This window comes from uncultured Parasphingopyxis sp. (assembly GCF_937129435.1).
GTDB lineage: Bacteria > Pseudomonadota > Alphaproteobacteria > Sphingomonadales > Sphingomonadaceae > Parasphingopyxis.
In genome coordinates this window covers 1-55,083 of record NZ_CAKZNF010000003.1, presented here as the reverse complement: position 1 = coordinate 55,083, position 55,083 = coordinate 1, and the positions used below count along the sequence as shown (strand labels likewise).

56 protein-coding genes, 1 tRNA gene and 1 pseudogene (1 of these 58 only partly in view) are annotated in these 55,083 nt (G+C 64.5%); 21 read left to right on the top strand and 37 right to left on the bottom strand.

Going from position 1 to position 55,083, the window contains the following annotated elements; all coding sequences use genetic code 11:
* On the bottom strand, positions 1–862 hold the beginning of the coding sequence (locus Q0139_RS00540) for a cyclic nucleotide-binding and patatin-like phospholipase domain-containing protein (RefSeq protein WP_298015910.1). Its footprint begins 920 nt before the window's first position; 862 of the gene's 1,782 nt are visible here — the first part of the coding sequence; its start codon is at positions 860–862; the stop codon falls past the left edge of the window.
* Positions 863–1,101: 239 nt separating this feature from the next.
* A complete protein-coding gene (locus Q0139_RS00535) occupies positions 1,102–2,370 on the bottom strand; it encodes a PepSY domain-containing protein (protein WP_298015908.1) in 1,269 nt (422 codons plus the stop codon).
* A gap of 149 nt (positions 2,371–2,519) precedes the next feature.
* Between Q0139_RS00535 and Q0139_RS00530 the strand changes: the two genes are divergently transcribed.
* Genes Q0139_RS00530 through Q0139_RS00515 form a run of 4 tightly spaced genes read left to right on the top strand, consistent with a single transcriptional unit; the run spans position 2,520 to position 4,879 of the window.
* Positions 2,520–4,094, top strand: a complete 1,575-nt coding sequence (locus Q0139_RS00530) for a sodium:alanine symporter family protein (protein ID WP_298015906.1) — start codon at positions 2,520–2,522, stop codon at positions 4,092–4,094.
* Positions 4,091–4,225 (top strand): hypothetical protein, encoded by a 135-nt coding sequence (locus Q0139_RS00525; protein ID WP_298015904.1) that lies wholly within the window; start codon positions 4,091–4,093, stop codon positions 4,223–4,225. The genes Q0139_RS00530 and Q0139_RS00525 overlap by 4 nt, the downstream gene beginning before the upstream one ends.
* Before the next feature lie 57 nt (positions 4,226–4,282).
* Positions 4,283–4,558, top strand: a complete 276-nt coding sequence (locus Q0139_RS00520; protein WP_298015902.1) for a type II toxin-antitoxin system RelE/ParE family toxin — start codon at positions 4,283–4,285, stop codon at positions 4,556–4,558.
* Positions 4,559–4,573: 15 nt separating this feature from the next.
* Positions 4,574–4,879 carry a HigA family addiction module antitoxin gene (locus Q0139_RS00515; RefSeq protein ID WP_298015900.1) on the top strand — a complete coding sequence of 102 codons (306 nt, stop codon included), beginning with the start codon at positions 4,574–4,576 and terminating at the stop codon, positions 4,877–4,879.
* 178 nt (positions 4,880–5,057) lie between these two features.
* Here the strand turns inward: Q0139_RS00515 and Q0139_RS00510 are convergent, their stop codons facing one another.
* Positions 5,058–6,104, bottom strand: coding sequence for a phytase (locus Q0139_RS00510; RefSeq protein ID WP_298015898.1), 1,047 nt, complete (start codon positions 6,102–6,104; stop codon positions 5,058–5,060).
* A gap of 155 nt (positions 6,105–6,259) precedes the next feature.
* Positions 6,260–9,100 carry a TonB-dependent receptor gene (locus Q0139_RS00505; RefSeq protein WP_298015896.1) on the bottom strand — a complete coding sequence of 947 codons (2,841 nt, stop codon included), beginning with the start codon at positions 9,098–9,100 and terminating at the stop codon, positions 6,260–6,262.
* Positions 9,101–9,428: 328 nt separating this feature from the next.
* Between Q0139_RS00505 and Q0139_RS00500 the strand changes: the two genes are divergently transcribed.
* The 3 genes from Q0139_RS00500 (at position 9,429) to Q0139_RS00490 (ending at position 11,180) form a co-directional block, all read left to right on the top strand.
* Entirely contained in the window at positions 9,429–10,010 is a 582-nt protein-coding gene (locus Q0139_RS00500; RefSeq protein ID WP_298015893.1) for a YqaA family protein, read from the top strand.
* A gap of 142 nt (positions 10,011–10,152) precedes the next feature.
* Entirely contained in the window at positions 10,153–10,542 is a 390-nt protein-coding gene (locus tag Q0139_RS00495; protein ID WP_298015891.1) for a DUF4878 domain-containing protein, read from the top strand.
* Positions 10,542–11,180, top strand: a complete 639-nt coding sequence (locus Q0139_RS00490; RefSeq protein WP_298015889.1) for a YiiX/YebB-like N1pC/P60 family cysteine hydrolase — start codon at positions 10,542–10,544, stop codon at positions 11,178–11,180. Before Q0139_RS00495 ends, Q0139_RS00490 begins: the two co-directional genes overlap by 1 nt.
* Positions 11,181–11,322: 142 nt before the next feature.
* Here the strand turns inward: Q0139_RS00490 and Q0139_RS00485 are convergent, their stop codons facing one another.
* The 7 genes from Q0139_RS00485 to Q0139_RS00455 form a co-directional block, all read right to left on the bottom strand.
* Positions 11,323–12,492: a DUF3089 domain-containing protein gene (locus tag Q0139_RS00485; RefSeq protein ID WP_298015887.1), complete on the bottom strand. Its 1,170-nt coding sequence runs from the start codon at positions 12,490–12,492 to the stop codon at positions 11,323–11,325.
* Positions 12,493–12,584: 92 nt separating this feature from the next.
* Complete coding sequence (locus Q0139_RS00480) at positions 12,585–13,217, bottom strand: glutathione S-transferase family protein (RefSeq protein WP_298015885.1); 633 nt, start codon at positions 13,215–13,217, stop codon at positions 12,585–12,587.
* A 120-nt stretch (positions 13,218–13,337) separates the two neighbouring features.
* Entirely contained in the window at positions 13,338–14,141 is an 804-nt protein-coding gene (locus Q0139_RS00475; protein ID WP_298015883.1) for an endonuclease, read from the bottom strand.
* A complete protein-coding gene (locus Q0139_RS00470; protein ID WP_298015881.1) occupies positions 14,134–15,501 on the bottom strand; it encodes a DNA cytosine methyltransferase in 1,368 nt (455 codons plus the stop codon). The genes Q0139_RS00475 and Q0139_RS00470 overlap by 8 nt, the downstream gene beginning before the upstream one ends.
* 39 nt (positions 15,502–15,540) lie before the next feature.
* Positions 15,541–15,945, bottom strand: a complete 405-nt coding sequence (locus tag Q0139_RS00465; RefSeq protein ID WP_298015879.1) for a very short patch repair endonuclease — start codon at positions 15,943–15,945, stop codon at positions 15,541–15,543.
* A 3-nt stretch (positions 15,946–15,948) separates the two neighbouring features.
* On the bottom strand, positions 15,949–16,125 hold the full coding sequence (locus Q0139_RS00460; protein ID WP_298015877.1) for a hypothetical protein: 177 nt from the start codon (positions 16,123–16,125) through the stop codon (positions 15,949–15,951).
* Positions 16,126–16,157: 32 nt separating this feature from the next.
* Entirely contained in the window at positions 16,158–16,577 is a 420-nt protein-coding gene (locus Q0139_RS00455) for a DUF6456 domain-containing protein (RefSeq protein WP_298015934.1), read from the bottom strand.
* 407 nt (positions 16,578–16,984) lie between these two features.
* Here Q0139_RS00455 and Q0139_RS00450 point away from each other — a divergent pair, with 407 nt between their 5' ends.
* Positions 16,985–17,548 carry a helix-turn-helix transcriptional regulator gene (locus Q0139_RS00450; RefSeq protein WP_298015875.1) on the top strand — a complete coding sequence of 188 codons (564 nt, stop codon included), beginning with the start codon at positions 16,985–16,987 and terminating at the stop codon, positions 17,546–17,548.
* A gap of 12 nt (positions 17,549–17,560) precedes the next feature.
* Here Q0139_RS00450 and Q0139_RS00445 read toward each other — a convergent pair whose 3' ends face one another.
* Entirely contained in the window at positions 17,561–19,147 is a 1,587-nt protein-coding gene (locus tag Q0139_RS00445; protein WP_298015873.1) for a GSCFA domain-containing protein, read from the bottom strand.
* A gap of 246 nt (positions 19,148–19,393) precedes the next feature.
* On the opposite strand from Q0139_RS00445, the gene Q0139_RS00440 reads away from it, so the two are divergent.
* Positions 19,394–19,990, top strand: coding sequence for a hypothetical protein (locus Q0139_RS00440; protein ID WP_298015871.1), 597 nt, complete (start codon positions 19,394–19,396; stop codon positions 19,988–19,990).
* Positions 19,991–20,141: 151 nt separating this feature from the next.
* On the opposite strand, the gene Q0139_RS00435 is transcribed toward Q0139_RS00440, so the two are convergent.
* From Q0139_RS00435 to Q0139_RS00400, 8 genes are all read right to left on the bottom strand, one after another.
* Positions 20,142–20,217, bottom strand: a tRNA-Val gene (locus Q0139_RS00435).
* A 61-nt stretch (positions 20,218–20,278) separates the two neighbouring features.
* Positions 20,279–21,196, bottom strand: a complete 918-nt coding sequence (locus Q0139_RS00430) for a winged helix DNA-binding protein (protein WP_298015869.1) — start codon at positions 21,194–21,196, stop codon at positions 20,279–20,281.
* Between the two features lie 124 nt (positions 21,197–21,320).
* A complete protein-coding gene (locus Q0139_RS00425; protein ID WP_298015867.1) occupies positions 21,321–22,025 on the bottom strand; it encodes an amino acid racemase in 705 nt (234 codons plus the stop codon).
* Positions 22,026–22,238: 213 nt separating this feature from the next.
* A complete protein-coding gene (locus Q0139_RS00420) occupies positions 22,239–23,693 on the bottom strand; it encodes an NAD(P)(+) transhydrogenase (Re/Si-specific) subunit beta (RefSeq protein ID WP_298015932.1) in 1,455 nt (484 codons plus the stop codon).
* Positions 23,694–23,800: 107 nt separating this feature from the next.
* On the bottom strand, positions 23,801–24,115 hold the full coding sequence (locus Q0139_RS00415; RefSeq protein ID WP_298015865.1) for an NAD(P) transhydrogenase subunit alpha: 315 nt from the start codon (positions 24,113–24,115) through the stop codon (positions 23,801–23,803).
* Between the two features lie 4 nt (positions 24,116–24,119).
* Positions 24,120–24,470, bottom strand: coding sequence for an endonuclease domain-containing protein (locus Q0139_RS00410; protein ID WP_298015863.1), 351 nt, complete (start codon positions 24,468–24,470; stop codon positions 24,120–24,122).
* Between the two features lie 119 nt (positions 24,471–24,589).
* Positions 24,590–25,717: a Re/Si-specific NAD(P)(+) transhydrogenase subunit alpha gene (locus tag Q0139_RS00405; RefSeq protein ID WP_298015861.1), complete on the bottom strand. Its 1,128-nt coding sequence runs from the start codon at positions 25,715–25,717 to the stop codon at positions 24,590–24,592.
* A gap of 11 nt (positions 25,718–25,728) precedes the next feature.
* Entirely contained in the window at positions 25,729–25,878 is a 150-nt protein-coding gene (locus Q0139_RS00400) for an aa3-type cytochrome c oxidase subunit IV (RefSeq protein WP_298015859.1), read from the bottom strand.
* A 158-nt stretch (positions 25,879–26,036) separates the two neighbouring features.
* Between Q0139_RS00400 and Q0139_RS00395 the strand changes: the two genes are divergently transcribed.
* Together Q0139_RS00395 and Q0139_RS00390 are read left to right on the top strand one after the other, a co-directional pair.
* The gene (locus tag Q0139_RS00395) at positions 26,037–27,479 is read left to right on the top strand and encodes a sigma-54 dependent transcriptional regulator (protein ID WP_298015857.1); all 1,443 of its coding nucleotides are present in this window, start codon (positions 26,037–26,039) and stop codon (positions 27,477–27,479) included.
* A gap of 154 nt (positions 27,480–27,633) precedes the next feature.
* Entirely contained in the window at positions 27,634–28,380 is a 747-nt protein-coding gene (locus tag Q0139_RS00390; RefSeq protein ID WP_298015855.1) for an SDR family NAD(P)-dependent oxidoreductase, read from the top strand.
* Between the two features lie 134 nt (positions 28,381–28,514).
* Here the strand turns inward: Q0139_RS00390 and folP are convergent, their stop codons facing one another.
* On the bottom strand, positions 28,515–29,630 hold the full coding sequence (folP, locus tag Q0139_RS00385; protein ID WP_298015853.1) for a dihydropteroate synthase: 1,116 nt from the start codon (positions 29,628–29,630) through the stop codon (positions 28,515–28,517).
* A gap of 158 nt (positions 29,631–29,788) precedes the next feature.
* Between folP and Q0139_RS00380 the strand changes: the two genes are divergently transcribed.
* Positions 29,789–30,922: a zinc-binding dehydrogenase gene (locus Q0139_RS00380; RefSeq protein WP_298015852.1), complete on the top strand. Its 1,134-nt coding sequence runs from the start codon at positions 29,789–29,791 to the stop codon at positions 30,920–30,922.
* Between the two features lie 150 nt (positions 30,923–31,072).
* Here Q0139_RS00380 and Q0139_RS00375 read toward each other — a convergent pair whose 3' ends face one another.
* The 7 genes from Q0139_RS00375 to glmM all read right to left on the bottom strand — a co-directional run bounded on the left by Q0139_RS00375 (position 31,073) and on the right by glmM (position 38,088).
* Entirely contained in the window at positions 31,073–32,356 is a 1,284-nt protein-coding gene (locus Q0139_RS00375; protein ID WP_298015850.1) for an MFS transporter, read from the bottom strand.
* A 71-nt stretch (positions 32,357–32,427) separates the two neighbouring features.
* A complete protein-coding gene (locus Q0139_RS00370; protein ID WP_298015848.1) occupies positions 32,428–33,240 on the bottom strand; it encodes a hypothetical protein in 813 nt (270 codons plus the stop codon).
* Positions 33,241–33,364: 124 nt separating this feature from the next.
* A complete protein-coding gene (locus tag Q0139_RS00365; protein WP_298015846.1) occupies positions 33,365–34,519 on the bottom strand; it encodes a site-specific DNA-methyltransferase in 1,155 nt (384 codons plus the stop codon).
* Between the two features lie 335 nt (positions 34,520–34,854).
* Positions 34,855–35,421 carry a ribonuclease HII gene (locus tag Q0139_RS00360; protein WP_298015844.1) on the bottom strand — a complete coding sequence of 189 codons (567 nt, stop codon included), beginning with the start codon at positions 35,419–35,421 and terminating at the stop codon, positions 34,855–34,857.
* Between the two features lie 139 nt (positions 35,422–35,560).
* Positions 35,561–36,367 (bottom strand): bifunctional hydroxymethylpyrimidine kinase/phosphomethylpyrimidine kinase, encoded by an 807-nt coding sequence (gene thiD, locus Q0139_RS00355; RefSeq protein ID WP_298015842.1) that lies wholly within the window; start codon positions 36,365–36,367, stop codon positions 35,561–35,563.
* Between the two features lie 150 nt (positions 36,368–36,517).
* Complete coding sequence (locus tag Q0139_RS00350) at positions 36,518–36,751, bottom strand: DUF1272 domain-containing protein (protein ID WP_298015840.1); 234 nt, start codon at positions 36,749–36,751, stop codon at positions 36,518–36,520.
* On the bottom strand, positions 36,751–38,088 hold the full coding sequence (gene glmM / locus Q0139_RS00345) for a phosphoglucosamine mutase (RefSeq protein WP_298015839.1): 1,338 nt from the start codon (positions 38,086–38,088) through the stop codon (positions 36,751–36,753). The genes Q0139_RS00350 and glmM overlap by 1 nt, the downstream gene beginning before the upstream one ends.
* Before the next feature lie 101 nt (positions 38,089–38,189).
* Here glmM and Q0139_RS00340 point away from each other — a divergent pair, with 101 nt between their 5' ends.
* Positions 38,190–39,596 (top strand): sodium:alanine symporter family protein, encoded by a 1,407-nt coding sequence (locus tag Q0139_RS00340; RefSeq protein ID WP_298015837.1) that lies wholly within the window; start codon positions 38,190–38,192, stop codon positions 39,594–39,596.
* A complete protein-coding gene (locus Q0139_RS00335) occupies positions 39,593–40,585 on the top strand; it encodes an aldo/keto reductase (RefSeq protein ID WP_298015835.1) in 993 nt (330 codons plus the stop codon). Before Q0139_RS00340 ends, Q0139_RS00335 begins: the two co-directional genes overlap by 4 nt.
* Here Q0139_RS00335 and Q0139_RS00330 read toward each other — a convergent pair.
* The 4 genes from Q0139_RS00330 to Q0139_RS00315 form a co-directional block, all read right to left on the bottom strand.
* Positions 40,582–41,274 (bottom strand): NnrU family protein, encoded by a 693-nt coding sequence (locus Q0139_RS00330; RefSeq protein ID WP_298015833.1) that lies wholly within the window; start codon positions 41,272–41,274, stop codon positions 40,582–40,584. The genes Q0139_RS00335 and Q0139_RS00330 overlap by 4 nt on opposite strands.
* 7 nt (positions 41,275–41,281) lie before the next feature.
* The gene (locus Q0139_RS00325; RefSeq protein ID WP_298015831.1) at positions 41,282–42,562 is read right to left on the bottom strand and encodes an amidohydrolase family protein; all 1,281 of its coding nucleotides are present in this window, start codon (positions 42,560–42,562) and stop codon (positions 41,282–41,284) included.
* Between the two features lie 128 nt (positions 42,563–42,690).
* Positions 42,691–44,109 (bottom strand): amidohydrolase, encoded by a 1,419-nt coding sequence (locus Q0139_RS00320; RefSeq protein WP_298015828.1) that lies wholly within the window; start codon positions 44,107–44,109, stop codon positions 42,691–42,693.
* A 14-nt stretch (positions 44,110–44,123) separates the two neighbouring features.
* Positions 44,124–45,749 carry a peptide MFS transporter gene (locus Q0139_RS00315; RefSeq protein ID WP_298015930.1) on the bottom strand — a complete coding sequence of 542 codons (1,626 nt, stop codon included), beginning with the start codon at positions 45,747–45,749 and terminating at the stop codon, positions 44,124–44,126.
* A 142-nt stretch (positions 45,750–45,891) separates the two neighbouring features.
* On the opposite strand from Q0139_RS00315, the gene Q0139_RS00310 reads away from it, so the two are divergent.
* From Q0139_RS00310 to Q0139_RS00295, 4 genes are all read left to right on the top strand, one after another.
* Positions 45,892–46,473: a nitroreductase gene (locus Q0139_RS00310; protein ID WP_298015826.1), complete on the top strand. Its 582-nt coding sequence runs from the start codon at positions 45,892–45,894 to the stop codon at positions 46,471–46,473.
* A gap of 167 nt (positions 46,474–46,640) precedes the next feature.
* Positions 46,641–46,988: a GntR family transcriptional regulator gene (locus Q0139_RS00305; protein WP_298015928.1), complete on the top strand. Its 348-nt coding sequence runs from the start codon at positions 46,641–46,643 to the stop codon at positions 46,986–46,988.
* A 162-nt stretch (positions 46,989–47,150) separates the two neighbouring features.
* Positions 47,151–48,899, top strand: coding sequence for an acyl-CoA dehydrogenase family protein (locus Q0139_RS00300; protein WP_298015824.1), 1,749 nt, complete (start codon positions 47,151–47,153; stop codon positions 48,897–48,899).
* A 32-nt stretch (positions 48,900–48,931) separates the two neighbouring features.
* Positions 48,932–49,603: an HAD-IA family hydrolase gene (locus Q0139_RS00295; RefSeq protein ID WP_298015822.1), complete on the top strand. Its 672-nt coding sequence runs from the start codon at positions 48,932–48,934 to the stop codon at positions 49,601–49,603.
* 121 nt (positions 49,604–49,724) lie between these two features.
* On the opposite strand, the gene Q0139_RS00290 is transcribed toward Q0139_RS00295, so the two are convergent.
* The 4 genes from Q0139_RS00290 to Q0139_RS00275 all read right to left on the bottom strand — a co-directional run bounded on the left by Q0139_RS00290 (position 49,725) and on the right by Q0139_RS00275 (position 52,601).
* Complete coding sequence (locus Q0139_RS00290) at positions 49,725–50,741, bottom strand: nucleotidyltransferase family protein (protein WP_298015820.1); 1,017 nt, start codon at positions 50,739–50,741, stop codon at positions 49,725–49,727.
* A gap of 142 nt (positions 50,742–50,883) precedes the next feature.
* The gene (locus tag Q0139_RS00285; protein WP_298015926.1) at positions 50,884–51,741 is read right to left on the bottom strand and encodes an HprK-related kinase A; all 858 of its coding nucleotides are present in this window, start codon (positions 51,739–51,741) and stop codon (positions 50,884–50,886) included.
* 10 nt (positions 51,742–51,751) lie between these two features.
* Complete coding sequence (locus Q0139_RS00280; RefSeq protein WP_298015818.1) at positions 51,752–52,039, bottom strand: HPr-rel-A system PqqD family peptide chaperone; 288 nt, start codon at positions 52,037–52,039, stop codon at positions 51,752–51,754.
* Between the two features lie 136 nt (positions 52,040–52,175).
* Complete coding sequence (locus tag Q0139_RS00275) at positions 52,176–52,601, bottom strand: hypothetical protein (protein WP_298015816.1); 426 nt, start codon at positions 52,599–52,601, stop codon at positions 52,176–52,178.
* 190 nt (positions 52,602–52,791) lie between these two features.
* Between Q0139_RS00275 and Q0139_RS00270 the strand changes: the two genes are divergently transcribed.
* The 3 genes from Q0139_RS00270 to Q0139_RS00260 are packed head-to-tail and all read left to right on the top strand — an operon-like array spanning position 52,792 to position 54,848.
* Positions 52,792–53,925, top strand: a complete 1,134-nt coding sequence (locus Q0139_RS00270; RefSeq protein ID WP_298015814.1) for an ATP-binding protein — start codon at positions 52,792–52,794, stop codon at positions 53,923–53,925.
* Positions 53,912–54,154 (top strand): TonB-dependent receptor, encoded by a 243-nt coding sequence (locus Q0139_RS00265; protein WP_298015812.1) that lies wholly within the window; start codon positions 53,912–53,914, stop codon positions 54,152–54,154. Before Q0139_RS00270 ends, Q0139_RS00265 begins: the two co-directional genes overlap by 14 nt.
* Before the next feature lie 25 nt (positions 54,155–54,179).
* Positions 54,180–54,848, top strand: coding sequence for a hypothetical protein (locus tag Q0139_RS00260; RefSeq protein ID WP_298015810.1), 669 nt, complete (start codon positions 54,180–54,182; stop codon positions 54,846–54,848).
* An 8-nt stretch (positions 54,849–54,856) separates the two neighbouring features.
* Here the strand turns inward: Q0139_RS00260 and Q0139_RS00255 are convergent.
* A pseudogene (locus tag Q0139_RS00255) lies at positions 54,857–55,083 on the bottom strand (FCD domain-containing protein); the annotation flags it as partial.

The window sequence follows — 55,083 nt, the reverse complement described above, 5'->3', positions numbered from 1 at the left end:
GGACATGATGATGCAACTTGACGTTGCGGCTTTCGAGCCAGCGCAGCGAGCCGTTGATCGGCTGCTCGCGCCGTTCGCGCCACAGGACGAGCGTCCGGTTGGCACGCAGGAACAGCGGGATGGCATAGTCTTCCAGCTCGCTGCGCCCGCATTCCTCGCCATAAAGCGGCGCGACGATGACGAGATCGTCGCCATTGCGCGCGATCTGCTTGTTCCACCGTTCGTCGGGCCCGGCGACGAGCAGCAGCCGCTGCCCGCTCCGCTCCATCTCGCCGAGCCAGCGGCCGAAGGATTCGCCGTCCGCCGGAAGGCCCTCGGGCCGATCGTCCACGGTCAGCATCCGCGTGTCGCAATCCTTGGCAATCTCGCGCCGGATCCGCTCGACGAAATCGCGCGGGAATTCGGTGCCCGCCGCCGGGATCATCGTGATGACGGTTGCGGGTTTCGCGTCCATCGCACGCGAAAAGGCGGTGGCGCGAGCGAGGCGCCCCGACACCGCGGCGAGGATGCCGTCGGCGATCTTGGGATGCTGGGCGACGATCCGGTCGTAATCCTCGCGCGTCAGCGCCAGAACGCTGCTGTCGCGGCTGGCGCGGACATCGGCGGTGCGGGTGCCGCCGGAGAAGAAGGCGAGCTCGCCCACCGGTTCGCCCGCGCCGATTTCGGCGACGACGAGGCCATTGGGGAGCTGCACGTAGAAACGCCCGGTCGAGACGAGATAGAGCGCATCGGCCTCCTCGCCATAGCGGACGAGATAGTCGCCGCCGCGCACGACCTTGATCTCCGCCGCGCCTTCCAGCGCCGCCAGACCCGCTTCGTCGAGTTCGGCAAACGCCTCGACCTTCGATAATTCAGACGCCATTGCGGCCCCCTGCTCCCTGAAATTTCCGGCGCGACCCCGTGTTTATGGTCTTGCGTCTAGCGGAAAAATTCATGCGGTGGAACAGATGTAAATCCTCCCCGGAAAGGGGAGGGGAACCGCGCCCGCAGGGCGGGGTGGAGGGGCACCCGCCACTTCAGAGGATTCGCTATTGGACAAGGTGCCTCTCCACCATGCTTCGCATGGTCCCCCTCCCCGTTCCGGGGAGGATCCGCGCCGTCCTAGCTCAAAAACGCCACTTCGTTCGGCAGGTTGAAGCCGATGAGGACGAGCGCCACCGCCAGCAGCATGACGCCGCCGGCGATGCCGCGCCGTGCGCCGCGCCCGGCCCAGCGGATCGGGGAGTCGTCCCCGCCACCCGGCCTGCCAAATGCCGCGCGTTTCGCGGCGACGACCCCGCCCGACAGCGCCAGTCCCGTCAGCATCGCGCCGAACAGGAACCAGGCGGTGCGCGAGGGATAGCCGCCCCAATGGCCCATATGGATGGGATCGGCGGCCTCGGCGATCCGCCGGTGCAGTCCGGCCTTGCTGCCCGAATGGCGGAAGACGATCTCGCCGCTGGCGATATCGACGCCCATGCCGTTCGACTGCGGCCGGACGAGCAGCGTGCCGTCCTGCCCGTAAAAGACGAAACCGGCGCCGGACCGGCCCGGCCAGTCGATCCGCCGGATCGACAGATCGGGATATTCGGCGCGCACCGTCGCCAGCGCGCGCGGGAAGGCCGCCGCCGCCTCGTCATTCTCCGCCTTGCCGGGAAAGCCCATCTCTTCGAACTCAGGAGCTTCGCCGATCGTCACTTCGGACAGGTAGATCAGGCCCGTCCCGGCCATGACGATCCCGAAGGCGAGGCTCCAAGCGCCGAGCATTCGGTGGCAGTCGCCCCAGAAGACGCGCGCGCCCTTGCGTCGGCGGGGGATCGCGACGAAACCGCGCCACCATTTGCGGTGGAACAGCATTGCGGTGATCAGGCTGACGAGGAGCAGGATCGACACGGCCGAAACCAGCAGCACGCCATTATTGCCGGGCATGGCGAGACGCGAATGGACGGCGCGCAGGATCGACTTGACGCCGACCATCCCGCCGCGCCCCTGAAATTCACCCGTGCGGGGATCGAAATAATAGGTCGCGAGGCCACCATCGGCGCGGCGGACATAGGCAGTCGGCGCGAAGATCGCCGACGGTCCGGTCTCTATCGTCTCGATCGCCCCGCCCGGATCCTCGCGATCGGCAGCGGCGGCCGCTGCCGCGACGACGCGAGTCCAGTCGGTATCGTCGCGCGGCGTCGCGATCTCGGCGCGCATCTCGGGCTTCGCCAGCCAGTCGATCTCCCATGCGAACACCGCCAGCGTTCCCGTCGCGCAGAGAAAGGCGAGCACGAAGGCGAGGTTCGCGCCGATGGCACTGTGCAACCGGAACCAGAAGACCCTGCCGGCGGTTTTCCCGATATGCGCGCGCCGATCCGATTCGGCGACAGTGTCGACCCGATACATCCATCCGCCCTAGCATTTTGCAATTGCAAGTCAATCGCAATAATCGGCCCTCACGCATGGCGGAGGCGGGCTGTGCAGCGCTTGCGTTTACATCGCCCGCCGTTCCTTTAAACCGGCGCGCCGAGGGTTTCAGTACGGGGAGCATTGCCATGGCGACAGACGCGCCACCATCGACCGGCTTCACTGCCATCGTCGACAGTATCGAGAATGTCAGCGATCTGGTCTGGGCCGGAACGTGGAACGACGTTTCCATCATGCCCTTTCCGCCAATGGTGATCATTCTTCTCGGTGCGGGCCTGTATCTGATGATCGGCCTGCGCGGATATCCGCTCCGTAAGCTGTTCCCTGCCTTTGCAGGACTGTTCAAGAAGTCGGAGAAGGGCAAGGGCGAAATTTCCTCCTTTGCCGCGCTTTCAACGGCACTTTCGGGCCAAGTCGGAACGGGCAATCTCGCCGGCGTCGCAACGGCAATCGCGTTGGGCGGGCCGGGCGCCATCTTCTGGATGTGGGTTACGGCGATCATTGGCATGGCACTGGCCTTTGCCGAAGGTTCCCTCGCCATCCGCTTTCGCGAGACGACGGAGGACGGCCACTATCGCGGTGGCCCGATGAGCTACATAATGATCGGGTTGGGGCCGAAATGGAAATGGCTGGCGATCTTCTTCTGTCTCGCCGCGCTGTTCTCCGCGCTCGTCACCGGGAATGGCATCCAGGCCAACTCGGTTGCCGATTCGATAACCGAACTGACCGGGCTGCAGGAATGGATCGGCGGTCTGATCGTTGCCGTGGCAGTATTCATCGTCATTATCGGCGGAATCAAGTCGATTGGCTCGATCGCAGAGAAGGTCGTTCCCTTCATGGCTATTCTCTATATCGTGATGGCGCTGATCGCGATCATCCTGAACATCAATTACATCCCCGAAACCTTCCGCGAGATCTTCGCCGGCGCGTTCAGCACGACGGCGGCAGGCGGCGGCTTTATTGGTGCGGCGATGATCGTGGCGGTGCGAGCAGGCGTCGAGCGCGGCTTGTTCTCGAACGAGGCCGGTCAGGGTTCGACCCCGATCGCCCATGCCGTGGCGCAGACCAACGATCCGGCGACCCAAGGCCGCTTCGCGATGCTCGGCACGTTCATCGACACGGTCGTGATCTGCACGATGACGGCTCTCGTCATTCTCACGGTACAAGGGAACTTCCCATTCACCGGCAACGAGACCGAAGTGATGATGCAGCAGGTCTGGCAGTCCGACCTCGGCTTGGAAGAAAACGCCGGCTTCGCGACGACCTCCGCCGCATTCGCCACCGTCTTTCCCTATGCGGTGGGCGGAATCCCAATCGGCACGCTGATCGCTTCGCTGGCGCTGATTCTGTTCGTGTTCACAACGCTGCTTACTTGGAGCTATTATGGCGAGCGCGCGATCACCTTCCTTTACGATCAGTCGTCCAGTTCCTCCCTGCGCGGCGAGAAAGTGCTGCACATGATCTGGCGGCTGGTCTGGTGCGTCGTCATCTTCATCGGCGCCTTCCTTCCGCTCGACACGATCTGGCGTCTCGGCGGTATCGCTAACGCCGCGATGGCGGTGCCCAACATCATCGCCCTGCTCGCCCTGTCAGGCGTCGTGTTCGCGCTAGCCCGCGGCAACCGCACAGCAGGCAAGGACCATGGCCGCGAAACGCCGTCAGAACTGAGCGAGGAAATCAGCGGCGCACCCGGCGGACATTGAGGGGCGGTAGGCTCTCCGGCGTCGTCTTCGCCATCGCCAGGGGCAACCGCGCCGCCGGCAAGGACCATGGCCGCGAAACGCCGAACGAGTTCGTGACGGAGGCGACGATCGAACCGGGCGACGGGCGGTAGGCCGCCGACTGTCAACCAGAGGTTGACAACTACACCCTGTCACGTTATGCGTGACAAATGATCCGAAGCATTCGGCACAAGGGGCTGAAACGGTTTGCCGCGACCGGAGATCCGCGCAAGCTTTCAGTGCAGAATCCGGCACGGATCAGACAAATCTTGATGGCGCTCGACGTGGCAACAGCGCCGGACGACATTAACCTTCCCGGGCTCCGCTTTCACGCGCTCAAGGGAAAGCCGAAGCGCTATGCCGTGGATGCGAGCGGGAACTGGCGCATTACGTTCGGATGGGACGGGGAACATGTCGTCGATGTCGACTTGGTCGATTATCACTGAATGGAGAAGGCAATCATGTCCAATTCGATACTCGCAGGATTGCAGCCCATGCATCCCGGGGAATTTCTGCGCGAGACCGTGCTACCCGGCCTCGATGAGAGTATGACGGGCATCGCCTCGGCACTTGGCCTGTCGCGACAGTCGCTCTACCAGATCGTCAACGAGAAGCGGCCCGTTACTCCGCGTGTGGCCCTTCGCCTGGCCAAAGCATTTGGCAACAGCGCGGAATTCTGGCTGGACATGCAGGCGCGGTACGATCTGGCGATCGAGCGCGAAGAAGACGCCGAGGGATTGGCGCGGGTGCGTGCGCTCGCTGCCTGAATTCTGGCCGCGCTGAATTCGACACCGATCTATGGCGTGATGACATGTGCTTGTTTGAGTTCGTCATTGCGAGCGCAGCGAAGCAATCCAGAGCTACTGAGCGCATCGCCTGCGACTCTGGATTGCCGCGTCGCCTTCGGCTCCTCGCAATGACGATTCAGAGTGAAGTCATCGTACTCTAAAGCCCCAGCCCCTCCACGATCCGCCGCCAGTCGATCATCTTGAAGTTCTGCGTGCCGGCCGGGGTGGCGCCGTCCTGCACGACCATGATTCCGTTGGGCCAGGCCGGGCCAAGGCTCGCGGTCGTCACCTCGATCCCATCGGTTTCGGTCGTGCCGTCGATCGCGCTGCCATCGGCGGCGGTGCCGTCGGCGAGGTAGAAGCGGCCGGCATAGCCCAGATCGGCGAGCCGGTAGAGCGCATAGGCGCTGTCGCCCTGGCTCGAGACGACGAGATAGTCGGTGTCGCCCTCGGCCCCGCGCGCGATGGCGAGACCCTCTACATCGGGGACGAGGTTGCTGCCGTCTGCCGCGACAACGAGTTCGCCTGCACCGCTGTCGAGATCGAAGCGCCACACGCCCGCCGCTTCCTCGCCGACGTAAAGGACATTCTCGCGCGTATCGACGACACAGCCTTCGGGCTGGCTCGGCACGGTCATCGTCCGGAAGACGCTTCCGGATAGCTCGCCTTCCAGGGTCACGAGCACATCGTAGATGCTGCCCTCAGTCGTGTTGACGAAGGCGTGGAGCTGTCCGTTGGCCAGCCGCGCCATGCAGAAGCCATAGCCCTCGCCCGGCCCCGCCGGGATGCGGCCGATCGGCTCGAGCGCGATGGGATCGGTGTTTAGCCGGTACAGTGCGATATGCGCGGTTGCCATGTCGTTGCGGTCGCTGGCGCCGACGATGACCGCCTCCTCGCCGCCGAACGATATGCCCGTGGCAAGATCGACATTGTTGACGCGCCCGGCCTCGGCAAATGCCCGGACCGCGCCGTCGAGGCCGTAGACATAGAGCCCGGCCTGCTTGTCGGTGCCGATGATCAGGCTCGCCGCCGGATCGGCCGGATTGACCCAGATCGCCGGGTCGTCGGCTGCATCGTCGACGCTGCGGACATTGGCCGTCTGCGCCGAGGCGACAAGCGGCACGCCGCGCGCCGGATCGGGCGGCGGTGTCGTGGCGCAGGCACTGGCCAGCAGGGCCATGGCGGTTGGAATGATCAGTCGCACGCTTGCCTCCCTTGGGTCAGGCATAGAGCCAAAATTGGACGTCATTGCGAGCGAAGCGAAGCGATCCAGAGCTACTGAGGACAACGTTTGTGGCTCTGGATGGCCGCGTCGCCTTCGGCTCCTCGCAATGACGGCTTTGGCAACCCTGTTTACGATCAAAAATTCACCCGCGCCCCGAACTTCATCGTCCAGTCATACTCCTCATATTGCAGGAGCCGCCGCTGGCCGCCGAAATTCTGATAGGCGAAATAGGGCGCGTCGGTGATATTCACCCATTCCCAGAAGAGCTGGATATTCTCGGTCGCCTGGAAACGGACCGAGGCGTCGAGCTGGAAATGATCGTCGACATAGCGGTCGCTTTCGGCATCGCCGCCCAGCTCGTCGAGATAGATGTCGCGATATGTGCCGGCGAGGCGAAGGCTGATCGGGCCCTTTTCATATCCGAGCACGACGTTGAACGTGTTCTGCGAAGAGGCCGGGAGCGGGATGTTGCGGAGGTTCCCGTCCTCGTCGAACACCGTGCCGTTGGCGTCGGTATAGGTGTAGTTCGCCTGGAACAGCAGCCCGTCGAGCGGGCTCGGCAGGAAGGTGAAGGCCTGGCTGTAGCTGAGCTCGATGCCGAAGATATCGGCGCTCTCGCCGTTGATCGGAATCACCGCTTCGTCATAGGCGATGCCGTTATAGGTGCCGCCGTCATCGTCGAAGAAATCGACGATGAAATTGTTGATATCCTTGTAGAAGAGGTTCGCCGATATCGCGCCGTTCGAGGCGAAATAATATTCGACGCCGGCATCGAAATTCCACGCCTCGTAGGGCAGCAGGTCGGGATTGCCGAACTCGCCCTCGCGCTCGTCATCGTCATTCTGCTCGACCGCGAAACGCGGCGCGAGATCGCCGAGATTGGGGCGCACCAGGCTGCGATAGCCCGCGGCGCGGAAGACGAGATTGTCGATCGGCTCGAACCGGACGTTAAGGCTCGGCAGCCAGTCGGTATAGTCGCGCTCGAAATTGTTCGGCGTGACCACCACGATATCGTCATCGAGAACCATGCCGTTGAACGTCGCGCCTTCCTCGATCAGCTCGACGCGATTGGCGCTGATCTCGTTCTCGGTCCGCTCGACCCGGACGCCGCCGATGACGCGCAGCGTGTCGCTGTCCCACCGGCCGAGCAGATAGCCGGCATAGATATCCTCGTTGTTGCGATAGTCGCCGACGGCGGAATCGAACTGGCTGTCGATCGGCTGCAACTCGAACTGACCGAAATTGCCGGTGAAATAGTCGCGTGCGCCGCCATAGCTGGGCACAGGATCGATCGCGGCGAGACGGTAGGTCGACATGCCGAGCACATCGGCGAGCGTGAAGGTGCCGGTCGCGTCCTCGTAAAATTCGACATTGCCGTCGAACCGCTTTTCGCGCCAGCGCGCCTGGGCGCCGGCCTGGATCGTGAAGTCGCCGCTGCCCGCCGGGATCCGGTAGGCGACATTGCCGCGCAGCATGAACTCCTCGTCGCGCGCATCGGACAGCGCCGTCAGCTCGATCTCGTCGAGCTCGAACTCGGTGGGATCGTTGAACAGCGCGCCGCCGGAGATCACCGAATAGGCGGGGATTTGCGGGTCGCTATAATCGAAGCCGACGACGAAACCGTCGCCGTCGAAATCGCGCGCGAAGGTCGCCGGGTCGATCGAACCGTTCTCGAACTCCGACGAGCGCGACCAGCTGCCGGCCCAGTCGAAGGTCCAGGGGCCGGTCTCGGTCTCGCCGCCGATCGTCAGCGAATAGACGCGCTGCCGCTCGAACCGGTCCTTGATGTCGCGCTCGACGGCGATTTCCTCGTCGGCATCGGAGAATTGCACCTGGTTGCCCGCAACCGCCGAAACGGCGTCGAAATCGCCGAGATCGAAGATCAGCCGACGGCGATATTCCTGGTCGTCGAACTGGCTGAAGACGCCGCGAATATAGACGGTCGTGGTGTCGGAGGGGCGCATATCGGCGCTGAGCGAGGCGCTGATCCGCTCGCGCTCGACATCATAGTCGCGATATTCGAGATCCTGGGCATAGTCGTTGCCATTGTCGCCCGTGGTCCAGCTGTCGGCCTCGACATTGTCGGTCTCGAAGAAGCGCTCATAGTATGAGAACCCGCCCGAAATACCGAACTCGTCCGAAATCCGCGTCGAGAAATCGAAGCTGCCCTTGGGCGACAGATCGTCGCTGAGGCGGTTGTAGCTGCCCTCGATCCGCGCGGTGAGCAGGTCTTCCTGCCGGTCGAAGGCGCTGACCGTGTTGATCTCGATCGACGCGCCGATCGTGTCGGCGTCCATGTCCGGCGTCAGCGTCTTCCGGACCTCGATCGATTCGATGAGGTCGGAGGAAATGACGTCGAGCGCGACCGCGCGGATGTCGCTTTCGGGCGCCGGAATGCGCGTGCCGTTGATCGAGCTGCTGTTGAGGTTCGGGTCGAGACCGCGAACCGAGACGAAGCGCCCCTCGCCCTGGTCGTTCAGCACGTTGATGCCGGGCAGGCGGCGCAGCGATTCGGCGACATTCTGGTCGGGGAACTGGCCGACGGCGTCACGGGTCAGGACGCTGGTCGTGCCGTCCGCCTCGCGCTGGCGGGAGAGCGAACTCGACAGGTTGGCGCGCTGGCCGATGACGATGATCCCCGCATCGCTGGTGCCGAGCGCGATATCCGCAACGACAGTGCCTTCATCCGGGACGACGACTTCCTGCCGCACCGTCGCGGCACCGATATAGCGCGCCTCGATGGTATAGGTGCCGGCGGGCACGTCGGCGAAGCGATAGCTGCCGTCGCGATCCGATTCGGCGACGCGGTCGAGCTCGGCGATGCGCAGCTGCGCCGCCTGGAGCGAGCGCGTATCGGTTGCGTCGGTCACGGTACCGGTCACGGTTCCGGCAATGGCCGGCGCGGCAAGCGAAGAGGTGAGAAGCAATGCGGCAGCGAAACGCGCGCCGGTGCGGCGCGAGGCAGAAACGGTCATCGAAGCGATCCCCCATGTTGGATTTGCAGGATCGGTTAGGCGGGAAGCGTGACTCTTCGATGTGGCTATGATGAAAGGTTGGCGACACGGATGTGACGATTTTGCTGCGTTGCACAATGAGCACAAACCTCGCGGTGTGAGTTACAAGGTTCACGAGACTCTCGTCGTCATTGCGAGGAGCCGAAGGCGACGCGGCAATCCAGAGCCGCAAGCGATGCCCTTTTTAGCTCTGGATTGCTTCGCTTCGCTCGCAATGACGAGGCTTTCGATCACGCCCTCGCGACATTTCCTTGCTGACGCCCGCCATCATCCGCCCTAAGGCCCTTCCATGCTGAAACGCCTCTATGAATGGACGCTCGACAAGGCGGCGCATCCCCATGCTGAACGATGGCTGGCGGGGATATCCTTCGCCGAATCGAGCTTCTTCCCGATCCCGCCGGACGCGATGCTGCTGCCGATGTGCCTGTCGCGGCCCGAGCGGGCCTTTCGCTACGCCTTCATCTGCACCGTCGCCTCTGTGCTCGGCGCGCTGCTCGGCTATGCGATCGGCTATTTCCTGTTCGAGACGATCGGCCAGCCGATCCTGAATTTCTACGGGCTGGGCGAGGATTTCGCGGGCTTCAGCGAACAGTTCAACGATCAGGGCTGGATCATCGTCCTGCTGGCAGGCTTCACCCCGCTGCCGTTCAAGGTCATCACCATCGCGGCGGGCGCGACGATGATGCCGCTCTACATCCTGATCGGCGCGGCGATCATTTCCCGCGCCGCGCGCTTTTTCCTCGTCGCCGCGCTGCTCTGGAAGTTCGGCGAGCCGGTCAAGCGTTTGATCGACAAGCATTTCGCGCTGGTAACGACCGTGGTCGGCATTCTCGCCGTCGGCGGCTTCCTCGCGATTCGCTATCTCTTCTGACCGCGTTTCGGCGCGTCTGGACGAAAGAACGTAAAGCGAATCCCGGGGAATTCCGCCGGATGTTGGCGATAGACACGTCTTCGGGACCGGGCTAGGTTGAGTCCTCCTGCGCCAATCGGGCGCCTGTTTATAGGGGGGTTCAATGAAAAACCTTTTCAAATTTTTCGCGCCTGTTCTCTTTGCCGTTGCAGCAGCCTGTTCGGGCGGCGGTGGCGGTGGTCCCGGCGATGTCGTCGAAGACTTCAACATGGCGCTCGCCGAAGGCGACGTCGATGCCGCGATCGAGCATATCCAGCCGTCGCAGCGTGACGCCGTCCGTCCGAAGCTCGAAATGGTCGCGCCGATGGCGGCGAGCCAGCTCGAAGCCCAGGGCGGCATCGACAGCATCGAAGTGACCAATGAGGAAATCAGCGAAGACGGCAACACCGCCACCGTTTCCTACACCGTGACCTTCGGCAATGGCGAAACCAGCGAAGACCAGGACACGCTGACCATGGTCGACGGCACCTGGTATGTCGGCATGGAGGGCTAGTGAGCCCATCGCGTATTGCGGGATTCTGGGCACCGGCGGCGGCGGCATTCGCCGCCATGCTGTCGGTGCCCGGCAGTTCCGCCTTTTCCGGCCCCCGGGTCGAAACTTCTGACATCGATATAACGGCGCTGAGATCGGGCGATCTCGTCTTTCGCGCCGGGCGCGGCTGGGAAGCCGACGCCGTCCGCCTCGCCTCTTTCGGCACCTTCTCGCATGTCGGCATGGTCGATATCGCCGCGGACGGCACCGTCTACATCGTGCACGCCGCGCCGCCCGAACATGGCGGCCATGGCCGCGTCGAACGCGTGCCGCTCGAAACCTTCAACGACGCCCGCTATGCCAGCGACATCGTCTTCTACCGCCGCGCGGACCTGCCCGAAGCGACGGCTCTCGAAGCCGCCGCCCGCGCCCGGATCGAAGCCGATCGCGGCACGCCCTTCGACGACCAGTTCGACGCCGGCGACCAGAGCAAGCTCTATTGCACCGAACTGATCATGCTGGCCTTCGCCGATAGCGGCGCCGCCCTGCCCTTCGCCTTCGCGCCGCGCATCGACGGATCGATCCTCGGCAATATCGTCTACCCGGCGGACTTCATCCGTTCGGGCGAATTCGTCCGCGTCGACGCGCGGCGGTCCTGACCTTGCCGTTCCTCCCCCACAGGGGGAGGGGAACCATGCGCAGCATGGTGGAGGGGCACCATCCAATAGCGTTGCGCTCAAGGGGCATGTGCCCCTCCACCAGCCTGCGGCTGGTCCCCCTCCCCGCTCCGGAGAGGATTACCTACTCCTCCCCCTGCGTCGCCATCCAGGCCGCCGCCTGGCGTTCGGCGAGGCGGACCATCGCGCCCATCTCCAGATTCATGTCGATCAGGTGCAGCCCCCAATCGTCGAGCCGCATCCCGCCCGCCATCACATCGCCGGTGATCGTGTCGGTGCGCGGATCGGCGGGGTCGCCATGCGTCGTGACGGCGAGATAGGTGAAGTCGCCGCTGTCGACGCATTCGGCCGAGACCAGCCCCGGCACGCGCACGAACGGCGTTTCGATCGCCGGATCGGCCTCGGTCCATGGCGCAGGCGGATTGCTCGACGAGAGCGCCATCGGCACCAACCACGCATCGAGCGTATCCTCGCCGAGCAGCGTCGAGGGTGCGACGCAGGCGGCGCGCTGCCCCGCCTCCTCGACCTTGCCGAAGCGCGATGCGGCGGGCGGCGGTACATCTTCGCGGAAGCTGACGAAGCTGACGACGCAGCCGGTCTGGTCGGCGGAGGTGCAGAGCGGCACATTCTGGAACGCCCCGCCCACATCCGCACCTTCGGCGACGCCGACATTGGTGCCGATCAGATAGGCGGCGATCATCCGCTCGGCGACAGGCTGGCCGTCGATATCCTCGGCGATCAGCCGGGTCAGCACGCCCGATCCCTGGCTGTGCCCGATCAGCAGCACGCCCCGCCCCTCATTGTGATGGTCGAGATAATGGTTCCACGCCGCGCGCACGTCGTTGATCGTCATGTCGCGGTCCATCCCCGCAAAGCCGCCACCGGCCATCGCCCGGCGCAGCGCCGTCAGCGTCACCTGCCGGTAGAGCGGTGCGTACATCCGGCACGCCTGCTGGAACGGCGCCGCCTGCACGGCGACGACGCGGCGTTCCTCCTCATTGTCGACCATGTCGCTGTTGCCGCCCTCATCGAGCGAAACCGTCGGATAGACGTAGAAGCAATCGAAGGCCGGGTTTTCGGCGATCGCATTCTGCTCCACCGTCAGCGTGCCATCGGGATCGATCCGCGTCGTCGCCAGCGACACCTCGCAGGCATCGCGCTGGCCCGGCAGGCACAGCCAGTTCTGGCCGAGCGCATAGTCGGGCGTATCGGCCGCAGCGTCATGGTTATCGGCCTGGGCGGGCGCGACAATGCCGATCGCGGCCGCGGCTGCGAGCAAATAGGTGTTTTTCATGATGTCCCTCTTCCCAATCGAAGCGGCGCGTTTCGCGCTTCTGCTTTTCGCGGGGAGGAAACTAGCCCTGCTCCGCGCCGGGGTCCAGAGGATCAGCCGCCCATGAACGCGCGATCGGCGGCGAGCAATGCGGCGAAGCTCTCGCGCCCGAGAATCCGGTCCTTATACGCCTTCAGCTTCGGATAGGCCGCCCAGTCGATCTTCGCCTTTGCGTAGTCGAGGTTGGGCAGCGGGCTGACCACGGCGAGATCGGCCAGCGTCAGCCTGTCGCCGATCAGATAGTCGCCATCAAGCTGCTCCTCGATATAGGCGAGCACGGGCGGCAGCGTCTCCGCCTCGGCCCGGTCGGCCGCCGCGAGATCGGGCTCGGCGCCGAGCAGCTTCGCCGCCACCCGGTTGAAGAAGATCGCGCCGGCCGCGCCTACCAGGATCGTGTCGCCGAACTCGTCGTACCAGACCGCGCGCCCCCGCGCCTCGGCATCGGCCGGCAGCAGCGGATTCTCGGGATATTTCGCCTCGAGATAATGGATGATCGCGGACGAGTCCGAGAGCCTGTAATCCCCATCCGCAAACCCCGGCACCTTGCCGAAGGGCGATGCCGCCCGGAATTCGGCATGATCGGCACCCGGCGGCACCTGCCGATGCTCGAAGTCCAGCCCGCGCTCATTGGCATAGGCCGCGACCTTGCGGACGAAGGGCGAAAGCGAAGCACCGTAGATGATCATCGAACGACTCCTGCTGGATAGGGACTACCCCATGGGCGTAGCAGGTCGGTTGCATTTTGCAACGTGAATTGTGGGTTGGGAGCGGAGCGCATTGAGCACCGTTCAGGCAATTGTTTTATCCTACTGACGATAGTTTACGATCGCATCCGAATCCAGTTTCTTGGCGGGAACCAATCGATAGTGTCGCTCTTCGACGACGACGACCATATTCTCTTCCACGGCCAGTTCGAACATCGCAACTTTGTCCCTACCAATGAACTGGGCCGAAATGGCCCTTGCTCTGGTTCCGGAAAACCGCTCCTCGCACCAATCTAAATCCTGTTTTGTCTGTACTACAGAAATGCGGTCGCTCCCCCCTTTTGCCTGCACCGGAACAACGTAATGGCAGCCGAGCTTATCGATTCCAAAATAAAGTTCGTCGATTTCGATCTGACCGACGCCTGCTACTGTCGTACGCAAATGATTCTGAAGACTATAAGTCGTAATACCAAGAAATATGTCTATGAGTCTATTATAGCGCACGATTGCTAGCAAGGCCTGCTCATCGCCAAGCGCATAGGCGCGAATAATTTCAGGCGTACTGTCCGGAATCCTAATTGTTTGTAAATCTTCACGAGGCAATACATGATTTAGGGTCACGAGAGAAAATCTATATTTTGCCCTGCCCCTACCTTCGATAACCCATTCCATTTTTTCCGGTTGAGTGGCGATTATCTTTGGCGGCATTTTTATACGGTATCTCAGCGCGTAGACCACATCACCCAGATTTTTTGGAATTTTTACGCCCAACGATTTTGCTACACGCGGTATGTCTTCCCGTTCAAAATCGATATTCGAAATACCTTCGCGATATTTCTCGAAAAATATTGTCTCGGCGATATCCTGGTAGGAGTTCGCCCTGTCAGAAGACCCGGAGTCAGACATTCTCGTACGCTCTCTCCAATATTCGCTGACGTTCGATCTCTTCCTGCTTTCGCTTGGTAGCACCACTTTTCTTGTCGCGCCTTGTACCAGGTGCTTCAACACCGAAATAGTTTGCTGCCTGCGATACTGTCATCCGCAAAAGCCGGTCGTCACCAAGTGTCACCGTCTCGAAAGACTCTTCGGGGCACCACCCCAGCGCATGGATTACGCTTTCAGCTACCGCCCGTGCCATCGGCGGTGGCACAGAGTTTCCAATTTGTCGCGCACCATGCCATTTGGTTTCGTGAAACCGGAACCAGTCCGGGAAACCGTGCAGGCGCGCCATTTCGCGAACGGTCACGCAACGATTGTAAGCATAGTGGATAGGCCGGGGACTGGTAAATGCTCCACGTGCGCCATCGGTGCCGGCTCTCAAAGTATTGCTCAGGCCGTCCGGCGCCAGTTTGTAGAAACGCGATATAGGCTCGACCGTACCCGGCAGGGTCTCCGCGAAACGGCGCCGAGAAATAGCGGTATGTTCGGTCCGGGCGCTTGAGGTAAGCAAGTTCGGCGTCCATTCACGCGCGGGGCCAAAATGCCACGAGCGATTGGAAAGGCAGCGCATCTCGGCTGCGTAACTCCCCGGCTGATTCCACGAGCGCGTCTCAACCTCGTCGGTTGACTTCAAAGCCTCGAACGATTCGGCGTTCGGCAAATCGTCCAGCGCATCGAACGCGGTCGGGCCGATAGGCAAACTTGGATCGAGGTCAGATGGACGATCAGCAGGTTGTGTCGAAGCGCGCGGGTAGCCAGGCAACGACCTACCTGACTTAGAACCGAACAATATGAGCCGTTCGCGATTCTGCGGTACTCCGAAATCAGCGGCGTTCAAGACTTTCCACGGCAAACGGACCTGATAACCGAGAAGTTCAGCTTCCTCGATAAACTCTTCAAGGAACTGACGGTGCTTACCTACCGTGAGACCCTTTACATTTTCGAACACGAAATGGCGCGCATCGAGTTCGGAAACAATACGCAAAAAATCCTTTACTAAAGCGTTCCGGGGGTCGTCCAAAACCCTTTGCCCGATTAACGAAAATCCCTGACAGGGCGCGCCTCCGAACACGACATCCACCCCCCGTGAACCGATTTTTGCTTGTTCCCTGATTTCTTCTCCAGTCGTATCGACAACGGATTTCGGAAGAATAGCACAGTGCGGGAAATTATATTTGTGAACGGCACAGTGAACGGGATCGATTTCGACAGCGGCGACTACATCGAACCCTGCCTGCTCAAAACCTAGACTCATCCCACCGGCGCCGGCGAAAAGATCGATACCTATCGGTCGCATTGGGTCCTCCTCGGCGCTGTCGATTCGCATGACCCTATCAGAACAAAACAGGAATGTCGATCGAAAAATTCAATCGAGAAAATCTTGCAGGATATCCTGCAGTGTTCGCATATTTCTGGTCTCGCATTGCCAGACTTCCAGCACTGTCCACCCCATATTTTCCAAGGCCTCTCGCTTTTCTCCATCCCTCTGCCGGTTCCGTTCAATCTTCGGTTGCCAATAGTCGAGTCGGGACTTGGGCAGTTTCCCGATTTTGCAGCCGTGACCGTGCCAATAGCAACCATGCACGAAGATCGCTTTCTTACGTCCGGCAAAAACGATGTCGGGCTTGCCGGGCAAACCCTTGTGATGCAGCCTGTAACGATAGCCGAGCCTGTAGAGCAACTTCCGAACGATGAGTTCTGGCGCAGTATCGCGCGAGCCGATACGCGACATTAGTCGGCTCCGGCTCTCTTTCGATCTGTTGTCTACCATAAGCTACTGCGTTAGCTTCGCAAAAACGCATTCGATCATCGTGATCCGCCGGTCTAACCCGAAGATGCGGAAGAACTCGTTGTAGAAAGTCTGCGTTTCGCCCTTTTCATAGTGCGCGTCTTTCCATTCGGCGGAGAAGTCGCGCGCTCTTTGCCTGATTTCCTGCCAGCCCAGCCGCATGCCCCCCTCAATGGCCGAGCGGTCGCGCCGCATCAATCCCCCGGCAGGCGGTAGTGGTCGGCCAGCCGGTCGAGGGCCAGCGAGAGGACGAGTTTGCCCGCGCGTGCCGGCCAGCCGAGCGCGCCTTCCGCCGCCTTCAGCCCCTCGCCCGCGCACAGCACGCGCCAGGCGATATCGGCGAGGCCCGGGCCGAGGGCGTCGATCGCACCGTCGAACCGCGCCTTCGCCGCGATCTGGCCGCCATGCGGATCGGCGATACGGGGCGCGCCGCGCGGCACCTTGCCCTGTGGCGGCGCGTCCCATTGCATCGTCACGCGCGGGCCGAGCTGCGACAGCTCGTAATCGCGCCGCAGCGCCTCGCCCGCATCGAACTGCCGCGCGCTCACCATGCCGCGCGCATGCAGCCAGGCCAGCGGCGATTCGGCGAGGTTTACGGTCACCGAGCGCGCCAGCCGCCCGCGCCGCTTCGGTTCGCCGGGCCGGACCGCCTCGACGCGCGGCGTGCCGTCCTGCGGCAGCGGCCGTTCGGCAAGGCGGCGGGGGCCGTCGGTGCGGATCGCAGGAGTTGATCGGGTTTTGCGGCGTTTCGGCAAGGCGGTTCTCCTCGTGAACAGGGAAAAGCGGCCTTGCCATTGCGGCGCATATGTAGGACAGGGAAAAACCATATTGGTAAAAATCTTCTCCCGGCGGGAGAAGGATACGGAAACTTGGCGAGGAACGAGCCTAGTTGGAGTTGGATGAGGGGCAGCGCGCTATCGGCAGGTGCGATCCCCTCACCCAGCTCGCTCTAAATTCGCTTCGCTCATCAAGAGCTCACATCCCTCTCCCGATGGGAGAGGGTTTGGTAGGGAGGCCCCGAATGATCACCGCGATCCGTGAAATCCGCAAGGCGAAGAAGCTGACGCTGGCCGAGGTCGCCGAGCGCTGCGACCCGCCGACCACGGCGCAGACGATCGGGCGGCTGGAGACGGGGATGCGGACCGTGTCGGTCGGCTGGCTCAACCGGATCGCCGATGCGCTGGGCGTCGATGCGGGCGATCTCGTCAAGCTGCCCGAGCGCGCCGACCTGCCCGTGGCGGCGATCCTCGACGCCGATGGCTGCGACGCGCCGCGGCACGAGATCGCGCTCCCCCTGCCCCGCCCGGAGCCGGGCATGGTCGCCGTCCAGGTGCGAACCGGCGTCGGCGATTATCGCGCCGGCGACGAGATCTGGTGCGCGCGGCTCGAGCCGGAGCAATTCGCCACCGCGCTCAACCGCGACGTCCTCGTCCCCCGTCCCGCCGGCCGCTTCCTGTTCGGCCGGCTGATCGGGCGCGAGGGAGACCGGCTGCAACTCCTCCCGCTGGGCGCGGGCGGGCGGCAGCAGGTGATCAGCGATCCGGCATGGATCGGCATGGCGGTGAAGATGGTGCGGGCGCTGTAGCGGCCCTGCCGGTCAGCCGGGCAGTTCGATCGCCGAGCGTACCTTTTCGAGCCGCCGCTCCATGCTCGGCGTCACGCCCTTGACGTTCTCCGTCAAAGCCTTGGCCTTCACGACTTCGCCCAGGGCGAGCAGGACTTCGGCATATTCGATCGTGATGCGGGGCAGGTTTTCGGCGATATCATAGGCGCGGGCATACCATTTCCGGCCCGCTTCCAGATCGACTTTCGCCGTATACTCGCCCATCATGCGATAGGGTTCGTGCGATTTCGGCGACCGCTTGGTCCAGGCGTGCAGCGCCTTTTCCGCTTCGGCGAACTTCCCCAGCTGCAAATTGGCGCCCATCGTGACGCCGTAATATTGCCCGGTCAGCCGATTGTCGCCGGGCGGCTCGTTGAGCGACGCCAACGCCTTGTGCGGATCGCCGTTGAGCAGGGCAATATGGGCCGTAAACAGCCCGCTCGGATCGTCAGCCTTGTGAAGCCATTTCGCGGCCTCGTCGACATTGTTCGTCCTGATCGCGGCATTCACATAGGCCGCCGCGACATCGCCATGGTCGAAATATTCGGGATATTTCGCGAGCAGCTTGAATAGCTTCTGCGGACGTTCGGACTGGATCAGGTCGCGTATCGTATCGAGGGAAAGCTCTTTGCGGCTGCTATAGGCTTCGACCATGCGATCGATGTTCACGGCAACGACATCCGGCGTCACATGGACTTCGTCTTCCTGCCAGGCGACGCTGCGTTCCGACAGGGTGACGCTTTCGAAACTCGGATAATAGTCGACGAAATCGAACTCGCTGCGAATATGTTCGGCGACCACACGCAACACCGCCTTCGAATAGCAATTGGCTTCCATCACATCGATCGGGCGATAGGTGGCAGTGAGCGGGACGGGAGAAACCGTCAGCACGACGCGGACATCTTCGCGGCCGTGCCGCCGGATCAATTCCATCGCCTTGCGCAAATATCCCGCGGCTTCCTCGAAAGACAGGATCTGCAGGCGAAAGCGGTCGGGGGCCTCGCGCAACATGCCCCGTCGCGGCGGGGTGTTGAGATAAATGCCGGTTTCCGTGTCCAGCCAGACCTCCGCCAGGCCGAGCGTGATGACTACCACCCTGCATTCCGGTATCTGCCGATAGGCTTCGACGATCGCGGCGCGCCGGGCCCGCACGACCTCGATCGGCTTGGGACGGAGATGAGTGTGCAAATGCATGTCGACCCATTTGCCGGCGAGGGGGAAAAAGGTTTCCCGCTCCTCATAATCCTGTTCGAGCGCCCAGTGGATTTCATTGTAGATCGACGGCGTGCCGTAATTGTTGAGCACGCCCGAACCGACGGCGGCGAAGTCTTCATCGGCCGCAATGGCATCGAGCGCGGGTAGCACGAACCCTTGGGCGGCAAGCTCCCTCTCGACATTGCGCGCGAAGCAGGAACCGATGGTGAAGATCTTCTCCCCCGGCTCAAGCACGAAATTTGGGTTGAGACGCGGCCGGGCGATCGGGCTCAATCGATTGGGCTCGCCGCGCCGCGGCCACATGGCGGCGGCATTGCCCTTAAGGGAGGCCAATGCGGTTTCTGAATCGACGTCAATCAGTGGCATGCCGGTCAAATAAGGCACTCAGAAAAAAATAACAGCGCCAATTACAATTATTTAGTGGTTTCGAACCGGACTGGAGTTGCCGCCGCTCGATTTGCGGCCAGCCCGTCCATGGATTGGCTTTGCGCCCGGCGCGCGACATAAGGCGGCAAGCGATCGGTTGTGACGGGCATCACGCAAAGCGGATGTGCAAGCTCCTAAGTCGGGTCGGCATGGAGTGCCTGGATGAGAGAAAAACTCAAAATCGCGATGGCGGCCGCGGCGACGATCGCCTCCGGCACCGCGCATGCGCAAGAGAGCTCGGACTTCTGCGCCGATGTCGAGCGGGTCGTGGCGGCGCGGGGCGATACGCCGGTCTTCGCTTCGCTGCCGATTTGGACATCGGACACGGAACCGATGTTTGCCTTCGGTACTTGCGGCGTCTTCCCGGGGCGCGAGCGACCCACGCTCGACTGCGCACAATATGATCATGAACGGCTCGGGGTATCGCGCTATCTCGGCGTACCCGACATTGTCGCCGTCATTGCCGACCGGATCGCGGACTGCCGGCCGGACGCCGTGCGCAGCGAGACCGCCGACCCTCCCCCGCTTCCGAACCAAAGGGTGAGGGTAACCCGGAACGAGTACGGTCCCGCCTTTGTCGATATCGAAGGCGTGCGCTTTGCCCCAAGCTACGAGATGACGTCGCGGTTCTCGCGCGTGGGGTTCGAGGCTTATGATTGCGCCGCGCGCGCCGAAGTCGACGCCGAAAACCGGGCCGAGGCAATTCGCAGGCGTGAATCATGGGGCCGGCCACTGGCGTCGCAAAGACCATTTCCGCCCCTGGACCCGCCCTGCGGGAATTAGCTGGAGCGCGCCTGCGCCCAAGTGGATAAATCCCGCCTTCGCCAAGGCTCGCGCCTACGCTGAAGCTACGGTGCACAAGTCGCGCGCAGCCTTCGCTGCAAACTTCGCTACGGCTGGCTCGCCAGCCGAAGCTCGCGTAGCGAGCGAAGGCTGGTGGGCGCTGACAGGCTCGAACTGCCGACCCTCTCGGTGTAAACGAGATGCTCTACCAACTGAGCTAAGCGCCCGCACCAGCTTCGATGCGCCGCGCCTTTGCCAAAAGGCGAAGCGTTGTGCAAGCGGCGGGCGCTAGTCCGGGTCCGCGCGCGTCGCGGCGAACCAGGCGGAGACCGCCCTGGACGCCTCGTCGCCCAGCCGGATGAAGACGCGCCGGCCGTCGCGCGGGTCGGCATCGCGGACGAGCAGGCCGCGATCGGTCATCGTGCGGATCCAGCGCAGCGCCGTGGTCGCGGGAACGGCGGCGGCGATGCACAGGCTGGAGACCGAAACCGGACGGCCTTCGATCCGCGCCGCCATCAGATCGAGCAATATGTCCCAGGCCGGATCGGCGAACAGCGCGCCGTCGAAGAAGCGGTCGCGCATCCGGCGGTGGCGGATCAGACGGCGGACATCCTCGGCGCCGATGTCGGCCGTCTCGACCGGGGCCGCGCGATACTGGAAGGGCGCCTCACGCATCGAACCGGCGGACCCTCCCTCCTCGCCACTCGCCAGCCGGGCGAGCGATTCGGCAATCCGCGCGACTTCCTCGCCGAGCCTGGCAAGCTCCTCGGCCTCGCGACGGCTATTGTCATGCAGCGTCAGCGGCGGCCGCACCGACGCGACGCCCGTGGCGGCGGCGAGATCGAGCGGGCCGGGCTGACAGAGCAACTGGATATCGCGGTGCGCCAGCCTTGCATCGGCGAGGTCGAGCAGGTCGAGCGGGACGGCGACCACGGCCCGGCAAAGCCCGCTCGCCGCCGCTTCGTCGAGCGCCGAAAAGAGCGGATCGAGCGTGCCGGCATCGCCATCCTCGCAATCGAGCATCGCGATATCGAGCGCCGCCTGCCGTTTGAGCCGTTCGACGGCGCCGGCAGGTTCGACCTCGGCCACCACCCGCCCGTTCACGGCACGCGCCGCGCGTCCGATCCGCGCCAGGCCCGCCGCGCCATCCGCAATCGCGAGGATCGCCGGCCCGTCCTCAAAGGCCGTCTCATTGCTTGCTGTCATTGCCGCCCCCTCCGTTCGTTCCGGAGCATATTCGCTCCAAAGCGGACCGAGAAGGCACGAAGGGTCCGGAACGGCGGACGAAATTCCGGATGGCAGGTCATTTATCTCCGAAACGGAGAGAAATTCACGCCGCGTCGGCGAGCACCCATTCCGCCGCCGCTTCGGCATGAATCGTCGTCGTGTCGAAGATCGGCACGACATTGCTGTTCGGATTGACGATCATCACCAGTTCGGTGCAGCCGAGCACGGCGGCCTCGATCCCCGTCTTCTCCATATTGGTGAGGAAGGTCTTCATCGTCCGCTTCGATTCGACGCGCGCTTCGCCCTTTACCAGCTCTTCGAAGATGATCCGGTCGATCTCCGCCATCCGCTCCGGATCGGGCAGGATGAGTTCGATGCCGTGGCTGCGCAGCCGGTCGCGCATGAACGGTTCGCTCATCGTGAAGCGCGTGCCGAGCAGCGCGGCCTTGTGCACACCGGCCTCCTGCATCGCATCGGCGGTCACATCGCCGATATGGAGGATCGGGACGGCGATCTCCTCGGACAGCCGCGCGTGCAGCTTGTGCATGGTGTTGGAACAGATGACGAGGCTTTCCGCGCCCGCATCGACCAGCCGGTTCGCCGAGGCACGGAGCGTTTCGGTGAGAAAATCCCAGTCGCCCTCGCCCATTGCCACAGCCATCGGTTCGAAATCGAGGCTGTCGATGACGATCGGCGCGCTGTGGCGGCCGCCGAGCCGCTGCCCGACGATCCGGTTGATCTTCTCATAGTAAATGGCCGTCGAGGCCCAGCTCATCCCGCCGATGAGACCCAGTTTTCGCATATCCATCCCTGGTGTGTTTCGCCAAGAACGCGGCGCGACGCCATCGGGTTCCCCGCGAGATCGCACGCATCCTCTAGATCGAAACTAGCACTTCCACAAACACCGTCATTGCGAGGAGCCGAAGGCGACGCGGCAATCCAGAGCGGCAAGCGCTGCCCTGCTTTGCTCTGGATTGCTTCGCTTCGCTCGCAATGACGATTGGAAACATGCCCAGCGCGATCAATCCAGATTCTTGATGATCTCTTCCGACATCTTCTTGGCATCGCCCAGCAGCATCATCGTGTTGTCCATGTAGAAGACGTCGTTGTCGACACCGGCATAGCCGACGCCGCCCATCGAACGCTTCACGAACAGCACCGTCTTCGCCTTTTCCACGTCGAGGATCGGCATGCCGTAGATCGGCGAGGACTTGTCGGTCTTCGCCGCCGGGTTGGTGACGTCGTTGGCGCCGATGACGAAGGCGATGTCGGCCTGGCCGAATTCGGAGTTGATGTCCTCCAGCTCGAACACTTCGTCATAGGGCACGTTCGCCTCGGCGAGCAGCACGTTCATATGCCCCGGCATCCGGCCCGCGACCGGGTGGATCGCGAACTTCACATTGACGCCCTCTTCCTTCAGCATGTCGGTCATCTCGCGGAGGACGTGCTGCGCCTGGGCGACGGCCATGCCGTAGCCGGGGACGATGATGACGTTTTCCGCCTGTTTCATCAGGAAGGCCGCGTCCTCGGCGCTGCCGCGCTTCCACGGGCGATCGGTGGCCGCCGCCGCGCCGCCGCCGCCGCTTTCCGCGCCGAAGCCGCCGGCGATCACCGCGAGGAACTTCCGGTTCATCGCCCGGCACATGATGTAGCTCAGGATCGCGCCCGACGAGCCGACGAGCGCACCGGTGATGATCATCGCCGTGTTGCCGAGCGTGAAGCCGAGCGCCGCCGCCGCCCAGCCCGAATAGCTGTTGAGCATCGAGACGACGACCGGCATGTCCGCGCCGCCGATCGGGATGATCAGCAGGAAGCCGACGAGGAAAGCGAGCCCGGTCACCGTCCAGAACAGCCAGGGTGTGTCGATGCGCGGCGATCCGACGAAATAGAAATAGACGATCAGCCCGAGGATGACCGCGAGCGTGCCCAGGTTGATGACATGGCGTCCCGGCAGCAGGATCGGCGCGCCGGACATGTTGCCGTTGAGCTTAAGGAACGCGATGACCGAGCCGCTGAAAGTGATCGCGCCGATGGCAACGCCGAGCCCCATTTCGACCCGGCTGACCGGAAGGAGCACGCCCGCGGCATCGGTGATCCCGAAGGCGCCGGGGTTCATATAGGCGGCCGCGGCGACGAGCACGGCGGCCATGCCGACGAGCGAGTGGAACGCGGCGACGAGCTGCGGCATCGCCGTCATCGCGATCCGCTGCGCGACGACGAAGCCGATCAGGCCGCCGATGCCGATGGCGATCAGGATCTCGACCAGGCTCGCAATCTCGTGCGTGACGAGCGTCGTGACCACGGCGATGAGCATGCCGAGCATGCCGAACCGGTTGCCCGCGCGGCTCGTTTCCGGGCTCGAAAGACCGCGCAGCGCGAGGATGAAGAGCACACCGGCGGCGAGATAGGCGAGCGCGACCCAGGCGGGGATGTCCGCGGTGCCGCCGGCAGCATATGCCGGAGAACTCAAGAACATCGTCATTCCCGCGAAGCCGGAAATCCAGCTCCAGAGCGTGCGGCCAAGGGAAACCGTCGGGCGATGGATCCCCGCCTTCGCGGGGATGACGGAGGAGAGGAGGCCCATCACGCTTCTCCGCGCTCCCGCGAGGGGCGCTCCTTCTTCTTGTACATGGCGAGCATGCGCTCGGTGACGGCAAAGCCGCCGAAAATATTGATCGAAGCGAGCACGACACCGGCCAGGCCGAGCCATTTCGCCGCCTCGCCGCCCACCGCGTCCCCCGCCGCCGCCGCGATCAGCGCACCGACGATGATCACCGAAGAAATCGCGTTGGTGACGCTCATCAACGGCGTATGCAGCGCCGGCGTCACCGACCAGACGACATAATAGCCGACGAAACAGGCCATCACGAAGACGGATAGGATGGAAATGAAGTCCATAGATCTACTCCAGTTCCTCCCCGGAACGGGGAGGGGGACCAGCCGCAGGCTGGTGGAGGGGGTTTTCGGCTTGCGCGACGATGGCGCGAATAGCCGCTTCGATATCTTGCAGCACGGTGTTCGCGGGAAGACGGAGTACGGTGAAACCCTGTTGGCGAAGAAATTGGTCGCGGCGCGTATCGGCTTCGCTGGCCGGAATACCTTCATGAGCCATGCCGTCGATTTCAACGATCAGATGTGCCGAGAGGCAAGCGAAATCGGCGATATACGATCCTAGCGGATGCTGCCGCCGAAACTTGAAGCCGCCCGGGCGTTTCCGGAGTTCCCGCCACAACAACCCCTCGGGCAGCGTCATCGATCTGCGGAGTTTGCGGGCAGCATAAACCTCAGGCCGCCGTATGGGCGGCGAGCCCCCTCCACCGCGCTGCGCGCGGTCCCCCTCCCCGTTCCGGGGAGGAACTGGGTTCGGCTCGCTCACCCCTTCAACCTCTCGTTCACCACGGCCCCGCCGCGCGTCAGCGTCACGCCCATGACGATCTCGTCGTCCTCGGGCAGCACGGGTTCCTTCTTCTCCTCGTCCCAGAAAGCGGAGAGGAAGTTGAGGAGGTTGCGCGAATAGAGGGCCGAGGCGTCGGCGGGGAGGCGGCCGGGCATGTTGCGGCGGCCGACGATCTTCACGCCGTGTTTCACGACGACTTCGCCCGCGACCGCGCCTTCGACATTGCCGCCCTGTTCAACCGCCAGGTCGACGATCACGCTGCCCGGCTTCATCGTCGCCAGCTGCACGTCCGAGATCAGCCGCGGCGCCGGGCGGCCCGGGATCAGCGCGGTGGTGATGACGATGTCCTGCTTGGCGATATGGCCCGAAACGAGTTCGGCCTGCGCCTTCTGATATTCCTCGGACATTTCGGTGGCATAGCCGCCCGATCCCTCGCCCTCGATCCCCTCGACGCTCTCGACGAAGATCGGCTTTGCGCCCAGCGACTGGATCTGTTCTCTGGTCGCCGACCGCACATCGGTGGCCGAGACCTGCGCGCCGAGCCGCCGCGCCGTCGCGATCGCCTGGAGCCCTGCAACGCCCACGCCCATGACGAAGCATTTCGCGGCGGAGACCGTGCCCGCCGCCGTCATCATCATCGGAAAGGCGCGGCCATATTCGCTCGCCGCTTCGAGCACCGCCTTGTAGCCGGCAAGGTTCGATTGCGAGGACAGGATGTCCATCGACTGGGCGCGCGTGATGCGCGGCATCCATTCCATCGCCAGCGCTTCGATCCCGGCCTTGGCATAGGCCTCGACGCGTTCCTTCTGACCGAACGGATCGAGCGCACCGATCAGCCGCACGCCCTGTTTCGCGCCCGCGATCTCCGCCGGTTCCGGCCCGCGAACGCAGAAGATCGTATCGGCATCGCCCAGGATTTCGGCGCGCGGGCCGACAACGGCGCCGGCATCGACATAATCCGCATCGGCAAAGCCCGCCGTCTCGCCGGCCCCGGCTTCGACAGCCATATGCGCGCCGAGACCGGTGAATTTCTTCACCGTTTCGGGGGTCGCGGCCACGCGCGTTTCGAGCGGATCGCTCTCTTTCAGGACGGCGATTTTCACCGGGCGGGCGCTCAGGTGATGGCCCAGAAGACGATCACGACGGCGATGATCGTCGCGATGATGCCACCCTTCAGCATGCCGAGAAAGCCCGAATAGGTGTTGTCATGGGCTGTATAGTCCATCTCGGCATAGTGTTCTTCCATGCTCTTGTCGTCGGCCATTTCGCGTGATTCCCCGTTGCGTGTCTTGGTCGGGGGTCTGTCTAACCGCCGCTTCGGGCCGCCACAAGCCGGTTTCCCGGAAAGTCGCCCGGCTTAAGCCCGTTTTTACCCCGTGCCGATATGGGACAGGGAGGAAACCATGACGAGGGGCTGCGCGGATGACGCCGGAGCGCGAACGGACATTGCTGCTGATCGACGACGAACCGGCGCAGGGGCGGCTGATCGGCGCGATTGCCGCGCGCGCGGGCTGGCGCATGCTGCGCGCGGAAAACGGCAATGACGCGCTGCTGCTGCTCGAATCGGGCGATGGCGAGACCGTCGATGCCGTCCTGATCGATTACTGGGCGCCGACGACCGACGGGATCGGGCTGATCGAGCGGATGGTTGCGGCAAGGCCCGGCCTGCCGCTGCTGGTGATTACCGCGCAGTCGCGCGTCGCCATTGCGGTCGAAGCGATGCGCGCCGGCGCCAGCGATTTCCTCGCCAAGCCGATCGCGCCCGAACGGCTGATCGCCGCGCTCGAAGCGGCGACGGAGACCAAGGCGCGGCCCGGCGAATTGCGGCCGCTTTCGGAAAAGGTCTCGCAATCGCTGCCCTTCGAGGAAATCGTCGGCTCCTCGCCCGATTTCCGCGCCGCGCTCGCCATCGCCGCGAAGGCGGCGCGATCGCGCGTGCCCGTGCTGCTCGACGGCGAACCCGGCGTCGGCAAGGAAGTGTTCGCCCGCGCCATTCACGCGGCCAGCCCGCGCGCGAAGCAGCCGCTCCATGTGCTCCATTGCGGCGGCGCGCCCGCGAACCTCATCGAATCCGAGCTGTTCGGCCATGAACAGGGCGCCTTTGCCGGCGCGTTCGAAAAGCATCTCGGCAAGCTGATCGAGGCCGATGGCGCGACGCTCTTCCTCGACGAGGTCACGGCCATTCCCGCGGATGTCCAGGCGAAGCTCGCAGGCGCGCTCGAAAGCGGCATGGTCCGCCCCATCGGCGCGCGTTACGGCCGCGAAACGGACGTCCGGATCATCGCCGCGGCCGACAACGGTCTGATGGAGCAGGTCGCGGCCGGCAATTTCCGCGAAGACCTCTATTACCGCCTCGCCATCGTCCAGCTGACCATCCCGCCCTTGCGCGCGCGATCGGGCGACATCCCGCCGCTGGCGCGCCATCTGCTCGCGCGGATCGCAGGGCAGCCGGGGATGCGCGCGCTCGGCATTACCGACGACGCGCTCTCGCTGCTGATGCGCTACGACTGGCCCGGCAATGTCCGCCAGCTGCAGGACACGCTGTTCCGCGCCGCCATCGGCTGCGAAGGCGCGGCGCTGACATCGAGCGATTTCCCGCATATCGCCCAAGCCGTGCAGCTGGCCGAAGCGCGGCCCAGCGGCCACGCCATCGCCGTCCCCGCCTTTGCCGAGGGCCCCGGCATCACACTCTACGAAGCCGACGGCAATTTGCGCCCGCTCTCCGAGATCGAAGCCGACGTCATCCGCCTCGCCATCGGCCATTATCGCGGCAGAATGACGGAGGTGGCGCGGCGGCTCGGGATCGGGCGATCGACGCTCTACCGGAAGCTGGCGGAGCTGGGGATCGACTCGAGCGCGGCTTGAGGATGTTTCTCCCCTCCCGCTTGCGGGAGGGGCCGGGGGTGGGACGAGCGCACTGAGCGTTCGACCCTGCCCACCCCTAACCCCTCCCGCAAGCGGGAGGGGGACAAGGATCGCTCTGCTCGACGCTCCGCCCTGCCGCTGCTAGCCGCCGTGTATGGCCAGCGACTTCTCCGACAAAACCACCCTCATCACCGGCGCCGCGTCGGGCATCGGTCTCGCCACCGCCCGGCTCGTCGCCGACCGTGGCGGCGCGCTCATCCTCGTCGATCGGGATCGCCATGCGCTGCATGATAATTGGGAGGGGCTGGCCGAGCTGCATGCCGGCGACGTTGCCGATCCCGATTTCTGGGTCTGGATCGAGGCAGGGCTGGACCGGATCGACCATGCGCTCGTCAATGCGGGTATCTCTTCGGCGGGAGAGATCGCCCATCTCGATTTTGCCGAGTGGCGGCGCGTGCTGTCGGTCAATCTTGACGGCGCGTTCCTGACGCTGCGGACGGCGCTGCGCCATGTCCGCGAGGGCGGATCGATCGTCTGCACGGCATCGGCAGCGGGGTTCAAGGCCGAACCGGGCGTCGCCGCCTATGGCGCGTCGAAGGCGGCGCTGATCCAGCTGATGAAAGTCGCGGCAAAGGAAGCGGCGCCGAACAGGGTCCGTGTCAACGCGATCGCGCCGGGCGGCGTCGAAACGCCGATCTGGCGCGGCATGGAATTCTTCGATGCGATGGTCGCGGAAAAGGGCGAGCAGGCCGCGTTCGACGCGATGGCCGAAATGGCGACCCCGCTCGGCCGCTATGCCAGGGCCGACGAAATTGCCGAACAGATCGCGTTTCTCTGGTCCGACGCCGCCGCGACGATCACCGGTGCGGTGCTGACCAGCGATGGCGGGTATACGCTTTAACGCTCTGGCGAGCCGGAAAAAGTCGTCATTGCGAGCGAAGCGAAGCAATCCAGAGCCGCGAAGACTGTCGCCCACGACTCTGGATTGCCGCGTCGCCTTCGGCTCCTCGCAATGACGGAAAAAAGAACGCGTCGCTAAGCCACCGGCGTCAGCGCCTGATCGCGCATCCCGCGCCACACCTTGAGCGCCTGCACGGTCTCCGCCACGTCATGGACGCGGAGCAGTTGCGCCCCCTGCCCCGCCCCGGCCAGCGTCACCGCGAGCGATCCGCCGAGCCGCTCCTCGACCGGTGCCTCGTTCGCCAGCGCGCCGATGAAGCGCTTGCGGCTTGCACCGAGCATGATCGGACAGCCGAGGCCATGGAACAGCGCAAGGCCGTTGATGATCGAAAGATTGTGCGCGACGCCCTTGCCGAAACCGATGCCCGGATCGACGACGATCTTCACGCGATCGATGCCCGCCGCAACGAGCGCATCGATCCGGTCGGCCAGCCAGTCGTAGACCTCGATCAACGGATCGGCATAGCTCGGCTCGGCATGGAGATCGCCCTTGCCGCCGGCATGGTGCATGATCACGACCGGGCAGCCGGCCTTTGCGACCAGCTCAACCGCGCGCTCGTCGAAACGCAGGCCCGAGACATCGTTGACCATCGCCGCGCCGGCCTCCAGCGCCGCCTCCATCACCGCCGCCTTGCGCGTGTCGATCGAGACGGCAACGCCCGATCGGGCGAGCCGCTCGATCACCGGCCGCGTGCGTTCGATCTCGTCGTCCTCCCAGACATCGGCCGCGCCGGGCCGCGTCGATTCGCCGCCGACATCGATCAGCGCCGCGCCCGTCGTCGATTGCGCGAAGCCGGCATCGGCGGCCGCCTGCGGATCGCCCTCATGCTTGCCGCCGTCGGAAAAGCTGTCCGGCGTAACGTTGAGGATCGCGGCGACGCGCGGTTCGTCCAGCCGGAGCGTCCGCTCGCCGAGCGTCAGCGGCGCGCGCGGCGCTTCGATCCGGGCGATGGTCTCGCGCGCCGTCTCGGCCTGCGCGTCGGACAGCCCCGCCAGAAAGTCGTCCAGCCCGGCCACCGGGACCAGCGGCGCGGCGACCCTGCGCCCGCCCTCGCTCGCGATCACCTCGAACGCCGAAAACCAGAGCAGCCCGCCCGCCAGCCGGATCACCTGCCCGTCCAGCCCGAAGGGCGCATCGACGAACCCGGTCGGTCGGAAATGGAGGTCGGCGGAGGGGGGCGGGGTTTCCATGGGGATGAGCCTTACCGTCATTCGCGCTCGCTGCGAAAGCCGCGATACCCCCTCGCCCTGTGCATCACCGGCGCGATTTAGCCATCACTCTTCCGCTGGCATCCAAGGGCGGTTACGGGTCGGCGATAAACAGAACAGAATATGTAGGAGAATATCCCATGACCGACCTGCCCGCCCACGCCATCCGCATGACATCGACCGTGACCGAGGACGACCGGCTCGTGCTCGCACTCGAAGAGACGCCGATGCCCGAACCCGGCGAGAACGAAGTGCTGATCCGGGTCGAGGCGTCGCCGATCAACCCGTCGGACCTCGGCGTGATGCTGAGCGTGACCGATGGCGGTTCTTACGAAGCGGGCGATGGCGACCTGCCCTCCGCCTCCGCGCCGGTGCCCGAAAAGCTGCGCGGCTTCGTCGCGCCGCGCAAGGGCCGATCGATCCCGCTCGGGAATGAGGGTGCGGGGACGGTGGTTGCGGCGGGGTCTTCATCAGACGCACAGGCGCTGCTCGGCAAGGTCGTCGCGCTTGCGGGCGGCGGCTTCTACGCCACCTATCGCATCGCGCGCGCGGCCGAATGCCTCGTGCTGCCCGATGGCCACACGGCCGAGGAAGGCGCGTCCTCCTTCGTCAATCCGATGACCGCGCTCGGCATGATCGGGACGATGCGCAACGAGGGTTACAAGGCGCTCGTCCACACCGCCGCCGCCTCGAACCTCGGCCAGATGCTCGTCAAGCTGTGCGCCGAAGAGGGGATCGGCCTCGTCAACATCGTGCGCAGCCAGGAACAGGTCGATCTGCTGCACGGGCTCGGCGCGAAGCATGTGCTCGACATGACGGCGGACGATTTCGGCGCGAAACTGGCCGACGCGATCGCCGAGGAAGAGGCCTATCTCGCCTTCGACGCTGTCGGCGGCGGGCGGCTCGCCAACCAGATCCTCGGCGCGATGGAGGCAGCCGCCGTGCGGACCAATCCGCCGACCGGCCCCTATGGCTCGACGCAGATGAAACAGCTCTACATCTATGGCGGGCTCAACACCGCGCCCACCGAGCTCACCCGCGGCTTCGGCATGAAGTGGAGCCTGGGTGGCTGGCTGCTGACCTATTTCCTGCAGGAGGCGGGGCCGGAAGAGACGGCCAAGCTGCGCGCGCGCGTCGGCGCCGGGCTGCGCTCGACCTTTGCCAGCGCCTATACGCGGCGTATCTCGCTCGCAGAAGCCGTCGATCCGGAAATGATCGCCAATTACAACCGGCGCGCGACGGGCGAGAAATATCTGGTGACGCCGCAGGCCTGACCCAAGCCGATTGCGATCGGATTGCAGCATGTAAGCCCCTCCCGCTTGGGGGAGGGGTTTGGGGTGGGTTTGCACCGCGCCCGTCGCTGCCGCGAGCGATGCTGACGCATCGCGCCCACCCCCTTCCCCTCCCGCAAGCGGGAGGGGGGTTCAATCCGGTCGCGAAGTGTTCCATCCCGCAGCCGCCGAGGACACTTCGCGCCGCCATGCGATCCACGACAGCAGCACGATGATCGCCGTCAGCGCGACCGCGATGGCCGCGATCCCCGGCCAGTGCGCGACATCGTACGCCGCCGGGGCCAGCCAGCTCGCCAGCCCGCCGCCGATGAACATCAGGATGATATAGCCGGTCATCAGCCGCGTGCGGACGTCCGGCGCGAGGCTGAGCAGCGTCATCCGCCCCACCACGTCGATCGGCGCACCGACGATATTCGAGATCAGCAGCGGCACGAGCAGCAGCCAGATCGAGGCACCGGCCGGCCAAAGCATCAGCGATGCACCAAGCTGGCATAGCGCGAGATAGAAGCGCGCCCGGTACGGCCCGATCCGGTCCGCCCAGCGCCCCAGCGCCGGCGTGATGAAGATGCTCGCCGCCGAGATCGCCGCGAGATAGCCGACCGTATCGGTGCCATAGCCCATCTCCGGGCCGGTGAGGTAAAAGGCGAGGCCGAGCCAAACGGCGACGAACGTCCCGAAATTGCAGGCCTGAATCGTGCCGGAGACGAGAACGACGCGATGCTCGCGCATCAAGCGCAATGTCGAGCCGACCAGCGCGAAATAGCCGGTACGCGCCTCGCCTTCGTCCGCATCCTCGCGATCCTCGAGCACGATCACCGTGAGCAGCGTCGCCGCCGCCATGATCGCCGCCGCGATCCAGTAAACCCAGCGCCAGTCGGCATGCTCGGCAACGACCCCCGCCCCCGTCCGCGCGAGAAGGATCGCAACGATCACCCCCGCCGTCAGCAGCGCCGTGACATGGCCGAGCCGCTCCGGCGCGACCCGCTTCGAGGCATAGGCGGGCATCAGATAGGGCACGACCGTGACGAAGCCGAGCAGCGTCGAGGCGGCGGTGAAGACGACGAAACTCTCCGCCAGCGCCATCGCGACGAGCGCCGCGGCCTGGCAGGCAGCGAAGACGATCGCCAGCCGCCGGTTGCTGAACCGGTCGCCAAGCGGCAGCAGCAGGAAAATGCCGAGCGCCAGCGCAATCTGGTTCGCCGCCGGCACAATCCCCGCCGCCGCCGGACTGACCCCGAAACCGCGCGCGACATCGGCGATGATCGGATGGATGTAATAGGCATTCGCCACCGTCGCCCCGGTAATCGCGGCGAGCAGCCAGGCGGTCCGGTCGGTCAGCCGGTCTGTCGTAGTCGGTTCGGTCTCGATGATCGGAGCCCCTTTTGAGGGGCCGAACCTATGTAAGGCGCGCCGCACGCTGTAAAGCGCAGCGCGCCGTCCTCCTCACCGCCTTGGCGCTGGTAAGCGCCGAAAAGCCGCGACCTTTTCTAACGGCAATAGGGACTCCGGCCGATGTCGCGAACCGAAACCACCGTCCGCGATTCGGCCATCATCTCGAGACACTGGCCGTTGGCGCGGTTGTAGTAGATGGTGTGGCGGCCGCCATTCTCGATGAACATGCTGACGAAGCCGGCCCGGATCAGCCGGTCGCGCGCCCCCGGCGCCGGTTCGCCGGCGAGGTCACGATACCAGGTGATACGCGGGGGTGCCGGCGGGTCGTAGGAGCCGCCGGAGCTGCCCGATCCGTTGCAGCGCGGATGCCGCCCGATATCGCGGATGTCGTAGACGCGGCCGTTGGAGATCGTCACCTGCACGCATTGCTGCGACCGGGAGCGCCATTGGATGCTGTAGCGGGTGTAACCCGAGTTGGAGCTGTCGACTTCCCGGAAGCCGCGGCGATCGAGCGCCTCCATGGCGCGCGATTCGCGCTCGCCTCTCAGATCGTCGATCTCGGCGTCGCGTCCGCCGTTCCACGAGCCGCCATTGCCCCAGGAACCTCCATTCCCGTTGCCGCGGCGACATTGGCGTTCGGACGCGTCGTCGATCGAAGAGAAGCGCCCGTTGCGCGTTTCGACCCGGATGCAGTCGTCATATTGGTCGTTCCACCAATAGGAGATGCGCGAATAGCCCTGCCGTTCGGAATCGACCTGTTCGAACCCGCGCGATTGCAGCGCCGATTCGCCGTTGCGGCCATATTCGCCGACGATATCCTGAAGATAGCGCGCCGCCTGCGAATAGGCCGGCGCCGCCGTCATTGCTGCGGCGAGAACCGCACCTGTCGCCCAGTGCAAACGCTTCATCACCACTCTCCTCGTAAGAACGGAAACACCGTATCGTAATTGACCTGGAGCGACAATTGAGCGGCGGGCATGCACCGACCGTGAACAGCGCGTTCAGGCAAAATGCGGTTAGGGCGAAGCGCCCTTATGCGAAGTGCGTCAGGCGATATTGTTCGCGCAGCTTGTCGATGGGCTTGAGGCCGTCCGCGTCCTCATAATGCCAGAAGGTCCAGCCGTTGCACGAGGGCGCACCCTGGAGCAGCGCGCCGAGCTTGTGGATCGAGCCTTCCTTGCCGTTCGCCGTGGCGAGCGACCCGTCGATGCGGACCTTCGCCTTCCAGCGGCGCTTGCTGTCGGTCAGGACGTCGCCGGGGGCGAGGAGACCGGTCTCGATGAGCTGGCCGAAGGCGACCTTGGGCTGCGCTTCGCTCGACCGCATGATGGCGAGCGCCGATTCGTCGAGCGGCAGCGATTCGGAGATCCGCTTCAAGGCGACATTGCAGTAGCGCGGTTCGCGTTCGATGCCGATCCATTTGCGGCCCAGCCGCCGCGCGACGGCGCCGGTGGTGCCGGTCCCGAAGAAGGGGTCGAGCACGACGTCGCCGGGCTTGGTGCTGGCAAGCATCACGCGATAGAGCAGCGCCTCGGGCTTTTGCGTCGGATGCGCCTTCCTGCCGTCCTGCTTGATGCGTTCGGCGCCGGCGCAGATCGGGATCAGCCAGTCGGAACGCATCTGCAGCTCGTCGTTCAGGCTCTTCATCGTCTTGTAGTTGAAGGTGTAGCGCGCCTTTTCGCTCTTCGACGCCCAGATCATCGTTTCATGCGCGTTGGTGAAGCGGGTGCCGCGGAAGTTGGGCATCGGGTTCGCCTTGCGCCAGACGATGTCGTTGAGGATCCAGTAGCCTTCATCCTGCAAGGCAGCTCCGACCCGGAAGATATTGTGATAGCTGCCGATTACCCAGAGCGTGCCATCGGGTTTCAGGATCCGCCGCGCCTCTTTCAGCCAGGCGCGGGTGAAGGCGTCATAGGCGCCGAAACTGTCGAACTTGTCCCAATCGTCGTCGACCGCGTCGACCATCGATCCTTCGGGGCGCAGCAAATCGCCGCCAAGCTGCAGGTTGTACGGCGGATCGGCGAAAATCATGTCGATACAGGCGTCCGGGAGGGTCGCCATGCCGGCGATGCAATCGTCCTGGATCAGACGATCGACAGCGATTTCCGTGGCTTGCGCAGCCTTCTTCGCAGACCGTTTCACGGTCCGCGCGCGCTGCGTCTCCGCCACCTTCGCCTTGGTCGCCATACCCCTGCCCCCTGTTGTCGAGATGCAGCCTGAGTCCACCGGGCCGCCGGGTCAAGAACGCAATGGTTAACGCAAATGTTTGAGATCGCGTTAAGGCGGCGAGAACGAAAAGAGTCCCCTACCGGATATGGTGCGAACGAAGCGCGGCGGACTCAAGATGATGCGGTGTGGCGGGAAAGACTCAAATGCCAGTGAACGGCATGCAATTCCTCCCCGGTACGGGGAGGGGGACCGCCGAAGGCGGTGGAGGGGCACTCTCCTCTTCAGCGTCCCGCTTGCGGCACGTGCCCCTCCACCATGCTTCGCATGGTTCCCCTCCCCGTGCCGGGGAGGATTTATGTCTCAAACACCATTTCCGCCTGCGCCACAGGCGCGAAGCTCCTTCGGTGGAGCGGTGTCGGGCCGTGCGTCCGCAGGGCCGCCATATGCTCGGCGGTGCCATAGCCCTTGTTCCGGTCCCAGCCGAAATGCGGATGCGCGCGGGCCGCGTCGCGCATCATGCGGTCGCGGGTCTCCTTGGCGATGATCGAAGCGGCGGAAATGCACGGATGGAGCGCATCGCCACCGATCACGGCTTCGGCGCTGTAGCCCCATTGCGGCAGCCGGTTGCCATCGACAAGGACATGCGCCGGCGAATCGGCGAGCGCGTCGACCGCGCGCGCCATCGCCCGCATCGTCGCCTGGAGGATGTTGATCCGGTCGATCTCCGCGACATCGGCGATCCCCACGCCAACGACACAATGCGCGCGGATTTCGGCTTCGAGTTCGGCGCGGCGTTTGGCGCTCAGCTTCTTGCTGTCGTCCAGCCCTGCAATCGGCCGGTCGCAGAGGATGACGGCCGCGGCGACCACCGGTCCGGCGAGCGGTCCGCGGCCTGCTTCGTCGACGCCGGCGACAATCACCGATTATTCTCCGCAACGCCGCACAGCGTCATTGCGAGGAGCGAAGCGACGAAGCAATCCAGAGCGGCATGCAACAGCGCTTGTGGCTCTGGATTGCTTCGCTGCGCTCGCAATGACGATTCGGGCCTTTCTCCGCTATTCACGGCCAGAACTCCCCGATCCCGGCGAATCCCAACGGCCCATTGCCCTGCCCCAGCCCCGGCGCGGCTTTCAGCGCGGCGCGGACGAAGCCGCGCGCCTGGAGGATCGCCTGCGGCAGGTCGAGGCCGTGGCCGAGGCCCGTGGCGAGCGCGCTGGAGAGCGTGCAGCCGGTGCCGTGCGTCTGATCGGTGGCAATCCGCTTCGCCTTCCAGCGCTGCACCTTGCCTTCGGGCTGTGCCAGCAAATCGATCACCGGGCCGTCATCGTCGAGATGCCCACCCTTGGCGAGCACCGCCGTCCCCGTATCGCGCGCCAATCGCCGCGCCTCGCGTTCCATCTCATAGGCCGATTGCGGATCGGACCAGGTCAGCCGCGCCAGCTCTGGCACGTTCGGCGTGACCACGGTCGAGACGGCCATCAGCGCGTGGAAGGCGGCAATCGTGGCCTCGTCGGCGAGGATCGATCCGCTCGTCGAGACCATGACCGGGTCGAAGACGATCGGCGCGTCGACGGACGCCAGCCGCCCGGCCAGCGCCTTCACCATTTCGGCCGATCCCAGCATGCCGACTTTTACAGCGTCGATGCCGATATCCTCGGCCACCGAATCGATCTGCGCGATCACCATATCGACCGCGACCGGATCGACGCGCTGGACGCCGAGCGTATTCTGCGCGGTGATCGCGGTGATCGCGGTCATGCCATGGCCGCCGAGCAGCTGGATCGTCTTCAGGTCGGCCTGGATGCCCGCGCCGCCGCCCGAATCCGATCCCGCGATGCTGAGGATGCGGGGGGGCTTTGCGGTCATTTCGATCCTCCCCGGAACGGGGAGGGAGACCGCCGGCGAAGCCGGGGGTGGAGGGGCACCCGCCAGAAGCGAAATGCTACGGGATAGTGCCCCTCCACCATGCTTTGCATGGTCCCCCTCCCCGTTCCGCGGAGGACCTGGCACTCCCACTCAAGCATTCGCCTTGTACTTCCGCTCGGTCGAGCCAGGGAACCGCGCGAGCAGCGCCGTCGCGCGCACCGGGCGCGGCCTGAGTTCGCCCGAACAATTGGGGCAGCTTCCCGCGAGCGGCCCCTTGCTGCAATCGAGGCAGAAGGTGCATTCGAACGAGCAGATATGAGCGCCCGCCCTATCGGCCGGCAGGTCGGTGCCGCAGCGTTCGCAATCGGGGCGCATTTCCAGCATCAGAGAACGTCCTCGATCACCTCGACGATCTCATCGACGACCTTGCCGACCAGGCTGTCGTCGAGCCCTTCGGCCATCACACGGATCAGCGGTTCGGTGCCCGATTTGCGGATCAGCAGGCGGCCCGTATCGGCGAGCTTCGCCTCGGCCGCCGCGATCGCGCCCTGGACGCGCGGGTGTTCGAGCGGATCGGTCTCGCCGTAGCGGACGTTCTTCAACTGCTGCGGATAGGCATCGAACAGGTCGAGCAACTCGCTTGCCGGCTTGTCACCGCTCACCAGCGCCGCGAGCACCTGCAACCCAGCGACGATACCATCGCCGGTCGTGGCATGATCCGTGAGGATCAAATGGCCAGACTGCTCGCCGCCGACATTGCAGCCGCTCTCCCGCATCGCCTCCAACACATAACGGTCGCCGACCTTGGTACGTTTCAGATCGATGCCCTTGCCGCCGAGGAATTTTTCCAGGCCGAGATTGGACATCACCGTCGCCACCACGGCACCGCCCTTGAGCTCGCCACGCTCCGCAAGCGTCGAGCCGATCAGCGCCATCAGCTGGTCGCCGTCGATCACCCGGCCCTTTTCATCGGCAACGATCAGCCGGTCGGCATCGCCGTCGAGCGCGATGCCGATATCGGCGCCCTCGGCGACGACCGTGTCGCACATCAGTTGCGGCGCGGTGGAGCCGCAGCCGTCATTGACGTTGGTGCCGTTGGGCTGGACGCCGATCGCAACGACGTCCGCGCCCAGTTCCCACAGCACCGACGGCGCGACGTCATAGGCGGCGCCATGCGCGCAATCGACGACGATCTTGAGCCCGTCGAGGCTGAGATCGCCCGGAAAGGTCATCTTGGCATGGTGGATGTATCGCCCGCGCGCATCGTCGACCCGGCGGGCGCGGCCGATATGCTCCGAGTCCGCCAGCTGGGGCGGCGTATCGAGCAGCTTCTCTATCGCCAGTTCGTCCTCGTCGGAGAGCTTGAACCCGTCGGGCCCGAACAGCTTGATGCCATTGTCGACATAGGGGTTGTGGCTCGCCGAGATCATCACGCCGAGATCGGCACGCATCGAGGTCACCAGCATCCCGATTCCCGGCGTCGGCATCGGCCCCGTCATCACGACATCCATGCCGACGCTGGTAAAGCCCGCGACCAGCGCCGATTCCATCATATAGCCCGACAGGCGCGTGTCCTTGCCGATCACGACGCGGTGCTTGTGCCCGCCGCGAAGGAAATGCGCGCCGGCGGCCTGGCCGACCTTCATCGCGATCTCGGCCGTCATCGGGCTTTTGTTGGTCCGCCCGCGAATGCCGTCGGTTCCGAAATATTTGCGGCTCACTGGCCCATGCCTCTTGTTCTTTGGGTTGCAGTCCCTCTAGCCTCGCCGCCTATCGCTTGTGAAGGATTTCGGCCGATGGAACAGTGTATGAAGACGCGCGCATGATCGGCTGGATCGAGAACACGCTGGCGGGCCTCCTCGCCGATCTCAACGCCCTTGTCTTCACCAGCGTCCCGATCATGGGGGTCAATGTCACGCTGATCGTGATCTGGCTGGCGATCCCGATGTTCATCTTCACGATCTGGCTCGGCTTCATCAACGTCCGCGCGCTCGGCCAGTCGGTCCGGATCGTGCGGGACAAGACGGTCGATCACGACGCGCCCGGCACGATCAGCCAGTTCAGCGCGCTGACGACGGCGCTGTCCGGCACGGTCGGCCTCGGCAATATCGCCGGCGTCGCCATCGCCATCGCCACGGGCGGTCCGGGTGCGGCCTTCTGGATGTTCGTCATCGGCTTCTTCGCGATGACGGTGAAGTGCATGGAGGTGACGCTCGGCCACAAATACCGGACGATCGATCCCGACGGGTCGATCCGCGGCGGGCCGATGTATGCGATGAAGAACGGGCTGGCGGCGCGGGGCAAGCCGCGCTTCGGCCATCTGCTCGGCTGGCTCTACGCCTTTTTCGCGCTGTTCGGCGCGATCTCGCTGGTCCAGGTCAATCAGAGCTATGTCCAGGTCGCGGCCGTCACCGGCTTCGAAAACGGCACGATCTACGGCATCATCCTCGCCGCGCTGGTCGGCCTTGTCGTCATCGGCGGCGTGACATGGCTCGGCCGCGTTACCTCGATGCTCGTCCCGGCGATGGCGGGAATCTACCTGATCGGCGTCTTCACGATCATCCTCACCAATCTGGGCCAGCTTCCGGACGCGATCGCCACGATCGTCGGCGACGCCTTTACCGGGGGCGCGGCGGCGGGCGGGATGCTCGGCGCGTTCGTGATCGGGATGCAGCGGGCGGTCTATTCGTCCGAGGCCGGCGTCGGCTCCGCCGTCATCGCGCACGCCCAGGCGAAGACGCGCGAACCGGCGTCCGAAGGGCTGGTGGCGCTGCTCGAACCGTTCATCGACACCGTGGTCGTCTGTTCATTGGGCGCGATCGCGATCGTCATTTCGGGCACCTATTATGGCGGCGAGGATATCGGCATCGTCAGCGACGCCTTTGCGCGAATTTCGGACTGGTTCCCGATCTTGCTCGCCGTCGCCGTCTTCCTCTTCGCCTATTCGACGCTGTGTTCCTGGGGGTTTTACGGTTTGCAGGCCTGGGGATATCTTGTGGGCGAAGGGCCGATCCGCGACACGATCTACAAGGTCTTCTACGTCGTCACGATCCCGGTCGGCGCGATCCTGCCGATCCAGGCGGTGATCGACCTTGTCGACAGCGCCTTCTTCCTGATGTGCATCCCCAACGTCATCGCGATCTATATCTTCGCGCCGGAAATCAGGCGGGAGATCCGCGGCTATCTCGAACGCAGCCGTGCCAAACGAAACGAGGAGACGACCCCATGAAGACACGCACGCTCGGTGACGGCCTGACCGTTTCGGCGCTCGGCATCGGCTGCATGCCGATGGCGGGGATCGGCAAGGGCATGTACGGGATGTCCAACGATGACGAAGCGATTGCGACTATCCACGAGGCGATCGGCATGGGCGTCACCTTCTTCGACACGGCAGAGGTATACGGCCCGTTCCGGAACGAGGAACTGCTGGGCGAAGCGATCAAGGGCAAGCGCGACGGTCTGGTCATCGCCACCAAATTCGGTTTCCGGATCGGTGAGAACGGCATCAGCGGCGTCGACAGCTCGCCCGCCAATATCCGCCGCGCCTGCGAGGACTGCCTGAAGCGGCTCGGCATCGAAACGATCGACCTGCTCTACCAGCATCGCGTCGATCCGAACGTGCCGATCGAGGACACGGTCGGTACGATGGCCGAGCTCGTGAAAGAGGGCAAGATCCGCCATCTCGGCCTGTCCGAAGCCGGCGCGGAAACGCTGCGCAAGGCGGTAGCGGTCCATCCCATCGCCGCGCTGCAATCGGAATATTCGCTGTGGGAGCGCGATATCGAAGAGGATATCCTGCCGACCTGCCGCGAACTCGGCATCGGGTTCGTTCCCTATTCGCCGCTCGGCCGCGGCTTCCTGACCGGTCAGATCACGAGCCGCGACGATCTGGACGAGGGCGATTACCGGCTGCGCGATCCGCGTTACGACGAAGAGAATTTCCGCAAGAATATGGAGATGGTCGACGTCGTGAAGGCGATTGCCGATGCGCATGGCGTATCGCCCGCCCAGATCGCGCTGGCCTGGCTGCTGGCGCAGGGCGAGGACATCGTTCCGATCCCGGGCACGAAGCGGCGCGAGACGATGCGCGACAGCATGGCCGCGGCGGACGTGGCGCTGAACGACGATGACCTGGCGAAGCTCGATTCCGCGGCGCCGCGCGGCGGCACGGCCGGCCCGCGCTATCAGGAACCGATGATGAAGATGGTGCGGCTCTAGATCATCCAGGCGAACAGGCCGACCGGGATGTGATGCGCCCAGCTCGCGGCGGCCCATAGGCCGATCCCACCAAGGAGCGAGATCCAGCCAGGCCAGATCGCACCGACCGGGATGCGGCCGTCGAGCACGGCGCGGAAGGGTATGAAGCTCGTCCGCGCCTCCCAGCCCTGCCACGCATCGCCCATCAGCCCTTCCTTCTTCCTGTCCTGCAGCAGCGAGCCGAAAAAGGTCAGTACGAACAGCCCGATCGTCAGCACGATGTTGAGCGGCGTGCCCGACAGGATGAAATGCGTGATCGCCCAGATCATGAAGGCCCAGTTCATCGGATGGCGCGTCACGGCGAAGACGCCCGTCGCCGGGCGGATCGCGGTCGAGGCGCCGGTCGGGTTCGGAAAGGCCGGATTGCGGATATTGGCACCGACCAGCAGGATCGAGGCGAGCAGCATCAAGGCGGGCGCCGCCCATTCGTAGAACCAGAGCGGCGCGACCCAGCGCGGCGCCATCGGCTCCATCGCCACGCCCGCCCAGACCATCCAGCCAAAAGTGAACAGCGCGACGATCGAATAGACGGCGAGGAAACCGCCTTCGCCCATCCGCTTCACCAGCGACGCGCGGAGCGGATGCGAGAGCAGGAAATGGCTGCCGACAAAGGCGATCGTCGCAAGGACAAGGCTGGTCAGCGAGCCCATCGCCTCGCTACCACTCATACGCCTGGGGCAGATCGCTCTCGTCGGTCCGCAGATAGCGGTCGCGCAGCCGCGACTGACGCGTCACCAGCGGTTGTTCGACGCCGTCGATGTACATGGCATCGACATTCGATGTGAGCTCGAGCGGATCGCCGTCCCAGATCACGACATCGGCGCGGCGGCCGGCACGCAGCGAGCCGATCTCGTCGCCCAGCCCCATGATCTCCGCCGGGCGCGAACTGATCAGCGCGAACGCCTCGCCCCAGCTGACGCCGGAGGCGCCGGGAATGCGCTGCAACGCGACGAGATTGCCGGCATATTGCGTCGAATAGCGCACGAGATGCGTGTCGTTGTCGTCGATCATGCCGATGGCGACATCGACGCCCGCCGCCCGCATGCGTCCGATATTCGATTGCGTCGAGGCCAGCCGTTCGAACTGCGCGGGAAGATCGTTCAGCGCCGAGGCGATCACGGGAACGCCGGATTGCGCGATCTGGCTCGCCACGGTCCAGCCTTCGCTGACGCCGACGAGCACGAGACGCAGGCGCGGGAATTCGTCACGCAGTTGAATCGCATTCAGGATATCGCGCGCCTGTTCGACATGGACGAAGAGCGGCGTGCGTCCCTGCACCACCGGCACGAGCGCGGCGGCGTCGAGACGGTTGAGCAGGTCGTCGGTCGATCCGCCGCCATAGCCGTTCGGATTGGCCGCATAACGCTGCGCCTGCTGCAGCGCGTTGCGAAGCATGGCGTAGCTCGCCGCGCGGCTGCCGCCTGCACGGCTTGCGCCGGTTTCGCCGAGCTCGATGAACTGGAAGGCGCGCGGCCGCATCACGGCGTCCATATCGGCGCCGAGATCGATGATCGCGCCCTGCCCGCCGAACAGCGAATCGCCCGAGGTGTCGGGCGCAACGACGGCGCGCGTGACGCCGCCCGCCCGGTTGGTCGCAATCGCCGAACTCAGCGGATTGACCGCCGGCGTCACGTCGAGCGCGGCGCTGAACGGCGATTCACCGGCCGAGGTGTCGTTGGTCCCGGAAACGGCGCTGACTTCCACCAGCCCGAGCCGCGTGAAGCCGCCGACGATGCCGGGCGTGACCCAGCGGCCGGTGGCGTCGATGGTCTCCGCTCCGGCAGGAACCGTCGTCCCCGCACCGGCGGAGACGACGCGGCCGTTCCGCATGACGACAGTGCCGTTCGGAATGGGGTCGGAGCCGTCACCGATGACGACGGTGCCGCCGGTGATGGCGACGGTCTGCGCCGTAACCGGCGCGGCGATGGCAACGGCCACAAGCGAGAGCAGCGCACCAAAAGCCGTTTGGGCTGAGCTTGTCGAAGCCCTGCCCTTCTTCGGCAACGACAAAAGAAAAGTGCAGCCCTTCGACAAGCTCAGGGCAAACGGCATCATTGCTGACCTGCTCATCGTACGCTCCCCTCTCCCGGCTGTCCCAGCTCGAAGTCGGACACCGGCCGGCGCCGCGGGTCGTTCATGTCGTACATCAGCGCACCATCGATCCAGACCATTTGCGGCCGCGAATAGACGCTGAGCGGGTTGCCGTTCCACAGCACCAGATCGGCCCGCTTGCCGGCGACGAGGCTGCCCGTCTCGGCATCGATGCCGAGCGCGCGGGCCGGGTTGATCGCCAGCCATTGCCACGCCTCTTCGTCGGTGATCTGCAATCCGGCTCTTCGCCCGTCGGCCAATGCCTTCGCCGCCTCCTGGTTCAATCGCTGGATCTGGTTTTCATCATCCGAATGGACGATCGCGCAGGCCCCGGCATTGTGGACCATCGGGATATTCTCGAACACCGTGTCATAGGCTTCCATCTTGAAGCCCCACCAGTCCGCCCACATCGCCGCGCAAATGCCTTCCTCGCGCAGCAGGTCGGGGATCTTGTACGCCTCGACCGCGTGCTGGAAGCTGGCGATCTCGTAGCCGAACTCGTGGCTCATATCGATCATGTTCGCCATCTCGTCGGCGCGGTAGCAGTGGTTATGGACGAGGATGTCGCCGTTCATCACGCCGACCAGCGTCTCGTTCTGCAGGTTGCGCGCCGGACGCGTGCCGCCATTCTCGCGGTAATTCTCCCACTGCTCCTGATAGCGCTGGGCATCGATCCACGCCTGGCGCGCGACCGCCATATTGCCCATCCGCGTCGCGGGCGAACGGTTGCGGCCGCCATAGACGCGCTTGGGATTCTCGCCGCACGCCATTTTCAGGCCATAGGGCGCGCCGGGAAACTTCATGTCCTGCATCGTGCGGCCGGGCACGTTGCGCAGCGTGACCGAACGGCCGCCGAACAAATTGGCCGAACCGGGCAGGATGTTGAGCGTCGTCACGCCGCCATTGGCGAGCGCGCGGGAGAAACCGGGGTCCTGCGGCCAGACGCTGTGCTCGGTCCAGACCTCGGCGGTGTTGGGATCGGTCGCCTCATTGCCGTCCGAATGCGCCTCGACCGACGGCGTCGGATAGTTGCCGAGATGCGAGTGGATATCGATGACGCCCGGCGTCACCCACAGCCCCGTGCCATCGACCACGTCCGCATCGGCAGGCGCATCGACCGTCGGGCCGATCGCCTGGATGCGCCCGTCGGCGAAATAGACCTGGCCGTTTTCGATCCGCCCGCCCTCGCCGTCATAGATGGTGGCGTTGCGAATGACGGTCGGCCGGCCCGGATAGGGGCGGTAGGTCGACGGGAAGGGGTCGGGATCGAACAGCGCCGAATATTCCCGGTCGCCCGCGCTGCCGGACGAGGAGGCCGATCCGCTATCCCCGCCCGTCGTCGCACATCCGAGCAGCGCCGCGCATGCCGCCACGGCCAGTCCCCATTTCTTCATGCCCCGGCCTCCCATCAGTTGCGCACCTCGCCCGAGGTATCGACGCCTGCGCCCTGCGGCTCGGCAAGGGTGGACTGGCCCAGCATATCGTCGCCAGGATCGTCGTCCTTCAATGTATCGAGATGCATCAGCTTCTTGACGAGACCCGAGATCAGGATGACGCCGACGCCGATGGCCATCGCGACCAACCCGATCGTCTGGTAGATCGAGAGTGTTGCCTCACGCGTCATTTCACCGTCCTCGCCGCCGGTCGCCGCGCCGATCATGCCGGCGACATAGTTGCCGCCCGCCGTGGCAAAGAACCACGCGCCCATGACCAGGCTGGCCAGATGCGTCGGCGACAGCCGGTTCATCGCGGAGAGCCCCACCGGCGACAGGCAAAGTTCGCCGGTCGTGTGGAACAGATAAATGCCGAAGAGGAAGATCACGGGTACGGCGACATCAGCAGGCACGGTCGCCGCGCCCCAGACCAACACCAGAAAGCCGAAGCCCAGCTGCACAAGCCCGAGTCCGAACTTCGCCGGTGTCGAGGGCTCGAGACCGCGCTTGCCGAGCCATGTCCACAGCGATGCGAACACCGGCGCCAGCAGGATGATGTAGATCGGGTTGATCGACTGGAACAGCGAGGCGGGAACGCCCTGCCGGTCGATATAGCGATCGGTGAACAGGTTGAGCGACCCGCCCGCCTGTTCGAACAGGCCCCAGAACAGCGGCTGCAAGGCGATCAGGAACAGGATCGCGAACATCCGCTCGCGCGGTTCCTTTTCAAGCTTGAACGCCTCGAACAGCACATAGCCGAGCAGCGCGACACCCGAAATGAGCATCAGCCCGCCAACGACCGACTGATACTGGATGAGCAGCCACATCACGACGACGCCAACGATGCCGACGCCGTACATCGTCATTTCGGTGCTTTTGGCGAGCGGCTTGGGCGGCTCGCCACGACCGAGCAGTAGCGGCTTGCCGAGGATGAACACGACGAGGCCGAGCAGCATGCCGATGCCCGCGGCGCCGAAGCCATAGGCCCATCCCAGCGTCTGGCCGAGATAGCCGGCGATGATCGTGCCGACCGCGGCGCCGACATTGATGCCCATGTAGAAGATCGTATAGGCGCCGTCGCGACGCACATCGGTGCGCGGGTAGAGCTGCCCGACGATCACCGAGATATTCGCCTTCAGGAAGCCCGAGCCGACGATGATGAAGGCGAGCGCCATCCAGAAGATATTGATCGTCGGATCGTTCTGCCCGCCTGTCCCTTCGAACGCCATGCAGAAATGGCCGATAGTCAGCAGGATCGCGCCGAACAGCACGGCCTTGCGCTGGCCGAGATAACGGTCCGCGAGCCAGCCGCCGAGAACCGGGGTGATGTAAACGAGGCTGACATAGGCGCCGTAGACGATGTTCGACGCGCTGTCGTTGAAGAGCCAGTGCTGCGTCAGGTAGAAAATGAGCAGGGCGCGCATGCCGTAATAGGAAAAGCGCTCCCACATCTCGGCGAAGAACAGGATATAGAGGCCCTTGGGATGGCCGCCCACTTCGGGGCGCGGCCGCGTTACGGCCCAGGCGCCCACGGCGAGGAATACGAGGAGCACGGCGCTCGCGATCGCGACAATCCAGTCGCCCTCGTTCCACATCGACATTGCTTTTAGTTCGGTCACTCTACAACCCTCTCACATATCTCCCCACCGCGCGTGGCGGCCCAATGGCGGCGCAGACTAGCGCCGAATTTGCGGAAAGAAAGGGCACTGGCGGTTTGCGGGTCGAATCCCTAAGTGCGAGCCCATGTTCAACGACCGCTCCACCCCGCTCTCGCTCCTCTCCACCCGCCGGTCCGCCCGGCCGCGCGAAATGGTCGCACCCGGCCCCTCCGACGCCGAATTGCGCGATATCCTGATGATCGCGAGCCGCACGCCCGATCACGGCAAGCTGGCGCCGTGGCGCTTCGTTACCGTGGGCGCGGACAGGCGCGACCGGTTCAACGAAATTCTGCAGGATGCATTTCGCATCGACCGGGGGCGGCCCGATGCCGACGATGTCAGCGCCATCGAGCAGTTCGCGCACCAGGCCCCGTGCCTCGTCGTCGTGCTGTACAGCCCGCAGGAAAGCGCCAAGATTCCCGAATGGGAACAGGAGCTTTCGGCGGGTGCCGCCTGCTTCAACCTGCTCGCCGCCGCCCATGCCCATGGCTATGTCGGCGGCTGGATCACGGGCTGGGCCGCCTATAGCGACGCGGTGCGCGATCATTTCGGCGAGGCGCCCGAGCGGATCGCCGGGTTCATCTATCTGGGTTCGCCCGGGGTGGAGCTTCAGGAGAGGCCGCGGCCGGAATATGACGATGTGGTGAGCGAGTGGCGGGGCACGTAAGCCCCTCCTCTTCAGAGGAGGGGTTTGGGGTGGTGGAGTCCGAACCCAAAAACTCCGAAAGCCGGCATCGAGCCGGCTTCTCCGTCAACCACCCCTTTCCCCTCCTTTGAAAAGGAGGGGTTATTTTCCCCTTGACGCGCCCCACTGTCTTACTACACTATGGCGCGATGGCGAAGAGCGAAAAACCGGTATACCTCAAGCTGCGCGACAAGATCGGCGCGGCGATCCTTGATGGCATCTATGGCGACGGCGATCCGCTGCCCTCTGTGCGGCAACTGGCTGCCGATGAAGGCGCGAACCCGCTAACGGTGGCCAAGGCCTATCAGACCTTTCAGGACGACGGGATCGTCAATGTCCGCCGCGGCGTCGGCATGTTCGTTGCCAACGGCGCCGCCGACAAGCTTCGCACGCGCGAGCGCGACAGCTTCCTCAACGAGGAATGGCCGCGCATCCAGCGCCGGATCGACCGCCTCGGCCTCGATGCGGCGGAATTGCTGGGAAAAGAACTGGCATAAGCCTTCCGTTCGCCGAACAATCAAAATGACGATCATCGTTTCCGCGTGAGCGGGATTTCCGATGTCATGTTCACGGCCGCCAGGGCGCGCCGGCTCCGAAGACCGACGAAGAAAAGCGGGATTCGCGCTTGCGCCGGGATGACGAAGACATAGAAGGCCCTCATGACCTTCACCCCGCCCGTCACCGAACAGCGCTTCGTTCTCGATCACATCGCCGGCATCGGCCAGCTTGCCGAGCATGAACTGTTTGCCGAGGCCTCGTCCGATCTTGTCGATGCGATTCTGGAAGGCATCGGGCAACTCGCCGCGGGCGAATGGGCGCCGCTCAACTGGCCGGGCGACGAAAGCGGCGGCGCGAAGCTGACCGAAGACGGCGTCAAGATGCCCGAAGGGTTCCAACAGGCGTACAGGGATTATGTCGAAGGCGGCTGGGGCACGATCTCGGCACCGGCCGATTTCGGCGGGCAGGGTCTGCCCTTTTCGCTCGGCAGTACGATCCTCGAAAGCCTGGGTTCGGCGAACATGGCCTTCACGCTCTGCCCGATCCTGTCGGGCGGCGCGATCGAGGCGCTGACGCATCATGGTAGCGAGGAGCTGCAGCGGCTCTATCTGCCGAAACTGTGCACCGGGGAATGGACCGGCACGATGAACCTGACCGAGCCGCAAGCGGGATCGGACGTCGGCGCGCTCAAGACCAAGGCCGAGCGCGCCGAGGACGGCAGCTGGCGGATTACGGGGCAGAAGATCTTCATCACCTTCGGCGAGCACGACCTGACCGACAATATCGTTCACCTCGTTCTCGCCCGCACGCCCGATGCGCCGGCAGGAACGAAGGGCATCTCGCTCTTCCTCGTTCCGCGTTACCGGCTCGACGAAGACGGCAATCCGGACGCGTTCAACGATGTGCGCTGCGTGAGCCTCGAGGAAAAGCTCGGCATCCATGCCTCGCCGACCTGCGTCATGAGCTATGGCGATGACGGCGATTGCCATGGCTGGCTGATTGGCCCCGAACATGGCGGCATGCGCGCGATGTTCACGATGATGAACAATGCGCGGATCAATGTCGGGATGCAGGGCGTCCAGATCGGCGAGCGCGCGACGCAGCAGGCGGTGAGCTTCGCGCGCGAGCGCGTGCAATCGGCGCGGGCCGGGGGTGACAGCCGCGATGCGATCGCCATTATCGGCCATCCCGATGTCCGCCGCATGCTGATGCGGATGAAGGCGCTGACGCAGGCCGCCCGTGCACTCGTCTACTATACCGCCGGGCAGGTCGATCGCGGGACGCTCGGCGATGCGGATGCCAAGGCGCGCGCCGAACTGCTCACACCCCTCGCCAAGGCCTATGGCAGCGATTGCGGTGTCGAGATCGCCAGCCTCGGCGTGCAGGTTCATGGCGGCATGGGCTATGTCGAGGAAACCGGCGCCGCCCAGCATTATCGCGACGCCCGGATCGCGCCGATCTACGAAGGAACCAACGGCATCCAGGCGGCGGACCTTGTCGGGCGCAAGCTGGGACTCGCCGGCGGCGATACGGTGCGCGCGCTGTTCGACGAGATCCGCGCCGATGGCGGCGACCATGCGGCGCTCGATACGCTGCTCGGCGATTGCGAGGCCACGGTGAACTGGTTGACGAGCGGCGAGGCCTCGGTCGACGATCGGCTGGCCGCGAGCTACCCGCTGCTGACGATGATGTCGGTGTTGGTCGGCGGCTGGCTGATGGCGCGGCAATGGCGGATCGCCAAGGCCCAGCTCGCGACCGGCGAGGGCGACAATGAATTCCTCGACATGAAGATCGCGGCGGCGCGCTTCTATCTCGACCAGATCGTGCCCGAGGCGAGCGGGCTGGCGGCCGCCGCGACGGCCAGGGCGGACGTGCTGTATTCGGTGACCGCAGAGGCGTTCGGGGCTTAGTTTCGGCAAATGCACAAGGCATCGCCGACGCGATGACGGATATCCCCTTCGATTGCGTCGGCTTCGATCTCGATGGCACGCTGCTCGATACGTCGGACGAGCTGACGGTTTCGCTCAACCATGCGCTGGCGAGCATCGGCAGGCCGCCGCTGACGCAGGCGGAGGTGCGGCCGATGGTCGGGCTGGGGGCGCGGCACATGCTGGCCGAGGGGCTGGCGCGGTCGGGCGAGAGCAGCGAGGCGATGGCCGATGGGCTGCTGCCGGTGCTGCTCGAACATTATGACGCGCATCTGGGCAGCGGATCGCCGCCCTTCCCCGGACTGATCGGCACGATGGACCGGCTCGCGACGATGAACGTCAAGCTGGCGGTCGTGACGAACAAGTTCGAGCGCCTCGCCGTGAAACTGCTCGAGGCGAAGGGCATGGCAAGCCGCTTCGGCGCGATCATCGGCGGCGACACGATGGGCAAGGGCTTCGCCAAGCCGCACCGCGCGCCGATCGACGAAATGATCCGCCGTTGCGGCGCGACCCGCGCGGCGTTTATCGGCGATTCGATCTACGATGTCGGCGCGGCGAAGGCGGCGGGCGTGCCGGTCGTCGCGGTCAGCTTCGGCTTTCTGACGGGTCCGGTGGAGGCGCTCGGCGCGGACGCGGTGATCGATCACTATGATGTGTTGATCGCTACGCTGGAGCAGTTGGGCTAAGGCCAAAGACCGTCATCGCGAGCGCAGCGAAGCAATCCAGAGCTAGCTCAGACAACGCATACGGCCCTGGATTGCCGCGTCGCCTTCGGCTCCTCGCAATGACGACTGAAAAATCGGAACTCTAGTTCTTCCGCCACTTCGTCCAGAGATGCCGCCCCAGCATCACCGGCGGCATCCTGAGCCAGTGCGAGCGGATGTAGAAAGCGCCACGCAAGCCCTTGCGAGTCTCCCGCCCCCATCCGTCGCGGGCGAGCAGGCGGCGGATATAGAGCGCGTCCCCTGCCCTGCCCCGCCCGGCGACATCGCCATCGACCGGCGTGCCGTAGAGCCGCTCTGCCAGCCGGAGTGCCCGGGCGACGGCCCTGGAAAGCTGATGCCGGTCCGCGCATTCGCCGAGCCTGTCCCAGAAGCCCGGCGCGTCGCCGAAATCGCGCAGCAGCCGGTCGATATCCCACAGATTGCGAAGGCCCCCAGCCAGGTCGCCATCGGCGAACAGGTGGCAGGCGGCGTGGCAGATCATGTCGGGCGCCGAAAGGACGCGCAGGCCGCTTTCCAATGGCTCGCTGTCCGCCAGCAGCGCCGCAGCATCGGGCGTCGGCTTGGCAGTCAGCGGCAGGATCGTGTGATGCACGTCGATCATCCGGTCCCGCTCCTTGTGGATCAGCGGCGGCAGCTCGTGCATGTGATCGCGATAATAGGCGTCGTCATAATCGTCTTCCTTCACCCATTCCCAGCCGCCCCGTTCGATCAGTGCCTCCTCGACCACGCCCAGCGCGTCGCGCGGCACGAGGATATCGAGATCGCCGATCGACCGGCCGATGCCTGCCGAAAGGCCCGCCGCGACATAGGCCGTACCCTTGAGCAGCACGACCGGCACATCGACATCGGCGAGCGCGCGGCGCGCCATCTCGGCCTCCCACAGGGCCTGCCGTCGGGCATGGTCCATCGAAAGCCGCGCATCGCCGAGGATTGCAGCCGCGGCATCGCGCATGGCGATTCCGTCGAGGCGATGGGCGAGGCTGCCGATCAGCTGTTCCGCCCGCGCCATGGTCAGCAGCGTCGTCCAGTCATCGGCGTCGAGCGCGGCGACCGAAGCCGGATCGGCGAGCGCGCGGGTGAGGAGGCGGGCGCCGGTCATCGATCCTCCCCGGTCCGGGGAGGGGGACCGGCGAAGCCGGTGGAGGGGGCGTGCCACTTGCGCTGCACAAAGAGGTTAGCCCCCTCCGTCAGCGCTTCGCGCTGCCACCTCCCCGTGCCGGGGAGGATTCTTGTCATCCACCTCACGCCAGCTCTCCCCAAAGGGTCTCCACCATGTCCACCGCCGTGTCGGTATCGGCATAGTCGAGCGCGCGGCAGGGAACGGTTTCGATCAACCGGGTCAGCGCCGTGAAGCCCGTCTCGCCGAGCGCGACATAGTTGGTCGAGGCCTGGGTCAGCCGGACGAAGATCTCCGCCTCGCCGATCTCGCGAACGGCCGGATCATGGCCGAAACGGGGGAAAAGCAGTAGCGCGGGCACGGCCGGCTCGGCCATGCGCGCGATGGCGTCATCCGGCGGGCGGAGATGGCGGATCGTGCCCTTGGGCGTGCCGGTCATCACCGGGCCGAGACGGGCGGGGTCGACCACGCCCCCGAACTGCCCGATCGCCTCGTTTTTCAGGCTGACCATGCGGGGAAAGGGATGAACCAGCCCACTTTCCGGATCGAGCAGCGCGAATTCGTCGCCCATGAACCGCCAGCCGCGTTCGCCGAGCAGCGCCGACAGCGTCGATTTCCCCGCGCCCGACAGCCCGGTCATCAGCAGGGCGCGCCCGTCCCGCTCCACCGCCGAAGCATGGAGCAGCAGGTGGCGGCGCTGGCCGAGCGCCATCTGCAGGTTCATGCCCATTTCCGCCGCGAGCAACCCATGCGCCAGCGCCATCGGCGCGGCATCGGGCAGCATGAAATCGCCGCCGATCATGACGCTGGGCCGGATGAAACGCCGCCACGGGCGCTGCGCGGCCAGCCGGACGGTGAAATCGGGAATGCCGGGCGCGGGATAGCCGCTGTAGAGCCGCCGCATCGCATCGAGCGGGCCGGCCCAGTCCGATCCGATCCGAAAGCCGACAGGGCCGACCGTCACGCGAAATTCGTGCCGCATTCCGCTCATGTCACACCCGCCACACCAGTCCGGCGGTTTCCAGTTCGGCGAGCCGCGCGGCCAGCGCCGCCCGCGCCTCTCCCGCATCGCCGAGATCATGGTCTCGCGAGAGACGCTCGATCAGCATGTCGATGTCGGCGGCACCTTCGCCAAGCGCTTCGAGCAATTCGGGCGCGGGAGAGCCGAGGATATGGGTGAGGCCCGAAGGGCGGTGGAAGATCAGCGTCACGCCGTCGGGCAGGCGCTTGACGATGCGCCGGCCGGGCTCATCAGCGTGAAAGACTTTGGAGGCGCTCACAAATTCCCTGCCCATTCATCGTCATGCTGAACTCGTTTCAGCATCCATATGCCCGGCATCGCGGAAACAGATCCGGCCCGGCATATGGACCCTGAAACAAGTTCAGGGTGACGGGCAAGACAGGAAGTAGCCCCCGTCAGCCGCGCGGCATCTGGATCGATGCGTAGCAGGTGAAGCCGCTCTGGCCGGCCTGCAGCCGCCGGATATAATTGGTGTAGGCCTGGCTCTGTTCATAGCCATAGCCGCCATAGGAGCGCCCTTCGAAGAGCGCGCCGCGAACCTCTTCGCCGACGAGATTGCGTCCGGGCGGCGGGAAGGCGCCAGGCGTTCCCGGTTCGACGGGCGATCCGTCGGGCGCGATATAATAGCCGCTCTGTCCGGGCGAAGGCACGGGAATCTCGCAGGCCATGACCGAGCCGACCGTCTGGGCGAGAGCGGGGCGCACGGTGACGACCGACGAAGCGGCAACGGCGCCGAGCGCCAGCATCTGACGCCGCGTGGGCGGCGGCGTCTTGCCGTCTTCGGGCTGGTTTTCACCCTGATTGTCAGCGTCTTGCGCCATGAAACTACCTTCTCGCCCCTCGTCGTCCCGTTTTGCGACCTCGAACGTCCGCCCTGTACTGGCGAGTGTCACAATGTCGCTCTATGACGCGGTCATGGCTCCGATAACGCCTTTGCGCGCCATTGTCGCGTTGTTAACCCTCTTTGCCCTTGGATGGGTTGCGATTTCGTTAGGCGCGCCGCCCGCCGCCATGATCGTGGCGTTGTCCGGCGGGTTGCTGGCGGGCCTTTTCCTTCTGGCCGGTCGCAATCCGGATGCGGGCGAAGCGGAAGAAACCGCCGAACGCCCGGCCGACGAAGCCGATGCAGCGGAGCAGGAAGGCCCGACCCTTGAAGAATTGATGAACGCGCTCGACGAGCCGAGCCTGCTCGTCACGGGCCGCCGCGTCGAACGCGCCAACGCCGCGGCGCGCGCGCTGCTCGGCGAACATATCGTCGGCGAGGATGTCCGTCTCGCCATCCGCCATCCCGTCGCCGCCGGGCGACTGATCGGCGAAAATGAAGACGAGGATTCGCGCACGGCGATCGAGCTGGTCGGTATCGGCGAGCGCGAGCGGCCCTGGGAACTCGTGATCCACGAACTCGGCGATAACAGCCGCTTCGTCCGCCTTGCCGATCGCAGCAACCTGCACACGGCCGAGAAAATGCGCGTCGATTTCGTCGCCAATGCGAGCCACGAGCTGCGGACGCCGCTGACCTCGCTGCTCGGCTATATCGAGACGCTGCAGGACGGCGCGGTTAAGGACAAGAAGACGCGCAAGCGCTTCCTCGAGATCATGCACAACGAGGCGAGCCGGATGCAGCGCCTGATCGGCGATCTGATGTCGCTTTCGCGGATCGAGGCCGAGCGCTTCCGCCCGCCCGACGAGCAGATCGCGCTCGCGCCGCTGATCGAGGAAGCCTGCCAGAGCAGCTGCATCGCCGCCGGCGAAGATCCCGGCCGGATCGTGATCCATGGCGATGCGAATGTCGGCACGATCCCCGGCGACAAGGCGCAGATCGCGCAGCTCGTCAGCAATCTGGTCAGCAATGCGCTGAAATACGGCCGGCCCGAATCGACCGTCACAGTGCGTGTGAAGGCGCTGCGCCCGGATATGGCGCGGCTGACGGTCGAAGACGAAGGCGAAGGCATCCCGGCCGAGCACCTGCCGCGGCTGACCGAGCGCTTCTACCGCGTCGATCCCGGCCGCAGCCGGAAAATGGGTGGGACGGGCCTCGGCCTCGCCATCGTCAAGCATATCGTCGAGCGCCATCGCGGGCGGCTCGATATCGAGAGCGTCGAGGGCAAGGCAGCCGAGGCCCGAGTTGGCTTTGGCCAACGATGATCCGGAAAAGATCGGCAACCAGAAGCTTGATACCTATTTCGTTGCAAACCTTTATGGTGAATGGACGCCTGAGGCACTATCGAATGCCGTGACACTGCGTGTCGACGTTCTCAACATCCTTGATCGTGATTATTTCTCGCGAACAACACCTGGTTATGACAGCAGCGCCATCGAGCCCTATCACGAACCGGGCAGAACTTTCCTCGTTTCCGCCAAGGTTGACTTCTAGGGATCCGGCAGAAATTGGAACGAGCATGAAATCAACCGAAATGGGTAGCACTTTGTGTGCTGCCCGTTTTGGCGTTTTAAAAACGTTAACTGGCAATCGAAACAAGACAGGACTTGCTGGAATGAAACTGAAACCAATTTTGGCATTCGTTGCTGCAGCGCTAATTTGGGGCAATGTCGCCTCGGCAGAAACAATTACCCTTACCGATGTCACCGGACACGAAGTCAGCATAGACGTGCCGGTCAAGCACATGATCCTTGGCGAAGGCCGTTTCCTGCCATCGCTTGGTATTCTCGACCCGGAAAATCCGGTGCGCTGGGTTGCCGGAATGATGGGCGAGTTCAAGTCACTTGATCCGGGATCGTTCGAACAATATCGCAGCAAATTCCCCGAAATCGATGATATCCCCCTGATCGGGCGCAGCGGTGAAGCCACATTCTCGGTTGAAAAAGCCATCACGGTCCAGCCAGATGTTGCGATTTTCGGGATGTCGGGCGGCCATGGTCCGGGATCAAAAAGCCATGAAATCCTGTCAGTTCTTGGCGTCACGGTCGTTCCGTCCGAGGCCTACATTTCGTTCATCAGGCCGGACCTGATATCGGACACCGGCGATGTTGCCGATGACGGAACGCGCGCATTTATCCAGGCCTATGTCGACCGCTTTGCAAAGATGGCTCTCCGCTTGGTGGACTGATAGCGAGATTATGCGATTTCTCTTTGAGCGGCTTCAGCCATTGCCAGAAGGTCGTCTGTCGTTCGGCGAAAATGCGTCGAAATATAGGAACGAGTGGCAATCTCGTCGCGGCGTGTCGCCGCCTCCATGATTGCGCGGTGTTCTTCGTCCACATTTCTCGGACGGTTATTTGAGAATAACGAAACACTCCAATGGCGATAGCGTTCGCTTTGAAGATAAAGTGTTTCGCGCAGCC

What these genes read in the sequence shown, in the direction of transcription:
- Q0139_RS00535 (WP_298015908.1), bottom strand. Translation starts at nt 2,370, where the DNA reads ATGTATCGGGTCGACACTGTCGCCGAATCGGATCGGCGCGCGCATATC.
- Q0139_RS00530 (WP_298015906.1), top strand. Translation starts at nt 2,520, where the DNA reads ATGGCGACAGACGCGCCACCATCGACCGGCTTCACTGCCATCGTCGAC.
- Q0139_RS00520 (WP_298015902.1), top strand. Translation starts at nt 4,283, where the DNA reads ATGATCCGAAGCATTCGGCACAAGGGGCTGAAACGGTTTGCCGCGACC.
- Q0139_RS00515 (WP_298015900.1), top strand. Translation starts at nt 4,574, where the DNA reads ATGTCCAATTCGATACTCGCAGGATTGCAGCCCATGCATCCCGGGGAA.
- Q0139_RS00505 (WP_298015896.1), bottom strand. Translation starts at nt 9,100, where the DNA reads ATGACCGTTTCTGCCTCGCGCCGCACCGGCGCGCGTTTCGCTGCCGCA.
- Q0139_RS00500 (WP_298015893.1), top strand. Translation starts at nt 9,429, where the DNA reads ATGCTGAAACGCCTCTATGAATGGACGCTCGACAAGGCGGCGCATCCC.
- Q0139_RS00495 (WP_298015891.1), top strand. Translation starts at nt 10,153, where the DNA reads ATGAAAAACCTTTTCAAATTTTTCGCGCCTGTTCTCTTTGCCGTTGCA.
- Q0139_RS00485 (WP_298015887.1), bottom strand. Translation starts at nt 12,492, where the DNA reads ATGAAAAACACCTATTTGCTCGCAGCCGCGGCCGCGATCGGCATTGTC.
- Q0139_RS00480 (WP_298015885.1), bottom strand. Translation starts at nt 13,217, where the DNA reads ATGATCATCTACGGTGCTTCGCTTTCGCCCTTCGTCCGCAAGGTCGCG.
- Q0139_RS00475 (WP_298015883.1), bottom strand. Translation starts at nt 14,141, where the DNA reads ATGTCTGACTCCGGGTCTTCTGACAGGGCGAACTCCTACCAGGATATC.
- Q0139_RS00470 (WP_298015881.1), bottom strand. Translation starts at nt 15,501, where the DNA reads ATGCGAATCGACAGCGCCGAGGAGGACCCAATGCGACCGATAGGTATC.
- Q0139_RS00465 (WP_298015879.1), bottom strand. Translation starts at nt 15,945, where the DNA reads ATGGTAGACAACAGATCGAAAGAGAGCCGGAGCCGACTAATGTCGCGT.
- Q0139_RS00460 (WP_298015877.1), bottom strand. Translation starts at nt 16,125, where the DNA reads ATGCGGCTGGGCTGGCAGGAAATCAGGCAAAGAGCGCGCGACTTCTCC.
- Q0139_RS00450 (WP_298015875.1), top strand. Translation starts at nt 16,985, where the DNA reads ATGATCACCGCGATCCGTGAAATCCGCAAGGCGAAGAAGCTGACGCTG.
- Q0139_RS00445 (WP_298015873.1), bottom strand. Translation starts at nt 19,147, where the DNA reads ATGCCACTGATTGACGTCGATTCAGAAACCGCATTGGCCTCCCTTAAG.
- Q0139_RS00440 (WP_298015871.1), top strand. Translation starts at nt 19,394, where the DNA reads ATGGCGGCCGCGGCGACGATCGCCTCCGGCACCGCGCATGCGCAAGAG.
- Q0139_RS00430 (WP_298015869.1), bottom strand. Translation starts at nt 21,196, where the DNA reads ATGACAGCAAGCAATGAGACGGCCTTTGAGGACGGGCCGGCGATCCTC.
- Q0139_RS00425 (WP_298015867.1), bottom strand. Translation starts at nt 22,025, where the DNA reads ATGGATATGCGAAAACTGGGTCTCATCGGCGGGATGAGCTGGGCCTCG.
- Q0139_RS00420 (WP_298015932.1), bottom strand. Translation starts at nt 23,693, where the DNA reads ATGTTCTTGAGTTCTCCGGCATATGCTGCCGGCGGCACCGCGGACATC.
- Q0139_RS00415 (WP_298015865.1), bottom strand. Translation starts at nt 24,115, where the DNA reads ATGGACTTCATTTCCATCCTATCCGTCTTCGTGATGGCCTGTTTCGTC.
- Q0139_RS00410 (WP_298015863.1), bottom strand. Translation starts at nt 24,470, where the DNA reads ATGACGCTGCCCGAGGGGTTGTTGTGGCGGGAACTCCGGAAACGCCCG.
- Q0139_RS00400 (WP_298015859.1), bottom strand. Translation starts at nt 25,878, where the DNA reads ATGGCCGACGACAAGAGCATGGAAGAACACTATGCCGAGATGGACTAT.
- Q0139_RS00395 (WP_298015857.1), top strand. Translation starts at nt 26,037, where the DNA reads ATGACGCCGGAGCGCGAACGGACATTGCTGCTGATCGACGACGAACCG.
- Q0139_RS00390 (WP_298015855.1), top strand. Translation starts at nt 27,634, where the DNA reads ATGGCCAGCGACTTCTCCGACAAAACCACCCTCATCACCGGCGCCGCG.
- folP (WP_298015853.1), bottom strand. Translation starts at nt 29,630, where the DNA reads ATGGAAACCCCGCCCCCCTCCGCCGACCTCCATTTCCGACCGACCGGG.
- Q0139_RS00380 (WP_298015852.1), top strand. Translation starts at nt 29,789, where the DNA reads ATGACCGACCTGCCCGCCCACGCCATCCGCATGACATCGACCGTGACC.
- Q0139_RS00370 (WP_298015848.1), bottom strand. Translation starts at nt 33,240, where the DNA reads ATGAAGCGTTTGCACTGGGCGACAGGTGCGGTTCTCGCCGCAGCAATG.
- Q0139_RS00365 (WP_298015846.1), bottom strand. Translation starts at nt 34,519, where the DNA reads ATGGCGACCAAGGCGAAGGTGGCGGAGACGCAGCGCGCGCGGACCGTG.
- thiD (WP_298015842.1), bottom strand. Translation starts at nt 36,367, where the DNA reads ATGACCGCAAAGCCCCCCCGCATCCTCAGCATCGCGGGATCGGATTCG.
- Q0139_RS00350 (WP_298015840.1), bottom strand. Translation starts at nt 36,751, where the DNA reads ATGCTGGAAATGCGCCCCGATTGCGAACGCTGCGGCACCGACCTGCCG.
- Q0139_RS00340 (WP_298015837.1), top strand. Translation starts at nt 38,190, where the DNA reads ATGATCGGCTGGATCGAGAACACGCTGGCGGGCCTCCTCGCCGATCTC.
- Q0139_RS00335 (WP_298015835.1), top strand. Translation starts at nt 39,593, where the DNA reads ATGAAGACACGCACGCTCGGTGACGGCCTGACCGTTTCGGCGCTCGGC.
- Q0139_RS00330 (WP_298015833.1), bottom strand. Translation starts at nt 41,274, where the DNA reads ATGGGCTCGCTGACCAGCCTTGTCCTTGCGACGATCGCCTTTGTCGGC.
- Q0139_RS00320 (WP_298015828.1), bottom strand. Translation starts at nt 44,109, where the DNA reads ATGAAGAAATGGGGACTGGCCGTGGCGGCATGCGCGGCGCTGCTCGGA.
- Q0139_RS00315 (WP_298015930.1), bottom strand. Translation starts at nt 45,749, where the DNA reads ATGTCGATGTGGAACGAGGGCGACTGGATTGTCGCGATCGCGAGCGCC.
- Q0139_RS00310 (WP_298015826.1), top strand. Translation starts at nt 45,892, where the DNA reads ATGTTCAACGACCGCTCCACCCCGCTCTCGCTCCTCTCCACCCGCCGG.
- Q0139_RS00305 (WP_298015928.1), top strand. Translation starts at nt 46,641, where the DNA reads ATGGCGAAGAGCGAAAAACCGGTATACCTCAAGCTGCGCGACAAGATC.
- Q0139_RS00300 (WP_298015824.1), top strand. Translation starts at nt 47,151, where the DNA reads ATGACCTTCACCCCGCCCGTCACCGAACAGCGCTTCGTTCTCGATCAC.
- Q0139_RS00295 (WP_298015822.1), top strand. Translation starts at nt 48,932, where the DNA reads ATGACGGATATCCCCTTCGATTGCGTCGGCTTCGATCTCGATGGCACG.
- Q0139_RS00290 (WP_298015820.1), bottom strand. Translation starts at nt 50,741, where the DNA reads ATGACCGGCGCCCGCCTCCTCACCCGCGCGCTCGCCGATCCGGCTTCG.
- Q0139_RS00285 (WP_298015926.1), bottom strand. Translation starts at nt 51,741, where the DNA reads ATGCGGCACGAATTTCGCGTGACGGTCGGCCCTGTCGGCTTTCGGATC.
- Q0139_RS00275 (WP_298015816.1), bottom strand. Translation starts at nt 52,601, where the DNA reads ATGGCGCAAGACGCTGACAATCAGGGTGAAAACCAGCCCGAAGACGGC.
- Q0139_RS00270 (WP_298015814.1), top strand. Translation starts at nt 52,792, where the DNA reads ATGATCGTGGCGTTGTCCGGCGGGTTGCTGGCGGGCCTTTTCCTTCTG.
- Q0139_RS00260 (WP_298015810.1), top strand. Translation starts at nt 54,180, where the DNA reads ATGAAATCAACCGAAATGGGTAGCACTTTGTGTGCTGCCCGTTTTGGC.